Below are 57,671 nucleotides of genomic sequence, written 5' to 3'. Positions count from 1 at the left end.
AGGGTTAAGATCCCTGAGTACGTTGTTATTTGATAGCTGGATTCGGTAATGGCCTAAGGTGCAATAGCATCACCTATTGCACCCTGGCCCGAATAATTCAGAACTGATTACTGCGGCAGCGGCAGTTCCATATGGAAGGTAGAACCCACGGTAGGATCGGAGGTTACTGCCATGTGGCCCTGATGCTGTTCGGTGATGATGTAGTACGAGAACGACAGGTGCGTACCTGCATCAAACCCTTCTGCTTCCTCGTTGTCGCTGAAGTACGGCTCAAACAGCCCCATCTGCTCATCACTGCTCAGGCCAATACCGTTGTGCTGAATCTTGATCCAGAAACTGTCGTAGCCCTGCGCCAGCACGATCTTGATGGTCGGTTCGAACTCCTCTTTAGAGGCACGCTGCTGCAATGCCATCATGGAGTGACGGAACAGACTCAGAAATACCTGTTGTATTTCGGTGATGTAACAGGCCACCTGCGGCAGATTCTTTTCAACCTGCCAGTCCAGCTTCACCTGGTTGAAGGACAAGGTATCGTCACCGGAGATCACCTCTTTACCCAGATCAACCGTGTGTTCCATCACATCGACCATATTGGTCAGCTGTTTCTCGCTGTGACGGCTGCGGGAGAAGGTCAGCAGGTTGTTGATGATCTTGGACACCTGATCACCACGGTTCGACATATCCTTGGCAATCTCTTCCAGCAGTTCGTTCTGGGCGCCACCACCCTGCTGCTGACTGTCTGCCAGGACATTGTGGAAACGGCGCAGGTCCATCAGGATTGCTTGCAGCGGTAGGTTGATATCGTGCGCCATGGTTGACGCCACTTCACCCATAAAGGACATCTTGTCGTTATGGATAAGCAGGTTCTCGGCGGTTTTTTCCTTACTTACGTCATCCACCAGGATTACCACACCTTCGTAGTCACCCTGCAGTGGATAGATGGTGATGTCGAAGTGGCGCAGGCTACGCATGCTCTGCTTAAGGTGGATGGTTTTCTTCTGCTCGATCGCCTGCTGGATATGCTCCGGCACCACCGTCATAGTTGGGTAGGCTTCCCACAGGGTTTTACCCAGCGCGTCTTCAGAGCGCACACCGGACAGCTCCTCCACCATGCGGTTCCAGTGGGTGACACGACCTTCTTTATCGAGGCCCACCAGCATCAGCGGCATCGAGGTGAGGATATCTTTGATGTAAGACTCGGATTCACGCAGCTGATCGGCGGTAACCACGTGCTGGGACACTTCCGATTCCAGCGCTTTGTTGGTCTCCTGCAGAGTCGCGGTACGTTCCTGCACACGCATTTCCAGCTCTTTGCGGATGGCGTTCAGCTCGCGGTTGGCAATGAAGGCTTTGCGACGAGCGATAAACAGGTAGGTGACGGTGATCGTCAGGATGATGATCAGCGTACCGCTACTCCAGTTCGCCAGGTGCTGCCAGTTGGTTTTGCCGTGTTCGTCTTTAAAGAGGTTGATACCCGCCATCGCCCACGGGCTGTAGATGAAGAGCGCAAATAGAAAGAGCTTGGTTTTGATAAAGTCCAACAATGTCATGAGCCTTGTTTTACCAATAGATCGACCAAAAAAGAGCGCTGTGCCCACTACGGTATTGAGTGCAGTCAGTCACGTCGGGCTGTAAGACAGCGTTATTAGATAAAGGTTACACTATTTTGGAGTGTTTCTGAGGTTAATCCGCCTAGGATTGGCGACACGGGTACCGCGAAGGCAGAAGCCTGGTCAGGATTCAGCCATCCAAATCGCTTCAACCAGCACTTGGACAAGATTATCGAAATTCCTGCTCGCAGGTTTCGACAGAGTGCCAACCAGCGCTCACGTATACCTGAATACCTGCTGGTCGGCTGCTATCCCAAGTGGATAACCTGGGGCCAGCATGCATGCCGCTACAGCTGCGCTAGTCTTCCAGTTGATTTAATAGCTCCTGACGGAGCTTCTCAGGGGAATCACGAAGCTTGTTGATAAATTCAGCCGGGACTTCGGTTTGATCATCATATTTTTCAGCCCAGTCGATCATCGCTAACATCATCGGCATCAGCTCAATGCCTTTTTCCGTCAACCGGTAGATGTTTTTTGAGCGTTTCTCGGTGTCCTGACGTTTGCTGATTATGCCGTTGTGCTCCAGATCAGCGAGGCGGCTGGCCAGTATGTTGGTTGATATTCCTTCGCCCGCTTCCAAAAACTCATTGTAATACCGGCGCCCTTTGAACATCAGATCACGGATGATCAGGAAGCTCCATTTGTCGCCGAACTGACTCATCCCAAAGCGGATGGGGCAACCCGCCCAATTTTTCGTTTTTTTATCAACCATAAGGCAAAGAGTACCTTGCCATAATTTAACTTGCAAAAAACAAGCTATCTAACTACGGTGAAATTAGCTTGTAAAAAACAAGTAAATTTAATCAGGGAGAATAGAGATGAAGTTATACGCCATCGAAGGTTCACCGAATTCGCGTAAAGTGCTTGCCGTCGTAAACCATACCGGCATTGATATGGAGATTGAATACCTGGATCTTTTTGCGGGTGATACCCGCCGCCCGGAGTACACAGCGTTAAACCCCAATGCCATGGTGCCAACGTTGGTTGATGGTGATCTGAACCTGTGGGAATCCAACGCGATCATGCAATATCTTGCCGATAAGGCGGGGGATGAGAGTCTTTATCCGAAAGATCTTAAGCTCAGGGCAGACATCACCAGATGGCAGTGCTGGGAGCTGGCCCACTTTAACCAAGCCTTCGGCACCCTGGCCTTTGAGTCCATCGCCAAACCCAACTTTCTCGGCACGCCGGGAAATCCCGCAGTTATAGAGTGGGCTACCGATCAGCTAGCAAGGTTCTCTCAAGTGTTGAATGCTCACCTGCAAGACCGACGTTACATGGTCGGTGATACGATCACGCTGGCGGACTACTCGATCATTCACGTTGAGTTTTTTAAAGAGATGATCCCATTTGATTGGGCGCCCTTCCCGCATCTAAACACTTACTTTGAACATATGCGTCAAACGCCCCACTGGATCGCATCCGCACCTGCCAGCCCCGAGCTGGTAGGCAGAAAACCGCAACCGTAGACGGATCACAATAGAGGTTTGTTGTTTCAACGGGGTTGAGCCAAAACTCCGCAATTTCGTTCTAGTCATCCTGGGTGGCCCTCCCCTACACTGATCAACATCACTTCCGGTAATTTTGATGTGGTCAGAGCATTAAGGATCATGAAACCAGACAACCAGTTCCAGTTCGCCAAAAGCCAACACCTTGAGCAGGTGACGGCACTGCGCGCACAGATCGACGACTTCTCCTACGGCAAACATGCCCACGAGGAGTTTTCGTTTGGTGTGACACTGGCCGGTCGTCAGGATTTCTTCTCCAGCGGCGCTTTCCACCGCAGCCTGCCGGGCAACATCATTGTGTTTAATCCCGGTGAAGTGCACGACGGCCACTCCGGCGTAGACGATGCCCTGCGTTACCGAATGCTCTATATCCATCCGGATCAGTTGGAACCAATGCTGGAGACCGCCGGGGTAACACAGAGCCGGGATTTCCGTATTGCCGATACGCTGATCAGTGATGCGCAGCTTCGCCAGCGCATTCTGAATATGGCGCTGTTGTTGGAAGGCGAAAGCAAAAGCAAAAGCGACAACAAGCTGCAGCAGGAGTGCGAGCTATATCAGTTGGCGGCGCGGATCGCACAGTGTTACGGCGAGTACTCACCGGATCGTGTGGTGCGTAAGGTCGACCGTTTGCTGCTGCAGGCACGGGACTATATCCACGCCAACCTGATGGATGAGATGTCGCTGGATGAAATCAGCGCGCAGGCGAGCCTCTCCAAGTACCACTTCCTGCGTATGTTCCGGCAGCAGTATGGCATCACGCCACACCAGTACATCATCAACTGCCGTATCAACAGAGCACGCGAGGCATTGGAAACAGGCCAACTACTTGAGGATGTGGTGTTTGACTACGGCTTCAGCGACCTTAGCCATTTCAACCGGCGCTTCAAGCCGATCTACGGTATGACACCACGTCAGTACCAGCAGCACTTTATCGGTAAGTAGTTCCTTACTATCACCCAATCCAAAACTCTCTTTTACTTCCAGGGATTTCACGATGGTTGAAATACTCGCGTACGCGTTTGGCATTATGTACACCCCAGGCCCGGTTAATCTGCTGAGCCTAAATACCGGGCTGAATACTCACACCCGGTTGAAATTCTGTATCGGGGTAGGCTGTGCGATGTTGCTGCTGTTCGTGCTGTTTGGGTATACCGGCGCATGGCTGGTTTCACCGAAATACCAGATTGTGATCAGCGTGCTGGGGTGTATCTATATCGCATATCTGGCATTTAAGATCGCCCGCGCCAATGTGAAGGTAAGCGCGTGCTCACAGCCAGACGCCACGCTGACGTTTCGCTCAGGGCTCCTGATGCAGTTACTCAATCCCAAAGCGCCGATTGCGATCTTGCCAATCACCACGGTGCAGTTTCCGGCAGCGGAGATCAGCGGTATGGCGATTCTGTTCTGGTCACTGGTTCTGGCAACGATGGCGTTTGGTGCGCCAACCGTCTACATGCTGATGGGCAGATATCTGAGCGGATGGATCAGCAAACCCAGCTATTTTCGGGTACTGAATCTCGCTATGGCGGTGTTGCTGTTTTATGTGGCGGGGGATATCGCCTACAGCCACGTTTTTCAGGCGTGGATATAGGCGATCTGTGAGACAGTCTTTCATCCTGATTGAGCCGTACTGGGAACACATCGCGTGAGACGCAAAGCCTAAGGCGTTTCGCGTCCCGGCCCCAGCAATGGACACATAAAGTAGGCATCTTCCAGATCCATCACGCCGTTCTCATTGGAATCCATCCACCAGCGGCCACCCAGATGGCCCGGTTCTCCGGGACCGTATTCGGTTTCCAGACCGTTCATGCCCGCAACCAATTCCTGAAACCGGCCTTTCATCGGCGGCAGGTCGGTCAGCACAATGGAGTCGTAATAGAGGCCCTGAGAGGTCACGAAGATCACCGGCCCGGTACCGCGGCCATCTTCACGGGGTTTTGCTTCTGCTGTAAACGGCAACGCCAGTGCACCAAAGATCAGACAGGTGCTCCCGACTTGTTTTAAAAGAGTCATGATCATCCCCTTTTTGTTTTTCTACCGGGCTTTATTGTTACCTGTCGCGTTCACACGCTGATCACGAAATGTTCACAAATTGATCACATCGAAAAATAGTCGTTAGAGGGGAAGACGAAAGAGAAAGATGGTGCCCTGTTGCGGCTTGCTGTGGACCTGGATGGCACTGCCGTGTAGTTCGAGGATACGCCAGACGATGGCCAGCCCCAGGCCGGCGTTGTCCGCGTCATAGTGACTGGAATCACGCTGGTAGAAACGCTCGAATACGTGCGGTATATCCTCTTCCGGGATGCCACAGCCGGTATCCGCCACCTGAACCACCACATTACCGGAATCCACATCCACGCGGATACGGACAGCGCCACCGGCAGGCGTATGGCGCAGGCCGTTTTCCAGCAGGTTTTCCAGCACCCGCTGCATCATGGCGATATCACCGTAGACCGGCGGGGTTTCCGGGTTCAGACTGGCTTCCAGGCTGATCGACCTCTCCTGTGCCCGCAGCTGGTATTTCTGGGCTACATCCTGTACCAGCTCACACATAGAAAACGGCTCGGCATAGATCACCGATTCGCAGGAATCCAGACGCGCCAGCTCAAACAGCTCCTCCACCATAATGCCCAACCGCTTGCTGTGGCTCAGCGCCGTTTGCAGATACTGGCGCTGCTCCTGTTCCGTCAGTTGATCGTGTTTCAGATCGAGGGTTTCAAGGTAACCCCGTAAGGTGGTAAGCGGTGTACGCAGGTCGTGGGAGATATTGGCCACCATCTCGCGGCGCAGGCTGTCGACCCGCTTCAGCTCCCCCACATGCTCGCTGATCCTATCCGCCATGGCGTTGAACTGCTGGCCCAACCTGTCGATTTCGTCGTTTGACCGGCGTGGGTATCGCAGTGTCGCATCATCCTGCTGCTGGCCGTTGCCATACTGGCGCATGATGTTGCCCAGTTGGCGCAGGCGTCGGGTCAGGACAGCGAACACCAGCAATCCTCCGATCAGCGCAACCGCCAGCGCAATCAGAAACACCTGCAGGGAGGAGTCGAGGATATAACTCTGTCCGAGCATCGCCATCACATGATCGAACTGTTCGCCACCCAGGATGATGTAGAGGTATCCCTGTGTCTGCTCGCCATCAAATATGGGCGCTACGGAAAACGCCTTCTGCCCGGCCAGATTACGCGGGTCATCCCCCTCCAACGGATAGGGTGCGTTACTCTCCATAAACTGCCGGATCGGTTCGAGTGCGACCTGTGCCCGCTTCACCTTACCTTCGGGTGCGGAATACCCTAGCACCAGCCCCTGCTCATCGAGCAGATAAAGTTCGATACTTGGGTTGATCACCATCAGATGATGGAACAGCTGGTCCAGCGCCTCACGATTGATCTGACGCCCCTGAATCAGTGAATACTCATCCACGATATGATCCGCCAACTCGCGGTTCAGTTTCTGCACCACCTCCTGCTGGTACATAGTGGCCGAGTGCCCGATCAACTGAATAAACAGCACTCCCACCGCGCAGAGCAGTAGAAACAGGGTTAACGCCAAACGGCTGTACAAGGTCTTTAACATGGCTCGGCATACCCACCACTGTCACGCCCGGAGAACTTGTAGCCCACACCCCACACGGTCATCACATAACGCGGTTTGGCCGGGTCGGGCTCGATCTTGGCGCGCAGACGGTTGATGTGGGAATTAACGGTGTGATCGTAGCCTTCGTAGCCATACCCCCACACGCTATCGAGCAGCTGTTCGCGGGTGAATACGCGCTCGGGGTTGCTGGCAAAATGCCACAGCAGATCAAACTCTTTGGCAGTCAGCTCGATGGGGGTATCGTGCACACGTACCTGACGGGTTTCCGGGTCGATCCGAAGGTGACCAAATTGCAGCGGGGAATGCTGCGGCCCTGCTTTCACCGGTTGATATTGATCCGAGCGGCGCAGAATGGCATTCACCCGTGCCACCAGCTCCGGCACGCTGAAGGGTTTGGTGAGATAGTCATCGGCCCCCACTTCCAGGCCGAGCACCCGATCCAGTTCGGAGGTGCGTGCGGTCAGCATCAGGATTGGTGTATAGACCTTTTCGCTGCGCAGGTTACGGCAGATATCGAGACCGTCCACCTCCGGCAGCATCAGGTCCAGTATCACCAGGTCGTATCGCCCACTCATCGCTCGGGCAAGACCTGTGCTGCCGTTATCAGCATGTTCAACGTGCAGGTGTTTATCACGCAGGTTAACCATCACCAGCTGTGCAATATCCCTATTGTCTTCGATGACCAGGATATTCTTTTCCATGACGCAACCGAGCGCCCCACAGGGCGCCGCCACTGTTTTATCGGATTATGAGGAAGTCTAGCAGGCAGGTATCACAAAAACGTCACGGCCTCCTCTTGCCGGATATCAGAGCAATATCACAGGACGATGAAGCGTGGTCCACGCTATGGGCTACACAAGGTGTGGGCCCATCTTTCCGCAAAACTGGTTGACAATTAACCAGCGTGCTGTAGATTGTGCGCTATCGAGAAACAATTCTATTTTTAAATCTCCGCACGCCGTTTTACTGCTTCAGTATTCCCGCCCCGCAGTTTTGAATTCCAGTGTTATTTCCCGCGCTTAAAGATCTTTGCAACATACGTGCACCATACTTTCAGTTGATTGTTGTTTTTGGCCGTATTCGCTGCTTTTAAGCAACCGACCTATCCGCTAGAACGCCGTTGATGTGCCAACACACTTCCAGGCCATAAGCCGTTAAGTCACCCACATGCCCCGAGAGGCCTGGTAGAAGGCCTGGCATGAGTCATCGACATTCCGCGTTGTGCGTGTGTCAGCCGAATTGACGTCATTCAATGCGTTGAGTGACACCAGCCAGCATCGCTGCCGCGTTTATCTGAACTGTTTTTACACCGCATTTCATAACGCACATCACGCACCGATTGTGGCTTTTTTGAGAAATGAGAATGAGTAAGCAATTTTCTGGGGCGATTAAATCCTCAGACAAAGAGAAATACAGCCACCCGATCCCAGACCGTGACTTTATCCTGGGCCTGCTAAATGAACACGACACCTCCCTGAACCGCTACCAGTTGGCAGAAGCGATGCAACTGTATAGCGAAGAGGAACAGGAAGCCCTGCGCCGTCGCCTGCGTGCGATGGAGCGTGACAACCAGGTGATCTTCCACCCACGCAAGGGTTACAGCGTACTGCGTGCCGAGGAGCTGGTGACCGGCACGGTGATTGGTCACCCTGACGGCTTTGGCTTCCTGTCCCGCGATGAAGGTGGCGACGATCTGTTCCTGTTTAATAAACAGATGGAGTCGGTATTTGACGGCGACCGGGTGCAGGTGCGCATCAGCGGTGTGGATCGCCGTGGCCGTGAAGAAGGCAAGATCGTTAAGGTGCTGGAGCACAACACCACACAGCTGGTTGGCCGTCTGGCGCAGGACGAGGACGGCGTTTACTTCCTGGAACCGGAAAACCGCCGCATCACCAACGAAATCGATATCGATGAAGAGGATCTGGCGGGTGCGAAACTGGGCCAATACATCTCAGTAGAGATCCTGGAGCAACCATGCAGCCGTTACAATGCCACCGGCCGTGTGACCGAAGTGCTGGGCGACTCCATGGCTCCGGGCATGGAGATCGATGTTGCACTGCGCAGCCACGACATTCCCCACCGCTGGCCACAGGATGCGCTCAAGGCGGCCGAAAGTCTGGGTAAACAGGTTGCGGCCGCAGATAAAGAACACCGCGTAGACCTGCGTAAGTTGCCGTTTGTAACCATCGATGGCGAAGACGCCCGCGATTTTGACGATGCCGTCTATTGCGAGAAAAGCGGTAGCGGCTGGACATTGTATGTGGCGATTGCCGATGTCTCCCACTACGTAAAACCCGACAGCGCACTGGATATCGAAGCCCGCGAGCGTGGCACCTCGGTGTATTTCCCGGGCCATGTGGTGCCGATGCTACCGGAAGCCCTCTCCAACGGACTTTGCTCGCTCAATCCCAAAGTGGACCGTCTGGTGATGGTGTGTGAGATGGCGATCAACAGCGCGGGCAAGATGACCGACTTCAGCTTCGCTGAAGGGGTGATTCACTCCCATGCACGCCTAACCTACACCCAGGTCGGCGCACTGCTGTCCGACTCCAGCTCAGGCCTTGGCAGACAGGTCGCCCACAACCACAAGGCGATCGTGCCACACCTGCAGGAGTTACATAAGCTGTACGGCGCCCTGCGCAAGGCACGTAGCAAACGCGGTTCCATCGACTTTGAAACCCGCGAAGTGCAGTTCCGCTTTAATGAAAACCGCAAGATCGAGCAGATCGTGCCGGTCGTGCGCAACGACGCCCACAAGATGATCGAAGAGTTCATGCTCTGCGCCAACGTGGCAACTGCGGGCTTTCTGGAAAAACTGCAGATCCCGGCACTGTACCGTATCCATGACGGCCCCCTGGAGAAGAAACTGAAAAACCTGCGCGCCTTTCTCGGCGAGCGTGGGCTGAACCTGGGTGGCGGTGATAAACCAACACCAGCGGATTATGACAAGCTGCTGACTTCCCTTGGGGATCGCAGCGATGCACACATCATCCGCACCATGATGCTACGCTCCCTCAGCCAGGCGGAATACAGCCCGGATAACCAGGGCCACTTTGGTCTGGCCTACTCGGCGTACGCACATTTCACTTCGCCGATCCGTCGTTACCCGGACCTGCTGGTACACCGTGCAATCCGTTCGGTAATCCGCCGCAACGAAACCGGCAGCGCCTTCCGCCGTGCGCTGAAACGCATTACCGGCAAGGGCACCGATCCGGTACAGCGGGTGAAAAATGCACCGCGTCTGGAACCGACTAAGGCGTACCCGTACGACATGCAGGCGATGCTGATTCTGGCCGAACATTGTTCCGAAGCCTCCCGCCGCGCCGATCAGGCCAGTTGGGATGTGGAAGCCTGGCTGAAGTGTGAGTACATGCAGGATTTTATCGGTGATACCTTCACCGGCATTATCAGCAGCGTGGCCAAGTTTGGTCTATTTATCGAGATCGAGGATATTCAGGTGGAAGGCCTGATCCATGTTTCCAACCTGAAAAGTGACTTCTACCACTTTGACGAAGCCAAGCAGCGTCTGGTGGGTGATCAGTCCCGCACCAGCTACGGCCTGGGCGATACGGTTGAAATCCGTGTAGTGAAGATCGACATGGACCAGCGCAAGATCGACTTTGAGTTTGTTGATCAGCCCGAGCGCCAGAAGCCACGTAAGAAGAAGTACTACAAGAGCAAGAAGCGCTAACGACTCAGGTAAGCCTGGCGACCATACCGAACCCACCACTTCCGAACGCTGTCATAGCTAACAGTATGTTTCGGAAAAAGAGCGATGTACAAAGGTGAGCGGTTTAACAGCATTACCCACCTGGTCGGAGCGCTCGCCGCACTGGTGGGGCTCGTGGTCCTGGTCGTCCATGCTGCCCGACAAGGCGACCCCTGGCAGATCACCAGCTTTGCCATTTACGGTGTCAGTCTGGTGCTGCTCTATGTCACCTCCACCCTCTATCACAGCCTGCGCGGCAAGTTGAAAGAACTGTTCCGTAAACTGGATCATCAGGCGATCTACCTGTTGATTGCGGGCACCTACACACCATTTACCCTGGTGAGCTTGCGCGGCTTTTGGGGCTGGCTGCTGTTTGGCCTGGTCTGGGGTCTGGCATTGCTCGGTATGACACTGGAATTTATCCACCGCCGCCGGGCACGCTGGCATTCACTGTTGATCTACCTGGTGATGGGCTGGTTGATGGTGATCGCCATTGTGCCACTACTCGAAGTACTTCCTCTGGGCGGCTTTATCTGGCTATTGGCCGGCGGGCTCTTCTATACCCTGGGTATTCTGTTCTACTTGCGCGATGGACGCATGCGCCATGCCCATGGCATCTGGCACCTGTTCACCATGGCGGGCAGCGGTTGCCACTATGTATCGGTGTTCTTTTTTGTGAGCTAAGGCCCACTTTATAGCTGACTTCCTGCACTAAAGTCGCCAACTTTCGCCAAAACGGTTAGACCATCAGATATCGTAGACCAACGGTTCATCGGTTTCGCAATGGTATGCGAGGATAAAGTCGATCAGTTCTTCCGGCGGCATCGGTTTCGCCAGCAAATAGCCCTGCATCTCGTCACAGCCCAGTCCGATCAAGAAGCTCTTCTGCGCCTCGTTCTCAACACCTTCAGCGATGACCTGGAGTTTCAGGCTGTGCGCCAGCGCGACGGTGGCGCAGATGATAGCCGCGTCATCGGGATCGTGCTCCAAGTCCCGCACAAAGGTACGGTCGATCTTCAGCTTATCCGCCGCAAACTGCTTCAGGTAAGCCAGCGAGGAGTAGCCGGTACCAAAGTCGTCGATGGCGATACTGATGCCCTTGTCACGCAAAGCGACCAGCGTATCCAGTGCTGCTTGCACATCCTCCATCAACATACTTTCGGTAATCTCCAGCTCCAGCATGGATGCGGGCAGGCCATTCGAACTCAGCGCGTGATCTACCTGATCCAGCAAGATCCCGGGGTCATGGAACTGACGGGTCGACAGGTTAACCGCCACCAGAATCGCCTGGTCGGTTTCCTGCTGGCAAATCCGAGCCTGGCGACAGGCTTCATGCAACGCCCAGTTGCCGATATCACAGATCAGTCCACTCTGTTCCGCCACGTCGATGAAATCCCCCGGGAATAGCAATCCCTGCTCAGGGTGTTGCCAGCGGATCAACGCTTCCATGCCAACCAATCGCCCAGTGTTCAGGTCGATCTGCGGCTGGTAGTGCAAACAGAACTCATTCCGTACCAGCGCATCGTGCAACTCAGTCTCCAACCGGAGATGGCGCTGCACCTGCGCTTTCATCTCGGTGGTGTAGAACTGATAGCTGTTCTTGCCGCCGTTCTTGGCACGGTACATGGCCATATCAGCCGTGCGCAGTAACTCCTTGCATTCACTGCCATCCGCAGGATAGCGGCTGATACCGATGCTGGCGGTGAGGTGTATTGTTTTATCACCCACCTGATAGGGTTCCGCCAGTGTGGTCAGCACCTTCTCCGCCAGCCGCGCCTGATCAATTCCGGCCTGCGGTTCCTTCACCAGCAGGGTGAACTCATCCCCGCCGAGGCGCGACACCAGGTCGTTGACACGGGTATTCTGCTGCAGACGTTCGGCAGCAATCCGAATGACCTGGTCACCAAAATCATGCCCTAACGAATCGTTGAGCCGCTTAAAGCCGTCCAGATCGATAAACAACACGGCAAATTCACGGCCTGAACGGTTTGAGTCAGCAATCGCCTGTTTCAGGTGCTGCAAAAAAGCGTTGCGGTTATACAGCCCGGTCAGGTGATCGAAGGTGGCCAGTTCGATCAACCGCTCCTCTTTCGCCTTGGCTTCGGTGATGTCGGTAAACTGCCCGAGATAGTGCGTCACACGACCATCACTGCTGCGCACTTCGCTTAAGGTAAGACTCTTGGGATAGAATTCACCGTTCTTGCGACAGCCAAGGACCTCGCCCTGCCAGCGCCCTTTCTCTTCCACCACGTGCCAGACCTGGCGGTAGAGTTCCTCTTCCTGGGGTGCAAACACGAAGGTCTGGTGCGGCTGCCCCATGACTTCCTGTGCGGTATAACCGCTGATGCGACAGAAGGCGTCGTTCACTTCGATGATGTTTTGCGCGTTATCGGTAATGATGACCGCTTCGGATGTGTTCACGAACAGTTTGGCAGTGAGTCGACGGCGTTCCTCTGCCTTCACCCGGTCTTCGATCACGGTGATGCTGCCACGAACCAAACGGTCTTCGCGCGACGGAAACAGCACCAGACGGACCTCACACTGCACGCCGTAACCTTTTGCATTGAGATGCTGCCACTCGAAGCAGCAAGACTCGCCCATCATTGCCCGATCAATATAGGCTAGCGCCATTTCAGCCGATGATTCCCCGTTGGGCTGATTTGGTGGCGAGATGTCGTCTACCGACAAATTCATCATCTGTTCGTGGGTATAACCAAACAGCGACAGCGCATTGTCATTGGCATCCACAAAACGGAAAGTGTTCAGGCTGAACAGCACCACGGCTTCCGGCGCATTTTCAAAGATGGCGCGGTACCGGTTTTCACTGGTACGCAGATCAACAATCAGGCTCGCCTGCTCCCGCTGCTTTTCATGCAAAGTGGCGTTCTTTTCAACCAGTTCATGGGTCGCCCGCTGGACCTGTCCCTCCAGTCGGTTGGATAAGCGCTGCAAGGCCTGCTGCGCCCGCTCCCGTTCGTGAATCACCGCACACAGCAACAAGCCGCACAAGGCCAGGCAGCACACATATACCTGCTGAAGCAGCAGGGAATGGGGAATATCATCGGAGACAAAGGGACCGTACCCTGCCAACGTACCGTTGATGGCAGAGAGTGCCAGGAACATCACACTTAGCGCACTGCCGCGATGCACAAAGCGATAGGCTACAGCCACCAGCAGCGGCAGCGGCAAAAACGCAAACGGCGCGTTATCCATTACAATGGAGCCCCAACCGCCGAATACGATGCCACCCACGCCAACAACCAGCACAACAAACAACACGATTTCCCGCCAGTTTCGTTGCGGGGCTTTGTACTGGCGGGCAAAGGAGAGGATGAGAGGTGCAAACACCAAAGCGCCCACAACATCCCCCAACCACCACACTTTCCAGATATGCAGGCACTGTGAGAGGGGATTCTCCGCCTGCCAATCGGTAACCGCATGGCTGCCAATTGATGCCCCCAACGCAGCGGCAGACATCACACACAAGGTGAAGTGGATCACCTCGCGATAGTAGTTGAGGAAATAGCGGCGGGAGATAAATCGACGGACCAAATACCCGGCGAGAAACGCTTCCAGGCTGTTACCGGTCGCGATCTGCAACGCCGTCAGGCTGAGCTGATCCACCTGCCAGTTAACCGCAAATGCGCCAAAAAATACGCCGGGCAGCATGCGGTATCCCCCCAGTAGTATGGCGGCAATGGCAAAACCCGTAGGCGGCCAGAATGGACTGGCGTAGCCATCTTCCGCCATGCCTAAAGCCAGCTTCGCAGTCAGGAAATAAACGAGGGTTAACAGAGCATTTGTGAAAAGGGCTGACGGTGCTGTGGCGGTTAACCGCATAACGTAATCATCCTTAATTAACACAAATTAACAGGCGACCCACCTGGCACGCGTTTACGGGATTCTCCGTCTGACTTTCGACCGCATTCGATCGGATTCAAACAGGATGTCGAAAGTAATCGTTATTCATTCGGCGAGCCCAACAGGCCATATCGCTTCTACTGCACGTCATGTATTGCTGTAATGCACTATAGAAGCAGATCGCTATTTTAAACAGCGATACCCTGCAATTTTTTATGGTTAATGGATCATACCCCGCTAACCGGACGTGTCTGGCTCCTCCTCGTCGTAAGTCTCCAGCGCCATCAGTACCAGCTGTTGCGCTTCCGCTTTTTCCCACTCGGTGAAAGTGTAATCCTGCTCTACTACATGCAGCATGCCCGGTGATCGTGTCTGTTGCGTTCCCATAGCATTTGGCCTTTTCTCGCATGTTGTCTGCAAAATTCAGCAAAGTAAGGGCCAGTTTTTACGCCGTTACCGTTTTTCAATAAGTTAGATCCCCCCCTGTTCAGCTAAACGGCAGGAATTACCTCAACCAGACGTCACAAACCGGCAAAAAGTCGCCTCTTTGCATAGATATGTGTGGAAACCGACTTACCACTCGAAGCATTCCCCTTCCCCCCGCTACAACTAAAGTGGAATAATGGAATGCATAATTAATATTCAATAAAACAAGCAAGGCCGATTGCAATGACAGAAACAACCCGAGGTCGCCTGACGACCCGTACGATCGCGATGCCCGCCGATACCAACCCGGCAGGCGATATTTTTGGTGGCTGGGTACTGTCTCAGATGGATATGGCGGCAGGGATCTGCGCCGGTCAGCGTGCGCAGTGCCGTGTTGTAACCGTATCGTTGGATACGATGAGTTTTATCCGCCCGGTAAAAGTGGGTGACATCCTGGGTGTGTACACCGATATCGAGTCGGTGGGTCGCACGTCAATCAACGTGCACGTGGAAGCCTGGGTACGCCGTGGCCGTATCGGTCAGCGCGAAAAAGTGACCGAGGCGATTTTTAAGTTCGTGGCGATTGATGACGAGGGCAAACCAACCCCGGTGCCGGAAAAAGAAGACCTGCCTGCGTATGCACTGGAAGGTTATTCGGTGGATGACCTGCGTTAAGCATTGATCTAAAAAACAGGGCGCCTACCGCGCCCTGTTGCTTTTTAAAGCAGTTTGTAGCGCCGCTCCGGCCGTCCCACACTGCCGTAGCTGACCTCAGCGTTCAGCTCATTGGTGCTAACCAGGTACTCCAGATAACGCCGTGCCGTGGTCCGGCTGGCACCGATCTGCTCCCCCACCTCTTCCGCATTTAAAGATTCAGTCTGTTCGGTAAATACCTGCCGGATCTTATCCAGCGTGAGCGCATCGATCCCTTTCGGTAATCGGCTCTCTACAGGTGCGCTCGGTGCACCGCTCACACCCCGAGGCAGGATGGTATCTACATCGCTCTGGGCGATCTGGCGCATCGCCTGCAGCTTCTCCCGATGCTTGATGTAGCTTTGCAGGGTTTCCTGCAACCGCTCGAACACCAGTGGTTTCAGGATGTAGTCAAACACGCCACCACGCAACGCAGCCTGAAGGGTATCCACCTCCTTAGCGGCGGTGATAAGGATTACATCGGTTTCGCTGTTGTTGGCACGTAAGTCTCTTAGCAGTTCCAGACCCGTCCCGGTAGGGAACTGGATATCCAGCAACAGCAATTCCGGCTGCAGCACATCGGTGAGGTCCTGCGCTTCTTCCAGGCCGTGGGCCACACCCACCAGCTCAAAGCCCTCGATACGTTCCAGAAAACGCCGCTGAATTTCGGCGATCTGTTGATCATCTTCTGCGATTACTACTCGAATAGGATTCATTCTTGTTATAACCCCGCGTCCTGTTCCGAATGGAACTCAGCGGAGCGCTGCTCCCTTTGCTTCGGTATATAAACGATAAATCGGCTGCCGGTTTCCGCCACTGGCTCCAGCGTAATGGTGCCGCCCAGGTTGTTCAGCAGGCTTTTCACCAGATGCAGGCCGATGCCGTGCCCCTCTTTGCCTTTGCTGCTCACCCCTTTTTCAAAGATACGCTGTTGGTCAGATTCACAAATGCCAGGCCCCTGATCCTCCACCTCGAAGATCAGGTCGTTGCCCAGATCGGTCATCGACAAGGTGACTTCTCCGTTCACACCTTTGTGTTTCAGAGTCGCTTCGAGGGCATTGTCGATCAGGTTACCCAAGATGCTTACCAACTGTTCCCGCGGCAGATGATCCGGAAGTTCGGTCATGCGGCTTTCCGGATCGATCTTCAGACGCAGACCCAACTCACGGGCACGGTTGTATTTACCCAACAGGCAACCCGCCAGAATCGGATCGGGCACCGCATCGAGCAGCAGACGTATCAGTTTCTGGTGGCTACGGGTTTCCTGGCCGATCAGCGCCAGCGCTTCTTCATTAGCCCCGATCTGGATGAGTCCGGCGATGGTATGCAGCTTGTTGGAATATTCGTGCGCCTGGCTACGCAGGGTGTCGGCGTATTGCTGGATTCGGGTCAGTTTCTTGCTCACCAGATCCAACTCGTCTTTACGACGGAAACTGGAGACCACGCCGGTGATCTGGTCGCCCTGCTTTAGCGGCAGGCGGTTGGCGATAAATACATGGTCGTTAAACCACAACTCCTGGTCATAGTGGGGTTCACCGCTCTGCAGTACCTCAAGCATGGCACTATCTGGAATAACATCGGTGATCTTACGTCCGTTCAACTGGGTGTTTTCCGGCAAGCCCAAGGTGTCTACCGCGGCCCGGTTAAAGGTGGTGATACAGCCGTCCGCGTTGACAGCGATGATCCCTTCACGGACCGATTCCAGCGTGGCTTTCTGCTCATCAAACAGCCGGGCAATCTGTTCCGGTTCGAGCCCAAAGATCGCCCGCTTGAAGTGGTTGGCAAACCACACGGCAATCATCGCACTCAGCACAAACGAGAAGGAAATTACCGCAATCAGGGTTAGTCGGTAGCGGTGGATAATGTCAGCCACTCGATCAAGGTCATAACCCACGGAGATAACGCCCACCACACGGGTGCCATCGGTACTGAATACCGGTGCCTTGCCGCGCATCGACCAGCCCAGGCTGCCCAGTGCTTTGGAGATATAGCCTTTCCCATGCACCAACGCTTCGGCGCTATCGTCGCCTTCATCATCGGCCATGGAGAGGCCCAGCTTCTCGGGATTGGGGTGCGCCAGACGGATCGCTTCACTGTCGCCAATGACCACGAATCGAGCCTGGGTCTTTTCAGCCAGGCGCAGGCTGACTGGTTGCAGGTAGGCGCTGTCACGCCGTTCGACCGCCTCGACGATGGTAGGCAATGCAGCGATGGTTTTTGCTACGTGCAGAGCGCGCTGGCCAATCTGTTCGTCTAGCGATTGGTGCAGGTAATGGACGGCGAATAAGCCGATAAACCCGGTTTGGACCAAGGCCATCAAACCGAGGATCAGGATCATCCGGCTTTTGAGTTTGAGTCGATTCAGTAACTTCATTGTTTTTATTCTGGAACCTTCGAACAAGTCGTGTAGGCACTCTGGCTTTCGGGATGGTTCACAATCAAGAAAGGGCTGCACCGCAATATCTAGATATTGCAAGCAGTCCTGACGCCGAGTGGGGATCATCCCGAATGCCCCTACGGGCAAGGCCTGCAAGTCGCATCTGCTGTGTTGCTGTCCTTGCGAAGGACTATGGCCATTCTCTGCGTACAGCGCCTTGCATATGCGACTTGCAGGTCTGGCAGAGCACTAACAGGACTTATTCGCAGGTTCCGCAGTTACAACTTATACCCAGAGCTTAGCTAATCCCCGTTTTAAAGGCCCGTGAACAATATGAACAAAATGCCTTTAAGGGTTTAAAAAGCCTTTAAAACCACAAACTGTTTTCTAAATTCGGCCGGATCTAACTTAGAGGCATAGACAAAAACAACAACGAGGTCTGTGTCCCATGTTTTGCAAATCTAAATTCAGCAAACCAAGTTTCAAAAATCGCTCCTCCCTTCTCGCTGCCGTACTGGCAGGTGCCCTGACCGCTGGCGCTTCCTTCAGTGCATCCGCCGTTGAAAACATCCACTTCCTGATCCCAGGTGGTGCAGGTGGTGGCTGGGACGGTACTGCTCGTGGTACCGGTGAAGCGCTGTCCAAGTCCGGTCTGGTAGAGAGTGTTTCCTACGAGAACATGTCCGGCGGTGGCGGCGGTAAAGCGATCGCGCACCTGATCGAAACTGCCGATCAGAAACACGACACCCTGATGGTGAACTCCACGCCAATCGTGATCCGTTCCCTGTCCAAGGTGTTCCCGCAGTCTTTCCGCGATCTGACGCCAATCGCTGCCACTATCGGTGATTTTGGTGCCTTCGTGGTGAAAAACGATTCCAAGTACACCAGCTTCACGCAGGTTGTGGCGGACTACCAGGAAAACCCACGTAGCGTGAAAATCGCTGGCGGTTCTGCCCGTGGTTCCATGGACCACCTGGTAGCAGCAATGGCCTTTAAAGCGTCAGGTGGTGACCCACGCAAAGTACGTTATGTAGCCTACGATGCGGGTGGCGACGCGATGGCGGGTCTGCTGTCTGGTGAAACCCAGCTGCTGTCTACCGGTTTCAGTGAAGCGCTGGCGCTGGCTGAAGCGGGTGAAGTCCGCATTCTGGTGATGACCGGTAGCGAGCGCTCCGACGCAGCTCCAGAGGTGCCAACCCTGCAGGAACTGGGCTACAACGCTACCTTCGTTAACTGGCGTGGTTTCTTCGGCGCTCCAGGCCTGTCTGAAGAGCAGAAGGCTGAGTACGTTGAGGTTCTGAAGAAGATGTACGAAACCGACGAGTGGGAAAACGTACGTGCCCGCAACGGCTGGACCGAGATCTTCAAACCTGACGCTGAGTTCATCAGCTTCCTGGAAGAGCAGGAAACCGAAGTAGGCGCACTGATGCGTGTACTGGGCTTCCTGAAGTAAACCGCACTTTGGGAGTCACCCACCGGCAAGTTCCCTGTTCGGTATCCGGTGGGTGACGCTCCCAACCTGTTCTCTCTACCCTCCGGGCCCGTTATCTGGCCTTCAGGGTGCCCGGAGTTTTTTTACCAAGGCTGTTGTAGCAAAGCCTCTGGAGAATCCCATGAATATCTGTAAAGACCATATCGGCGGCATGACCTTCCTATTGCTGTCTGTCGCATACGGTTATTACGCCGGTCAGATTCCGCTGTTACCCGGCGATGAATATGAACCGTTCACTGCCCAGACAGTGCCCAGCGCACTTGCCATACTGGGCGGCATCCTGTCTATCGCTTTGCTTGTAACAGCCGACCGCGGCGAAGGCAGTAGCCTGAAACTGCGCGGTTATGACTTTTCACTGGTGGCCAAACTGCTGGTACTGGTGGTGATCTTTGCCCTGGCACTGGAGTGGATCGGTTTCCTGCTGGCAACCATCGTATTCCTGATCGGCGGTTACTGGCTGCTGGGCGAGCGCCGCATAAAAACCCTGCTAGTGGCGTCTGTACCGTTTGCCGTGGGTATCTGGGCGATCCTGACCCAGCTGCTTGATATCTACCTGGCGCCCGGCGCCCTGTTTAACCAGATTTTCGGAGGCTAAGCGCTATGTGGGACGGTATTTTCACCGGGCTAAGCACAGCTGTGATGCCCTTTAACCTGCTGATGGTGGTGGTTGGCTGTTTCGCCGGTACCTTCATCGGAATGCTGCCAGGGCTGGGACCTATCTCCGCCGTGGCCTTGATGATTCCTATTACCTACGGACTTGATCCCTCTTCCGGCATCATTCTGATGGCCGGCGTGTATTACGGTGCAGTGTTCGGCGGCTCGACCTCCTCCATCCTGATCAATGCACCAGGTTGTGCCAGCACCGTGGTGACCTCCTTTGACGGTTATCCATTGGCGCAGCAGAAAAAAGCGGGTAAAGCACTGGCACTGGCGGCGTACTCCTCCTTCACCGGCGGTACCATCGGCGCGATTATCATGCTTTTTGCAGCCCCTGCACTGGCGTCGGTGTCTCTGAGCTTCCAGTCCAGCGACTACTTTGCTCTGATGATCCTTGGCCTGACCGCCGTGGCGGCATTCTCCGGTAAGGGACAGGTGCTGAAAGCACTGATCATGACCGTATTTGGTCTGATGATTGCCACGGTCGGTACTGACCTGAGCTCCGGTACACCACGCTTTACTTTCGGCAACATCGACCTGATTGATGGTATCAGCTTCCTGCTGCTGGCCATGGCGACCTTCGCCCTAACCGAAGTGGTGATGACCGTACTGAAAGGTCAGCACAGGGAAGAAGAGGAAGAGATGGACATGAACTCGTTGGGCAGCATGAAGCTGAGCCGCGACGAGGTGAAACATGTTGCGCCTACTGTGGGTCGTTCTTCGGTGTTTGGTTTCCTGGTGGGTGTACTGCCGGGTGCGGGTGCCACTATCGCGTCCTTCATGGCGTACGGCTTGGAACGTAACCTGGCGTCTGCCAAAGAGAAGCTGAAGTTTGGTAAAGGTGCCCTGCGCGGTCTGGCCGCACCGGAATCCGCCAACAATGCGGCCTCTACCGGCTCGTTCGTACCACTGCTGACACTGGGTATTCCTGGTTCCGGTACAACAGCAATCATGCTGGGTGCCCTAATCGCATACGGTATCCAGCCAGGTCCACGTCTGTTTATCGACAACCCGGATGTGTTCTGGTCGGTGATCATCTCCATGTACTTCGGCAACCTGGTTCTGCTGATCCTAAACTTGCCGCTGATCCCGTACATCTCCCGTTTGTTGGTGATTCCGCGTCCGATCCTGATCCCACTGATCCTGTTCTTCTCCATCACCGGTGTATATCTGGTTAGCTTCAACACCTTTGATATCCACATGATGGCGATTATCACGGTGATTGCGATCTTCCTGAAGCTGCTGGAGTTTCCGATGGCGCCAATGCTGCTGGGCTTCATCCTGGGTGGCATTATGGAGACCAACCTCTCCCGTGCTCTGGTGATCTCCGACGGTAGTCTGGCCTTCCTGTGGGAGCGCCCACTGACCCTGAGCATCGTGATCGTTGCTGTGTTGGTCCTGTGCGCACCTCCACTGATCGAGCAGCTCAACAAACGCCGCGCTGCCAAAGGCGAAGCTATCGACCGTGGCCCTGAAGCCGCCATCAGCGAAGGCGAAGGCTGATCCTGAATTGGGCCGGTTGCACCTCTCCCCCGCAGCCGGTCCTCTTCAACCCGCTTAATCAACAAAAGACAAACCCAAACACACACCGCAAGGAGGCCAGGCACTTACAAAAACACGACGGTTCCACTGAGCAAGACCTATCTCATTCTCCCCTGCATCACACATCGTTCCGGTGCTGCTTATTCAGCGCCTTAGGGGAGCTTTTGTCTGAATACCGGGGGCACCCAAGCGGTGACACTCCATATAAAAATAACAGGTAGTAGATAATGAAAAACCCGATCGCAAAAAGCGTCTTAGTAGCAATGTTAGGCATGGCAACTACTGGTGTAGCGCAAGCCGCGACGATCTATGAAGGTAACGGTCTGAAATACACCCTTAAGGGTGACTGGCAGATTCAGATGCGGCAAAAAGCAGGCGCGGATAAAGATCTGGACGTCGAGTTTGACGATCTGGAGCTGAAAAACTCCATCGTCTACGATCTGGACAACAACCTGAAAGCTTTCGGTCAGCTGGACTACAGCTTTGACGGCGAAGGCAACGATTCCAGCAAAGAGAGCGCAAAGCTGGAAGAGGCATACGTAGGTCTGCAGTTTGATAACGTGGCGGTAGCTATCGGTCGTCAGAACCTTGCCGGCGACGAGTTTGGCGTGGAAGCCGCACTGGAAACCCATACCGCACAGGACCGATTTGAGCAGGTGGCTGACAAGGGTGACGACGTAATCCGTGTGGATGCGAAGTTCGACAACCTCACCGTGATCGCCTCTGCACTGGTTTCAGCAGACAGTACCGCCAACGGTGATGGCGAAGCATTCGACCTGTTTGTGGCGACTAAGCTGGCAGGTGTTGAGCTAGCCGGTGCATACCAGACCTACGAAGCCAACGCGGCAGGCTCAGAAGAGCAGAGCACCTGGGGTGTAAGCGCCGCATACAGCTTTGGCGCTGTGGCACTGGCCGCTGACTACAGCTCCACCGACACAGGTTCTGCGGGTGATAAAGACGTTTCCAACCTGGCAGCGGTATTCAAGCTGTCGCCAACCACCAAAACCGCAGTGGGTGTGGTGAAGTCTGACGAAGGCACATCCGACACCACCGAATGGTACGCCAACGTGCAGTACCAGTTCCCATCCCAGAAGAACGTAAGCCTGTTTGCCGAGATCGCTGATACCGACGAAGCAGACTCCGACCTGGGTTACCTGGCGGGCATGCGTATCAAGTTCTAACCGTTATACCCCCGAAGGATTTACCCCTTCAGATTCTTCGGGACGAATCACTTGTGCTTTTTAGTTTTGGCCGGGTTTCCACCCGGTCTTTTTTGTTGGTTGTTGATTGGCGCAATAACCGAGGAACCTTTCCTCGTTCCCACGCTCTGCGTGGGAATGCATACGCCTCCGCTCATAGACGCATACCCTATGGGTTCCCACGCGGAGCATGGGAACCAGATAATCCTGTAGCAGCCCGCTCTGAGGGCGACATTTTCTTGAAAATTAGCGAAAGTCGCGGTCAGAGCCCGCTGCTACAAGTGCCAGGACCAAACTCTTTCTCAGCCTCGTCGCGACGGAACCAGACAGCACTCTCTTATTTAATCAGGTGCTCGTAACGCTGATCGGTCAGCGTATTCATAAACGCCACCAACGCATCAACACGTTTCTCTTTCAGTGCAGGACCAGACTCCAGCTCTTTCAGCGAGATGTTTGCTGCCACTTCCGGATTACCCCAGGCCTCACCGGTTTCCGGGTTGATCTGGCGCTTGGCACTACGACTGTTGTACTTGTCGTAGAACAGCACCACGGTACGCAGATCCTGGAAAACACCGTTGTGCATGTACGGGCCAGTCACCGCCACATTGCGCAGGGTTGGCACTTTGAATTTGCCCGCCTGTTTCGGATCGCTCACCTGTGGGTTGTCCAGCAAGCCACGGTCTACGTGATCCGCCGCCACTCCGTTTTTTGCACGTGCCGCCAGGTTCACCGGCACACCTATGTTGTGGTACTCGTAGTTGGTGAAGGTCTCCTGCGGATGACGCTGGGACGTCTGCAGCTGGTGGCACTGGTTGCAGTTGGTGAACTGCTGGGAGAAGAACAGGGTACGGCCCAGCTCTTCCTGCGCAGTCAACTTGTACTCACCTCGCAGGAAACGGTCGTACTTGGAATCGAACGGCGCAAACAGCTCAGTGCGCTCAAAAGCAGCAATGCTGTCGGCCATCGCTCCGTACGCCTGGTCTGCATCCTCGAAGATCTCGTCACCGTAGATCGCTTTGAAGTTTTTTACGTAATCGGTGTTTTCCAACAGGCGTTCAACGGCAACAGTTTTGGAGGACAAACCCATCTCAATCGGATTGGTTGGTGGACCACCGGCTTGCCCGGCAAGGCTGGACTCACGACCATCGTGGAACTGTCCACCTTTGTACCTGCCGTCTTCCGTCAGCTGAAATTTCGGACTGAACATGGCGTACGCTGCTGTTGGCGCATTGCGATCACCCAGGGATTTACCGTCATCCCCTAAAGAAACAGCGCCGTTCACACCGTTGTCACGCGGATCGGCAAAACCGTGATCCGGTGCATGGCAGGTGGCGCAGGATTGCGTGCGGTTCTTCGACAGGTTGGTATCAAAGTAGAGCTGCTGCCCCAGTTGGGCTTTCAGCGCCTCCTGGTCTGCAGTGTTGCTTTCCACCCCACTGCTGCTGACACAACCGCCGAGCAGCAACGCCAGGACAACACCTGCAATAGATTGAATCGATTTAGACACCCACGGCCCCTCAAACAAAAACCAACTGATAATCACTTTGATTTGCAATTATACACAAACCAAGCTGGAATCGATTGATTTCAATCAGCTTCTTTGAGGGGATTTGTGCGAGGACAGCGCTATTTACCCGTAGGCTTGGTCGTCCAGGCTTCCTCCGCATTGGCCATCTGGGCCTGCGGATTACGGTGCGACGCTTCCGGCCAGTCCTCAAACGGGAACGGTTTGGTGTCACCGTTAAACGTCAGATAACGCATCACCTGATAAACGTAGATGCTCAGGCTCTTACCAAAGAACAGCAAGCGTTCGTTGGCAGCCCCGGTGATAAGCGACAGGAAAAACTGAAAGATCACCACCGCGGCGATAACCAATTCGGCAACGGTATAGAAGATCACGAACAGCAGCATATACAGCAGCCGCATCCAGATACTACGGCGGGACAGGTTTTGTTTTACGTTCATCGTAAACTCCCAAAGCTGTAGTGGAGGTTTTTCTACATACAGTATATGTGGGATTCAGCGACGTTCCGGCTTTGCTGCGGACAAAAAAAAGCCGACCCCAAGAGTCGGCTTAACCTGCTAGTATCGATTGGATCAGAGGCTACCCAGACCCAAGGTCGTCAGGTTTTGCTGACGTACGGTTTTCAGGAGTTCGGCGTCATTCACCAGAGACTCCTTGTAGGAAGGGATCATTTCTTTGATCTTCTGCTGCCACTCGTCGCTGTTTGCGCGATCGCGGAAGCAGTTTTCAATAACCTGAACCATGGTCGGAACCGCAGTGGATGCACCTGGAGATGCGCCCAGCAGTGCTGCCAGGGAACCGTCAGCCGCAGAGATCACCTCGGTACCAAACTCCAGCTTGCCGCCGTGTTCAGGGTCTTTCTTAATAATCTGTACACGCTGACCTGCGTATGCCAGTTCCCAGTCTTCGTTTTTCGCTTCTGGGTAGAAAGTACGCAGTGCATCACAACGGGAGTCGTGTGTCTGCATCACTTCGCTGATCAGGTAGCGGGTCAGGTCCATGCTCTTGGCACCCACAGTCAGCATCGGCTTCAGGTTACCCGGCTTGATAGACTTGAAAATATCAAACACAGAACCCTGCTTCAGGAACTTGGTGGTGAAGCCAGCGAATGGGCCAAACAACAGTGCCTTTTTGCCGTCGATCACACGGGTGTCCAGGTGTGGTACAGACATCGGAGGTGCACCGATTGGCGCCATGCCGTAAACCTTAGCCATGTGCTTTTCAACAACGTCCTGGTTCTTGCAGACCAGCCACATACCGCTTACCGGAAAGCCGCCGTAGCCTTTACCTTCCTCGATACCGGATTTCTGCAGCAGCGGCAGCGCACCACCACCTGCACCCAGGAATACGAAACCAGCGTTGATTACTTCTTTGCCACCGGTCTTTTCGTTCTTCAGCTCAACAGTCCAACGCTTGTCAGCGCCCTGTTCCAGCTCTTCCACAGAGCGGCTCAGCATCAGTTCGAAGTTTTCCTGAGTATCCAGGTACTCAACCATGTTACGTGCCAGTGCACCGAAGTTAACATCAGCACCGTAACGTACCCGGGTACCGGCCACTTTCTCGTCTGCAGAACGGTTCTGCATCACCAGCGGCATCCACTCACGCAGTACGTCGTGGTCTTCGGAATATTCCATCTCAGCAAACTGAGCGGTGTTGCTCAGTGCTTCGTAACGGTTACGCAAGAACTGAACGTTCTCTTCACCCCACACAAAACTCATGTGTGGCACGTTGCTGATGAACTTGGAAGGTTCAGGAAGGACGTTTTGGTTTACCAGGTAGGACCAGAACTGCAGGCTGACTTCGAAGGCTTCATTGATGTTGAAAGCCTTGGTTGGATTTACGCCGCCATCTGCAGTCTTTGGCGTGTAGTTAAGCTCACAGTAGGCTGCGTGCCCCGTACCGGCGTTATTCATCGCATCGGTACTTTCGTGTGCAACATGATCGAGACGTTCAACCATGCAAATCTTCATAGATGGGTCTAACTGCTTGAGCAACATACCCAGGGTTGTGCTCATCGCGCCCGCCCCAACGAGCAACACATCAACTGTTTTTGTGGTCATAACAACTTCGCCATTCAATAGTAAATAATGGTATTTGAGATGACACCGAGAACAGAGCTTGTGGCTGCTGAGCTGGCTTGGCCTGATGGTAGTTCAGAGTAAACCTGCTGAATCCCCGGAGATCTCTCACGTAGCACTCGCCGCCTGCGCTGGAATAACCACAGGTTTGTTACAGTTATAATCAGCGGTGCTCTTCTTTTGCCGCCGAATTATACCCATTCCTCAGCTGATGTCTTGTGCAACGCGATAAAACTCATTATCCATTTGGAGTATTGCTAGTCTAAAGTCGAATAAGCTTTCAGCGACGGCTCTACTAACGAATAAGGTCACAACCTAATCCAAGGCAAAAACACCACAACTATATAACATTCATGAATATTCAAAATAACCTATATGAATGTATTCACCTCCGCGCGTCACACTATCAGACAACAGAACGGTACATTTTGTTTGCGGTAAATGCGGTGCTGGATAATTCAGTAAACGCCAGAAATGCTGCAGTACAGCAGAGATTATGTTTGAAGCTGAGTTTGGTGATTCGTGAGGAATAGAGAATGCATTCCTGGGGAGGGAGAATAAAGTGGAAGGGAGAGACTGTGTTTCCTGTTCATAACATACCGGATGACTACGTTCGGGCCGCCACCCGCATCCGATAGCTGTTGACGAAGAGACTCCTTTTCACCCCGTCGTGTTACTGCCCCTTCCAGCACAGCAACTAGCCAGCCCCATCTGGAGAATCGTTACATAAGCAGCTGATAGAGCAGCACAGACTCAGCCACGATAAACAGTGTAATAAAGTGTTTCGTCAGGTATTCAGCTAACATCGTCCTGCTCCTTATCCGCCTTTTTAATCCCAGTCCTCAACGAACCGGGCCTCCTGTTCAGTGTTAGTCGAACAATAGCAACGCCAGTGCCAAAAAATAGAAAATATTTATTTTTCAATGACTTAAAAGCAATACAATTTAATTATGCCGACACTAAGGTAAGGCGAGACAACCGCACTCCCAGCAAACTGTCACCAAATAGCAACAGCACTTACTCAACTTAAAACTCATACGTTATAAATCAATAACTTAATCTGTCATCAATTTGCGACAACCCTCTTAATACGCTTATTCAGACAGCTGTTCAAAATAAATACAGTTATTTCTCTTTTATTGATCTGGGTGAAGTCTTTATGACACCAGCCCCACTACACTGAAGGTGAGGGCCATCTCATACTATTTCTGCACGCAATCAAAATTACAGGGGATGTTAGCTATGTTGACCTACAAAGAATGCTTGGACCTCTGTGGTCTGGAACCGGGCGAAGTGGATGCCATTGCTGAACATGAGCACGTTGAGCCTATTGTTGCAGCTGCGTTAGGCAACTATCTGATCACCCATAACGGCGAACAGAAGATTCGCAAAATCATCATGGATGACATCAAGAAAGCCGAAGCGAGTGGCGACACACAGCATTGTGCCGTCCTGAAACAAGTGCTGGCGCACTTCGTAGCAAGCCATAAAGGCTGATCACAAAACGATCCGTTATAAGCATGTGCAACAAGTGGCTATCTGTACTACAGATAGCCACTTGTCGTTTAGGGACTCTTCTATTACCGTAGTGACCTGAAGCGGTGACCCGCCGCCTATGAAGAGAAAAGCGCTAACATGGTATTTACCACGATCAACGAAGCGCTCTCCACGGATCAGGAAAGCCAAACGGACTCGTCGTTGATGCTTCAGGTCTTTGACCGGATTGCACTGCCGACCTTCGTTATCGACAACAACCACACCATTCTGCATTGGAACAGAGCCCTTGAAGCCTTGACCGGTCTGAGTAGGGAAGAGATGGTCGGTACATCTGACCAGTGGAAACCTTTTTATCAGTCTCCCCGCCCCTGTCTGGCCGATCTGATTGTGGATGGCGGACACGACGCCGATGTTCAGCACTATTACCAGGACAAATACCGTACCTCGGCACTTATTCCGGACGCCTATGAAGCCGAGGATTTCTTCCCTGAGTGTGGTGAAAGTGGTGAATGGCTGCACTTTACCGCCGCCAGCCTAACGGACGCCAACGGCGCAGTGATCGGAGCGATCGAGACGCTGGATAACATCAGCCCGCGGAAAAAAGCCGAGTTTGAGCTGATTGAGCGGGAACGCAAATACCGTGAACTGAGTATCACCGACGCCCTGACCGGGTTGAACAACTCACGCCGCTTCTATGAGCAGTTGGAGCTGGCGATCGAAACCTCACGTCGTTACGGACACACCTTCTCGCTCTGCTTCCTGGATCTGGATGACTTTAAAAATGTGAACGACACCTACGGGCACATGGTAGGTGATCTGGTGTTGGAAACCCTCGGAACGCTGATCAAAGCCAGCCTGCGTAGCAGCGATTCCGCCTATCGCTACGGTGGTGAAGAGTTTGCGATCCTGTTGCCACTCACCGACCATGAAGGGGCTACCAGGTTTTCGGACCGTATTCGCGAAAGCCTGCGCAACCACAATATCCCGGCATCGGCCGATAGCGTGGTTCAGGTTACCACCTGCGTGGGGATCACCCAGTACAAGTCCGGGGATGATACCCGCTTACTACTGGGCCGTGCCGACAACGCGCTGTATGAGGCAAAACGCTTGGGCAAAGACTGTACCCGGGTAGAGCTGTAAATCAGTTTTTATGGATGTGGCTGAGTTTATTTCTCCACATCCATTCTCACGTCACCTGCCCGACTTCAGGCTGACGCCTCTGCTTTGGCCTTGGCCACAAGCATCTCGACGGTTTCATAGCAGGCACCACAACCGGTATTCGCACCGGTGACTTCACGCGCGTGATCCACGGTAAAGGCCTGATGTTCAGTTACCTTTGCCATAAATTCGCTGGTCCGAACATTACCGCACAAACATACCGCTTTATCGCGTGGGGCGGCTGCTACAGGCTGATCCTGAGTTGCTGTCATACTTCACTCTCGCAATGAATTTAGTTTCCCCGCAGACTACTCAAAGAATCGCCCTGTACAAAGGAAATACACCTTTTCCCATCTGTCACCTTTACTGATCTGACTCCCCCTTTGGCTAAAGAAACGGTCTAGGCTAAAAGGGATAATCACGCCCCACAGGTGAATGCGGAGGAAAAGGACCTTGAACGAAACGGCGGAGCTTCTGTTAGCCTTGGGCGGTATCCTGCTGGCCGGACTTGCCACCGATCTGGCAGGTCGTGCCACCCTGCTCCCCCGCGTGACCCTGTTGCTGATTCTGGGGGTGCTGATCGGCCCGGAGTTGTTCAACCTGATCCCAAACAATATCGTCGGCCAATTTGAGCTAATTGCCGAAATGACGCTGCTGATGGTGGGTTTTCTGCTGGGCGGTCGTCTCAAGTACAGCCAATTGAAACGCGACAACCGTATGCTCCTGGGGATCTCCACCATTGGCGCGGTGGGTACTGCGCTGTTTGTTGGCGTATTGCTTCTGCTCTTCGGCGTACCGCTGCCGCTGGCGATTCTGCTGGGTTGTATCGCATCTGCCACAGCACCCGCGGCTACCGTTGATACCGTACTCAGCACCGAACATACCGGCCGCTTTCCACGATTACTGCTGGGCATTGTTGCCCTGGACGATGCCTGGGGGTTGGTTCTGTTTAGCTTTGGGTTGTCACTGGTTGCGATGCTTAACGGCCAGGGCAGCACCGGAGAAGCTCTGATGTTGGCCGTGCACGATGTGGGAGGTGCTGTTGTGTTGGGACTGGCAATTGGCATCCCAGCCGCACAGTTGACCGGGCGTATATCTCCGGGCCAACCGATGCTCACCGAGGCGCTGGGTCTCGTGTTCCTCTGTGGCGGACTGGCAGAGTACTATGGCGTTTCCTTCCTGATTAGCTCCATGGTGATGGGCGCCGTCATTGCCAATCTCGCCAAGCACCATGACTACCCATTCCATGCCATTGAAGGGATCAGCTGGCCGCTGTTTGCCATCTTCTTTGTGCTGGCTGGGGCCTCGCTGGAGCTCGCCGCCCTGAGTACACTGAGCGGCGTTGCACTGCTCTATATGCTGGGTCGTACCGCGGGGAAAATACTGTCTGGTTGGTTAGGCGCATCAATCAGCGGAGCACCGGCCAAAACGGCCCGATGGATCGGAGTAGCCATGCTACCTCAAGCCGGGGCGGCAATGGGGATGGCACTGGTTGCTGCAAGTCATTACCCGGAATATGGCCAGACATTGCTGTCATTAGTGATCGGCTCAACCATTATCTTTGAGATTATCGGCCCGGTAATGACCCGTTGGGCGATGATGAAAAACCGGGATTAGGTAAAAATAAGAAGAGAAACGCGGGGATCTGCAGCGATCCCCACGTTTTGCTAATCAAGGTGGGCTGGATCAGGCGGCTTGTGCTTCCGGCACAACCTGTTTACGACTGTAGATAAACAGCGCAACAAACAGCGCAGCTGCCACCAGGTTTACCACCAGCATGCCGTGCGGCCAGAGCAGCACCACGCCCAACACACCGGATACCAGGCGTAGCGCCAGATTCAGCTGGCTCTCCAGATAGCCTTCCATGAAACCTACCAGCGCGTAGATACCAAAGCAGGCGAAGACAAAGATGCTCAGCACCTCTTCCCAACTGCCCCCAATAAACGAGGTATATGCGAACAGCAGCGGTACAATATAGAGACCTTTTGCCACCTTCCACGCCATAAAGCCAGTTGCCATCGGTGGAGTCTTGGCAATGGCCGCTGCTGCAAAGGCGGTCAGACATACCGGTGGTGTGACATTACTGTCCTGCGACAACCAGAAGATGATCATGTGGGCAGACAACAGGGCCATCGCCAAAGCAGACGGATCCAGTGCCATCTCCAGCAGCTGGTTCTTGAAGTCACCCGGTACCAACGACAGCAACTGTTGCGCGTCAGCTTCACTCATCGGCGCTGTCAGCAATGTGGCTTTCTCCATATCCACCAGCATAAAGATGCTGTGTGCCGCCTCCGGTAACTGCCCCGCCACCATCATCGCCAGCAACTGACTTTCCGCAATCAGACCGTACAGGGCCGGTGCGGACAAAGTTGCCAATACGATGTAGGACGCGGTTACCGGCAGGCCCATCCCCAGAATCAGAGAGGCCAGCGCTACCAGGATAATAGTGATCATCAGGCTGCCACCCGCCCAGTCGGTCACCATCAAGGAGAAGGTGTTACCGATACCGGTCATCGCCACGACGTTCACCACCAGGCCCACCGAGATCAGCAGCATGGAGGTGGTCGCCATATTTTTAGAGCCCTGTGCCAGCGCATCCAGAATGTCGCGCAACCCCATCGGATGTTTGGACAGCCAGGATGACACCACGACCGAGATGATGGAGAAACCGGCTGCATAGGTCGGTGTAAAGCCGTAGATCAGCAGCGCCACCAGAACCACCAGCGGCAGCAGGTAGTGCCAGCCATCTTTGAACACTTCACCAATCGGGCGGGTATCACTCTCAACCGCATGGGCATGGCTGCGCATCGCTTCCACACGCACAAAGAAGCCCACGGAGAGGAAGTACAGCAGCGCAGGCAGCGCCGCGATGGCGATAATGTCCACGTACGGAATCTGGGTGTAAGACGCCATGATGAAGGCACCTGCCCCCATCACCGGCGGCATCAACTGACCACCGGTGGATGCGGCGGCCTCAACACCGGCTGCAAACTTCGCCGGAAAACCGGCACGGCGCATCAGCGGAATAGTGATTACACCGGTGGATACGGTGTTCGCCACGGAGGAACCGGATACGGAACCCATCAGGCCGGAACCCAGTACGGCGACAAAACCCGGTCCACCGACAAAACGTCCGGCTGCGCAGCGGGACAGTTCGATGATGAAATCCCCGGCACCGGACTTCACCAGGAAGGCGCCGAAAAGGATAAACATAAATACGTAGGTCCAGGAGATACGGGCGATCTGACCAAACATCCCCTCAGACGAGAAATAGCTGCGGTACAGCAGGGTTTCCAGGCTCAGGCCCGGGAAACCAAACACACCGTCAATATACTGGCCCCACCAGAAGACATAGGTGAGCGCCACCAAAATCATGCTCGGGATAAACCAACCGGTGGTACGGCGGGCCATCTCCAGGGTGATAAAGATCGCACATACCGAGAACACCCAGTCCATTTCAACGAACTTCACGCCGCGGTCGTACAACGCATCTTCAAAGCCGATCAGGTATAGCGTACAGAAGATGGCGGCAATCCCTAACAGCAGATCGAGCACCAGCGTCAACCGTCGGCCCGCTTCGGTCTGGCAGCGTACCATCGGCACCATCAGGCCGCAGATCAGCGCAAAACCAGCAAAGTGGATTGCAGACACCCACAGCTCAGACAGGGTACCCAAGGTATTGAAATAGATATGTGCCAGCGCAAACACCACACCAGCCCAGTAGATAAAACGACCGGCAAAGGAGTCATCCGGGCGCTGTACCAGCTCCATGCTCTTCAGCTTCTCAGCTGTATCCTGATCGGTAACAGGGGTTTCGGAACTCATGATCAAATCCAGAACTTGCTCAACGGGAGGGAGGCCCGGGGTGCATAAAGCGCCCCGGGAAAACGAGGTTTACTCGGCGATCAGGTGAGCCGGGATGTCCAGCCCCATCTCTTTGTAGTAACGCGCAGCACCCGGGTGCAGCGGTACTGGCAGACCTGCGATCGCTTTCTCAATTGCCATCGCTTTGGTTGCCTTGTGGATACCGTTCAGGAACGGCAGGTTTTCGTAGATGGTTTTGGTGATCATGTACACATCGTCGTCAGAGATATCATCACGCACCGCCAGGAAGTTTGGCTGTGCCATGGTGTTGATATCTTTGGTCTGACCTGGGTAGGTGTTCGCCGGGATCACGAATCGGGTCCATAGCTTGTACTTACCGTTCGCCGCAGCGATCTGCTCGTCGGTGAAATCCAGGATAGTCATGTCGCTACCCAGTGCCGCGTACGCACGTGTAATTGCGCTGGTAGGCACACCCGCAGGGATGTTCATACCTTCGATGGTGCCGTTCTGCAGGGCATCAGCACTTGGGCCGTAACCCATGTAAGCCAGGTCGAATTTGTTCGGGTCGATATCCAGACCACCCAGGATCTGGCGGCCAGAACCTTCGGTACCGGAGTTTTTCTTACCGATGGAGAACTTGGTGCCGTTAAACGCTTTCAGATCTTCTACGGTGCCACTCTTGGCGTAGTCAGACTTCACCACGAACTGTTCTACGTTCTGCCACAGCATGGATACGGAGCGCAGCTGCTTCTGCGGACCGGACTCCTTCACCTTGCCTTCACCGTTCCATGCCCACGCGCCGTACAGGCCCTGCATGATCGCAAACTGTGCTTCGTTTTCACGCAGCAGTTTTACGTTTTCGCCGGAGCCTGCGGAGTTGATCGCAGACAGGGACAGTTTGTAAGTTGGTTCCAGCTTCACTTTTGTCAGGGTTGCCAGCGCCACACCCACTGGGTAGTAGGTACCACCGGTTGATGCAGTTGCCAGAATGTAGGAACGCTTCTCTGCTGCCTGTGCCAGCCCTGCAGTGCTGAGAGCAGCACTCATTGCCAGTGTCAGACCCAGACCTTTCAGAAAAGTACGCTTGCTGTTGTTCATCTCAATACCCTTAATTTGGTGGATTATTGTTATTTCGACAAAGGTGATAGAGGTATTGCAAGGAGGGGGCCAACTTCTTTAGAAACAATAAGCCATTGATTTAAAAAGAAATATAAAATTAATACACATCCTTGTAATGCCAATATAAGCAAAATCTTGCTCATTCCACCTGAAACCATAAGCAAAATTTTGCTTATCGGTAACCGTAAAATGTGAATTCATCGTGAAGTTTGCTGGCTGGGAGCACGTATCTCCTCCAAACCGTCCCTTAATAGCGGTGCAAAGCGGCAACCGCTGCTCAGGAAACAGTCACATCCTGCAATTTCACAAGGATAGGCAAAATTTTGCTTATTCTTCGCCGGTGAGGAAGTCGGCCCGGTTCAGACCGTACTTGGCCATCTTCTGGTTGAGGGTACGGCGCGGCAGATCCAACTCTTCCAGCACCGCTTTGATATTGCCCTGATGGCGAGACAGCGAAGCGCTGATCACCTTGCTTTCAAAGTTGGCCACCTGGGCAGCCAGCGGCAGGGTGCTCTCCTCGGCCTCAATTGCTAGCATCGGTTCCGGCGGATAGAGGATATCCGCGACGGGTAGCGAGCCATCCAGTGCATAACGAATCGCAACGTTTCTCAGCTCACGCACATTGCCCGGCCAGTTATACTGCTCCAGGTTCTGGATATCCTGTGCGGTGGCGCGGCGCAGTTCGCGTTCATGCTGGGCAGCGGCATGACGCGCATAATGTTCAAACAGCAGTACGATATCCTCCTCACGCTCGCGTAGCGGTGGGATATGCAACTGTGTCACATTCAGGCGGTAGTAGAGATCCTGACGGAATGCCTCGTCGGTTTTCAGATCCACTTTGGACGCAGCCACCACACGCAGATCCACAGCAATCGGTTTGTTCGAGCCCAAGCGTTCGATCACACCTTCCTGCAACGCACGCAGCAGCTTCACCTGTAAGTTCACCGGCATGATTTCGATTTCATCCAGGAACAGGGTACCGCCGTTGGCGTATTCGAACTTACCCACACGTTGCTTATCGGCGCTGGTAAATGCCCCGGCCTCGTGACCAAACAGTTCACTTTCAATCAGCGCTTCAGGAATCGCGCCACAGTTCAGCGGCACAAAGTTATTCCCGTTGCGGGCGCTGAACTCGTGCAGGCACTGGGCCACCAGCTCTTTGCCGGTACCGGTTTCACCGTAGATGATGACATTGGTATCCAGTTCGGCACACTTCAGGAGCTCACGCTTCAGGCGCTGAATCGCCGGCGACGTACCTATAATCTTGGCATCCAGACCGGTCTGGGAACTGAGATCCTGCTGCAGACGCAGGTTTTCCAGCATCAGGCGGCGTTTCTCGCAGGCACGATGGATGGTTTCCACCAACCGTTCCGGCACAAAGGGTTTTTCGATAAAGTCGTACGCCCCTTCGCGCATCGCCTTGATCGCCATATCCACATCGCCGTGCCCCGTGATCAGAATGACCGGCAGCTCCGGGATACGCTGCTGCGCCTCGGCCATCAGCGCCAAACCGTCCATACCCGGCATCTTTACATCGGATACGATGATGCCGGGAAACTGTTCATCCAGCGCAACCAGCCCCGCTTCGGCGTTATCAAAGCTAAGCACCTCGAAACCGGCTATTTTCAGCCACTGTTCGGTGGACTGGCGGATCATCGCTTCATCATCGATCAGCATTACGGTGCCGCGCATCAGGTGTTCTCCGTTTGGGTTTGGCTGGTTTCAGACAGGCGCGGAAGTATAACGTCAAACCGGGCACCACCTTCAACCCTGTTTTGTGCGCTGATCTGACCGCCCAGATCCTGCACAATGGAGCTGACAATCGATAAACCCAGCCCCAAGCCGTCACCGATTGCCTTGGTGGTATAGAACGGGTCAAACAGGTGCGTCAGGCTGTCCGGCGGAATGCCCGGCCCGCTGTCAGCCACGGAGATTCGCACCCATGAATCCGGTTGGGCCTGATCAGTTTCAATCTGCACCTGCAATATTTTTGCCTCGCTCTGCCCGTTCATGGCATCGCAGGCGTTCTTGATCAGATTCACAAACACCTGCTCCAGACGGGCATTGTCCCCCGGTATTTCCAGATCCGGCTCATGACTATCGATCTGCAGTTCAATACCGTCTTGCTGTATCCGGTCACGGAACAGCACCAGCGACTGATCCAGCGCAGCGCGAGGTTTTACCGGTACCAGTGCATCCGGTTTTTTGAAAGCAAAGGTTTTCAGTTGCTGGGTGATCAGGGCCATCCGCTGGGTAAGGTCATCGATCAACTCCAGGTTTTCGGCGAGCTGCGCTTGTTCACCCGACAACAGATGGCGACAGATCGCCAGATAGGTGCGCATGGCGGTGAGTGGCTGATTCAGTTCATGCACCACGGCCGAGGACATCCTTCCCAGCGCAGCCATTTTTTCCGCCTGTACCAACTCCTGCTGCGCCTCCTGCAACGCTTGGGTGCGCTCCAGTACCTTGTGCTCGAGCTGGTCGTTGGCCTGCTGCAGGGCATGTTCCAAGCGTTTGCGCTTGGTGATGTCGATCACCGTCACCAGGTACTGCATGTCCGCCAGCGTCGCCATCTGCTTAATGGAGATCATCATCGGGAAGGTGCTACCGTCAGCGCGGCTGCCCACAACTTCATGCGCAGTCAGTGGTGCAAAACCTTTGCTGCCCAGACGGGAGAGCGTACGCTGCAATACCGTAAAGCTCTCGTCATCGCCGGCAATCAGGTCTTGGAAGGCATAGCCAAGAATGCGCGCGGTTCCGACACCAAACTGTTGGCTCGCCATCGGGTTGATAAAACTGATGCGGCCACTGGCATCCAATCCGATCATCCCCACATGGGCGTTATTGATGATATCCCGCTGCTGACGTTCGTTGCGCTCCAGCGCGTCACGGGTCTCCTGGCGGGAGAGGTTTTTCAGGTGACGCTCGCGCATATAGAGCAACAGCAAACCCAGCGCCAGACAGCCGCCCAGGCTGATCAGGGCCGCGGTATTGCGCATTCTCAATACGGGTTTCACATCACTGACAACCGCCACCTGCCAACCCAGATCCGGCAGCTCCACCGCCTGAAACAATACCCTGCGGCCATCCTGCAGCTGTTTCAATTGCAATGCACTGCCATCGTCCAGTTGAGACTCGCGACGACTCTCAACTTGAGTGCTAAGCAGTTGCCCCTGCCAGTGTCTGTCGCTGGCCATGATCACTCGCTCATTAGCCGCGATCAGGAGAAAATCTTCCAATTGGCTGAGCTTATTGCTGAGCTGGTCCAGATCGATACGCACCACCGCCACGCCCATAAAACGGCTGGAATCGTAGATCGGTGCGGAGAGATAGATGGATGCCGGTTCACCGTTGGTACGGCTCTCGACATAAACGCCCTGATTGCCGTTACGCGCCTGAGTAAAATACGGGCTGTGGGCGTGGGAACGCAGGAAAAAACTCTGCTCCTCTCGCCAGCGGCTGTAGGAGAGCGCCCGCCCATCCAGATCCAGCACCATCAATGTGGTAGCCCCTGACACCAGGTTCATCTGCTCCAGAAAGCGGCTGACCTCGGCGCCTTTATCCAGCACCGGATAGAGCAACAGCTCCTGTACATCTTTGTTCTGGGAGATCAGAAACGGCAGGTAGTTGTAACTGTCGATGGCGCTACGCAGTCCGATAATCGTACTCAGCAAGCGATCCTCGCCCTGCTCTTTCAGCCGGCTCATCGACCAGTCGTAGGCGCGATGCTGCACCCACCAGGTCAGCAGCAGGGACAGGCAAAGCGTCAGGATAATCAGTAACGAGCGAAAGGATCTCAAGGCAGCCTCGTTATGGCAGGCAAATAAAAACGGGTGATTCGAAGCATGAAAACCACACTCTGAATCACCCGTTACTCTAGCAGGCTCCTTGGGGACGTTCACCCCACCAGTAAATCAGCGGATCAGAAGGACTCCCAGATATCCTCTTCATCCTGTTTCGGAGCCGACATACGTGGCGCGATCGCCGGACGCTGACGAGAGGCCATTGGAGCGCGGGCAGGTGCCGCACCAAATGACGCAGGCTCACCTTTCACCTTGAAGTAACCCACCTGTTGCAGCAGTGACTGCGCCTGCTGCTCCATCGCGGTACTGGAGGCTGATGCCTGCTCAACCAGTGCCGCGTTCTGCTGGGTCATCTCTTCCATCTGGGTTACCGCACGGCTCACTTCGGTGATACCGGCCGACTGTTCCTTGCTGGCCACATCAATCTCGGCGATACGGTTCACCACATCCTGAACCGACTCCACCAGGTCGTGGAATGTCTTACCGGTAGCATCAACAATATTGGAGCCATTCTCGACCGCTTCGATACTGTCGTTGATCAGCCCCTTGATCTCTTTCGCGGCGGCGGCACTGCGTTGCGCCAGGTTGCGCACCTCGGCAGCAACTACGGCAAAACCACGCCCCTGCTCGCCGGCACGGGCCGCTTCCACGGCAGCATTCAACGCCAGAATGTTGGTCTGGAAGGAGATCTCGTCGATCACACCGATAATGTCGGCGATCTTCTTGCTGGACTTGCTGATTGCAGACATCGCATCCACGGCCTTACCAACCACTTCGCCGCCACGTTCAGCTCGGTCCATCGCATCGGAGGCTTTCGCCGATGCATCACTGGCATTATCAGCGTTCTGCTTCACCGTTGCGGTCAGCTCTTCCATCGCCGACGCTGTCTCTTCCAGATTGGCCGCCTGGTTTTCAGTACGGTGGCTCAGGTCGCTGTTGCCCTGAGCAATCTCCTGGGAGGCGGTAAAGACACTATTGGACGCCTGGCGAATCTCCTGCACCATATCGTTCAGCTTCACGCCAAAAGCGTTCATCGCATCCGCCAGCACCGTAAATTCTTCGTCCAGCGGTTGAGAGATGGTTGCGGTCAGGTCACCTTCGGCCATCGCCAGCAAGGTACGACGAATCTCAGCCACGGCCTGTTTACGTCCTGTCACGTCAGTGGCGTATTTCACCACTTTGTAAGGCTTACCACTCATATCGAAGATTGGGTTGTAGGACGCCTGAATCCAGATCTCACGGCCATTTTTGCCGATGCGTCGATATTCACCGGCATCATACTGGCCCTGATTGAGCTGTTCCCAGAACATGCGGTACTCGGGGCTTTGACGGTACTGAGGTTCCACGAACATGCTGTGGTGACGGCCCTGAATTTCCGCCAGGGTGTAACCGACAGCTCCCAGGAAGTTGTCGTTGGCGGTGATAATGGTGCCATCCAGGTTGAACTCAATCACGGCCTGCGACTTGCTGATTGCGTCGATCTGACCCACAAAGTCCGCCTGGCGCAGTTTCTCCTGGGTAATGTCGGAGGCAAACTTAACCACCTTGAACGGCTTACCCTGCGCATCAAGGATTGGGGTATAGGTGGCCTGAATCCAGATCTCCTTTCCCCCCTTGCCGACACGCTTGTATTCTCCGGCATCGTGCTCACCACGGGCCAGCTTGTCCCAAAACATACGATACGCTGGGCTGGTACGCTCAAACGGCTCAACAAACATACTGTGATGCTGACCCTGGATCTCTGCGAGGGAATAACCTACTGCATTCAGAAAGTTGTTGTTTGCGGTAATAATGGTGCCGTCGAGTTCAAACTCGATCACCGCCTGCGACCGGCCGATCGCTTCAAACATCTGTTGATAAACGTTGGACGTTTCCTGCATCTTTTCCATTCCCATCTGAGTCCTTGCCGGACATTCATGGTCAGCGCGTTTAAAAATAACTGTGGCCTGTGACCACCGGCCCGACTCACTGCGGGCCTACACGGATATAGGCAGGTTATCGACAGCAAGATACAAAGCTGTAGCAATTAATTAGTAATTGTTCGGCACGCTTAAGGCTAAAAAACCTTATAAAATCAAGGCTATTCGCACCATTAAAGTGCGTCAGTTTTTAGGCTTTACCGTACGACGGCTCGGCTCCGCATGGGCCGGATCATCCGGCCAACGGTGTTTGGGGTAGCGCCCCCTCATCTCTTTTTGCACTTCCGGGTAGCTGTTTTGCCAGAAACCCGCCAGATCCTGAGTGACCTGCAGCGGTCGCATCGCCGGAGACAGCAGATGGAGTTTCAAGGCAGTGCCGTTACCGATACGCGGCGTATCCAGACAGCCGTACATCTCCTGCATCTTCACCGCCAGTACCGGTGGTGTCTCGCTGTAATCGATCTTGATTTTGGAACCGGTTGGCACCTCGTAGCGTTGTGGCGCCAGCTCATCCAACTGCTGCGGTAATGGCCAGGGCAACAGGGCCTGCAGAATATTCTTCAGATCCAGGTTGGCAAAGTGATTGATATGGCTGACCGATGCCAGATAGGGTGCCAGCCAGCCATCCACAGTTGCCAGCAACGCTTTGTCGGATAGATCCGGCCAAGGATTGTCCTGTCCCTGCTGCTCAAAGCTGGTGTGGAGAAATTGCACCCGTGTCTGCCATTCGCGCAGTGCTGGTGTCCAGGGCAGCAGTTCAAGGCCACGCTTTTGTACCAGTGCAACCAACGCCTCAGTACGCGCTTCTTCGGATACCTCTTTCAGTGGCGCACTGCTAAGCACCAGCTTACCGATCCGGCGCTGACTCTCGGCGGTCAGGCGGTCCTGCTGCTTGCTCCACTCCACCGCTTCGACCTCAGTAACCAGGTCTGCCAGCGGGCCGTCAAACAATTGTGGATCAAGTGCTGCTGACAGGTAGATGCGGTCAGTAGAATCACCACTGCGACCACCCACCTGAGCCAATGCCAGCCACTGCCCTTTATAATGATCCTCTTCCGGCAAGCGCGCAGCGCGACCAGTGCTCATACGGAAATCCAATCCAGCTGGGGTACGACGCGAAGCACTTCGGTCCGGATACGCACAGGCGATCAGGAAACCGATCCAGCGGTGGTCTGTTGGATCTTGTACAGCATCTGGAGAGTTTAACTTCAGCAGGTCACACTGACGGCGGAACTGTTTGCTCTGCTGCCGCATACGGTGCAACGCCCCCTGGGTATGGCGCTCCGCTTTGATATCGCCCCGCAGCCAGGCCAGTCGTTCGGTTATATCTGTATCCCGACGGCGTAACGGATCACGGTCGGACAGCAACGCCGCCAGATCACAAGCCAGTGGCGTTAAGCCATAGCGAATACCCAGCAACAGCATATGGGCGAGACGTGGGTGGGTGGATAGCTCTGCCATCGCCTCACCGTGCTCAGTCAGGCGGTAGTTATCGCCGTTGCGCTCTACCGCCCCTAACCGCTCCAGCAGATCCAGACCTTGTTGATAAGGCGCGGCTGGTGGTAGATCCAGCCAACACAGCTCAGCAGGATCATCCACTCCCCAGCGTGTGAGTTGCAGCACCAGTGGAGTCAGATCCGCTTGGGTAATCTCCGGCGCAGTAAATGGCGCCAGCTGTGCCTGCTGGGTTTCAGACCAAAGACGGTAACAGACACCCGGTTCCATACGGCCGGCACGGCCGGCGCGCTGTACACTGGCAGCACGGGCCAGGCGGCGTGTCTGCAAGCGGGACATACCGGTGCCCGGATCAAATACCGCTTCGCGGCTTAATCCCGCATCCACCACCACCCGCACACCTTCGATGGTCAAACTGGTTTCAGCAATGGCAGTCGCCAGCACCACTTTGCGCTGGCCCTGCGGCGCCGGTTCAATCGCTTTGCGCTGATCCTGAAGGCTAAGATCACCATAAAGAGGTGTGACCATCACGTTGGCCAGGTCGTCCCAGCCCGCCAGCTTATCGCTGAGCAGCTTGTGAGTGCGGTTTATCTCCCGTTGTCCCGGCAGGAACACCAACACACTGCCCTCTTCCGCCGCCAAAGCATCCATGACCGTTGCCGCCGCAACCGGTTCAATGGCCCGCTCCAGTGTGGCCGCTTCACCGTAATGAACCATCACCGGATAAGCCCGCCCTTCACTGCGCAGCACCGGCGCACCGTCCAGCAGCTCCGATACCGCGGCACCATCCAGAGTGGCCGACATGACCAGCAGTTTTAACGGCTCATCGTCGCGAAACAGCATCCGTCCCTGCTGGGTCAGAGCCAGCGCCAGATCGGCATCCAGGCTGCGTTCGTGGAATTCATCGAAGATCACCAGACCGATCCCCTCAAGGCTCGGATCGGATTGCAGCATGCGGGTCAGAATCCCCTCGGTCACCACCTCGATACGGGTCTTGCCGCTGACCCTGGTATCCAGGCGCACCCGGTAACCCACAGTTTCACCGGCTTTCTCACCCAGCACCGACGCCATCCTCTCCGCCGCGGCACGGGCTGCCAGACGACGCGGTTCCAGCATGATGATCTTCTGACCTGACAGCCATGCCTCATCCAGCAGCGCTAGCGGCACACCGGTGGTTTTACCGGCACCCGGCGGTGCCTCCAAAACCAGCTCATCATGAGCATTCAGGCGTTCTTTGAGTTCTGGGAGGATGACGTTAATCGGCAGATCAGACATGAATCGGGATAAATTCCAGGGTGAAAAGTCAGACCCGCTATTGTGCCACTATAGGTATTAGCCGTTAATCTCAGGCTTGGTGTTTTTCCGTTGCCATAAGACAAATCCTGGCCAAAATTGCGCCAATTGCAGGTCAAACTGCCCGGAATTTAATGTTAGGATCTGACAACTTTTTATGACTTTCTCAGACATGGAAGACAGACCGTGAGTAAGCTGAAGCTTCTGGTAGCACCTGCCGACACCGCCAACAACTCCGAGCGTTGGTACGAATTCGTGGTGTACCTCAGCCGTACACTGGAGCAAACCATCGGTCTGGATACGGCCTTTGATATGGCCGATTTCCGCAGCCGCATGCATCAGGCGGACATTGTTTTTTCCCCGCCAACGGAAGCGGTGCTGCTGAGCAACAAAGCCTCCTATATCCCGGTGTGTCGCCCAGAGAACCAGTCGGAAGAAGTTGCGTTTGCGGCCCATGCAGAAAACAGCTCTGCGTCCCTGAAAGGCCTGCAGGGTGCCGAGGTGATCACCTGTGGCAACAACGTTACCACCCGTTTAGGCCTCACCCTACTGGCGAAGAAAGGGATCAAACCTGGCTCCATCACCAGCAAGAACGGCTGGATGCATGTTTTGAAAGCACTGCAGAGCACCCCGGAGGCCTACGCCTTTTTCAGTAAAAACTTCTATGACGAGCTGAACCCGCTTTCACGGGGCAACCTCTCGCTGCTGGGCAGCAGCAAGCTGAACCTGGTGTATGCACAGATGCTGGTAAAACCATCCCACCGCGCACTGGCTGATAGCCTGTCGATGGCTCTGCTGTCGATGAAGGAGTGTGACAAGGGTTCACAGGTATTGGAGAAGCTGGGTATCAGCGGTTGGAGCGAAAGCACCAACGATGATGTAGCGGCAATGGGGCAGTTGCTGCGGATAGGGTGATAGTAAGATTTATGGGAATTGTTGGGCTTCGCTGGGCGAAGGCCAACCTACAATAGAACCGTGCCTTCCCAGTAGGTTGGCCAACGCAAAGCGTTGCCCAACACATCACACTTTTCTGTCTTGTCCTGATATAGGTTGACACTATTTCAGGACGGGACATTCAAAACAAAAAAGCCCCGGCGCACAGCCAGGGCTTTTTTGTTTGGATCTTACGGTCGCTACTCAGTCGATAATGTAATCAACAAAATCCTCTTCGCGGATCTCGTTGTCTTTCACTTCGTAGTAGCTCAGTACCGATGCATTGGACTCGATCACCGTCTCCTGACGACCGCTAACCAGCGGGTGCCAATCCGGCAGTTCCTTACCTTCATGGATCAGGCGGTAGGCACAACTTGGTGGTAACCAGTGGAACGCTTCCACATCTTCCGGACGCAGTTTGACGCAATCCGGTACCAGCGTGCAGCGATCTTCGTAACGGGTACAGTGGCAGTTATCAAAATCAAGCAGATGACATACCACGGTGGTGTAAAACACCTCCTGGGTATCTTCATCCTCAACCTTGTGCAAACAGCACAAAGCGCAGCCGTCGCAGAGTGATTCCCATTCCTGCGGACTCATCGCATCCAGCGATTTACTGCGCCAGAAAACCTCGTGCGCCACTTAGCGAACTCCGGTTTCCGGACGGTCTTGGTGCAGGTCCAGCATGTAGTCGTCTTTTGGCGGCGGCATCTGCAGGAAGAAACCTTTTTCGTCGATCTCGGACAACACCTTTGCGGTATCCACACGGGCCAGCTCCCGCTTTTCGGTCAGCGGCATATCCATCACGTGCAGGGCCGCGCCAAACAGCTCCAGCAAGGCTTCAGGTACGCGGTTCAACTGATCGCGCTTGTCCACGTACAGGTACATTTCGTCCTTACGGGAGCTTTTGAATACAGAACAAATTTTCATCAGTCTCGTTTCCCAATCTCTTTCAGGGCAGCCAGCAGTTTGTCACCCACTGCTCTAGCACGCCATGGGCTGACCGCTTCAGGCATCTGGTAGTTGTTATCATCCAGACCGGAACGGATCAGCGCATCCAGCTCTTTCTTGCGCAGCATGATCTCCGGTGCCACATCCAGGTCGGCGGCACACTCACGCACAATCGCTTTGAGCTTCTTCAACGGTTTGTTCCAGAAATACGGCAGCGGTCGGAGAATCGGCTCGGGCGGGTTCTCTTCCGCACTTTTCTGTGCATTTTTCAGGAAAGACAGTATCTGCGCACCGTCATTGCGAATGATCGCACGCTTGATCTCATCCACACGGGAGAGTTCAAAGTTGTTCTTTGGCCACTGGTTAACAATCTCCAGCAGGGCCTGGTTACGCAGAATACGGTTTCGGGGTACATCGCGGGAACGGCAGGTTTGCTCACGCCACGCGGTCAGATCCCGAAGTGCTGCGATCTTATGGGGCGGCAACGTCCACATCTGTGTGAAACGTTTGTAGTACTCGGCCCCTTCCGGATCTTCGTCAACCGCCTGCTTCAGCATGGCGTCGCTTTCCTGCTGGAGCCATTCTAACATGCCACGGGCTTCAAGTGCGTCTTTCTGCTTCTGGCAGATCGCTGGCAGGTACGCTACATCGAGGGCGGCATAGTGTTCCTGGCTGGCGGTCAGCGGGCGGCGCAACCAATCAGACGTGGTTTCGTGCTTGCCGACTTCGACGCCCAGTACGCTCTGCAGCATACGCTGCAGGCCCATGGAGAAGCCCCAGTTGAGGATCGCTGCGGCAACCTGGGTATCAAATACCGGCTCGGGCAACACCCCCAAACTGTTCTGGAACAGTTCCAGATCCTCGGTGGCGGCGTGCAGCACCTTCAGGACGTCCGGATTGCGGAACAGGGCTTTCAGCGGCTCAAAATCAGTGACAGCCAGAGGATCAATCAGGTAACAGCGCTGATCATCCGCCAGCTGAAACAGCCCAGGAATCGGGTAGAACGTCTCAACCCGCTGGAACTCGGTATCCAGCGCCACCATCGGCAACGTCTGCCAATGTTCGCACCATTTGGCGAGGCTGGCATTATCGGTGATGACGATCGGCTGATCGGCTGAAGCTTCCAGCACCTGCCAGTCATAGGCAGCGGGGGTCTGACTCATACGACTTCCTTAGGCTTGCGCCCTACAGCAGTGAGCGTCGGCCCGCCAGCGCGTGCGCCAGGGTGCCTCCGTCCACATATTCCAGTTCGCCTCCGACAGGGACACCGTGGGCGATGCGTGACACGTTGATATCCAGGTCACGAACCTGCTCGGCAATGTAATGTGCAGTAGCTTCCCCTTCGACCGTTGGGTTGGTCGCCAGGATTAGTTCGCGTACCTCTCCGGAACGCACCCGCTCCAGCAGCTGGTCGATACCCAGGTCTTCAGGGCCAATGCCGTCGATCGGTGACAGGTGACCGCCGAGCACAAAGTAGTAACCGCCGAAACCACCGGTCTGCTCCACCGCAAACAGGTCAACCGGTGACTCGAGTACACAAAGCAATCCCTTGTCACGGCTGGAGGAGGAACAGATCTCACAGGTTTCCTCTTCCGACAGGGTACGGCAGCTGGAGCAGCGGCCAATCTTTTCGATCGCCAGCTCCAGCGACTCAGCCAATGACAGCGCACCCTGCTGGTCACGTTCCAGCAGGTGAAACGCCATCCGCTGGGCAGACTTAGGGCCTACACCCGGCAGACAGCGCAGTGCAGTGATCAGCTGTTGCAGTAAAGGACTGAACGACATCGGTTAGAACGGCATGTTGAAGCCTGGAGGCATCTGCATACCGCCAGTTACTTTTGCCATTTTCTCCTGAGTGTTGGTTTCTACCTTACGTACAGCGTCGTTTACCGCTGCAGCAATCAGGTCTTCCAGGATCTCTTTGTCTTCTTCCATCAGACTGTCATCCAGCTCAACCACACGTACGTCGTGGCGACCGTTCATGGTGATCTTAACCAGACCCGCACCGGATTCGCCGGTCACTTCTGCCTTAGCGATCTCTTCCTGTGCTTTCTGCAGGTTTTCCTGCATCTTCTGGGCCTGCTTCATCAGGTTGCCCATTCCACCTTTCATCATGGGGATATCCTCAAAATTCAATCAATCGGTTCTACGGATGCGAGATCGATCTCAGCATCGAAGTGTTCTTGCAGGCGTTTGACTGTTTCATCGGTCTGAATCGACTCCACGGCCAGCGCCAGCCGCTCACGTTTCTTACGCAGCATATACAGGCTTGGCGTTTCGCGGCTTTGCGAATCCTGTCTAAATTCTACCTCAAGGGAGGCTGCAAAATAATTATTGAGCGCAGTAACAATGCGTTCCTGCTGTACATCGTTGAGCAGTGTTTTCTGTTCGACGGTGTAGTGGAAGGTCAGCGTATTGCCGTTCACCGCTTCCAGCGACAGGTTGTTGGCCAGGCTGGCGGTCATGCCGGTCAGGCCGATAATACTTGCCAGGCGCACCCAGTGATCCACCTGCAAACCGTCTACCTGTAGCGGCAGATCACCGCCGTCCTGCGCCAGTTGCAGGTTGTGTTTCAGCGGCTCAAAGATCGCAGCTTCGGTTGGCAGCTGTTGCGCGCCTTCCTGTAGCGGAGTTTCACTTACTGGTGGCGGAGCGGCAACAACCGGGTCAGCGGCCGCATACGGGGCCGCGGATGGAACAGCTTCAGGCTTTTTTCCTGGCTGACTCCCCTGCGCCGGCGGCAGGTCCTGATAGCCGTTGTCGTAGTCATCCGCTGGGATGTCTGCATCTTCCCATGGTGGAACGTCATCCATGGTGTGCGCAGGCGGCTGCGGTGCCGCAGACATCGCCTGTGGTGCCTGTTCCTGCGCGGCAGGCGGCATCGGTTTAGGTTCTTGTTCCGGACGGGGCTGCGGTTGAGGCGCTGGAGCAGCAGATTGCGGAGCCGGTGGTGCCGGCTGCTGCGCTTGCGGCTCAGGTTGGGCTGCGGGTTGCGGCGCTGGCTGCGGTTCAGGTTTTGGGGCCTCCTGAACCGGCGCGGCTACGGGTGCCGGTTGTGGTTCTACCGGAGCACTGACTGCAGGCTCTGGCTGTGGCTTAACCGGAGCTGCTGGTACAGGTGCTGTTGACGGGCTCGGAGCTGCTTGTACAGCATCACCCGCATTAGCCGGACGCCCTGTAGGTGCAGCGTCTGCCGGACGGAATGCCAGCATACGCAGCAGAATCATCTCCAGACCTTCACGCGAATCCGGCACAAATGGCAGATCCTTACGCCCCATCAGCGCAATCTGGTAGAACAGCTGCAGGTCTTCCGCACGCATGCGGGAAGCCAGGTTCTGCACCTGCTCCTTGTCACCCATGCTGTTATCTACCGCACTTGGTAGTGCCTGCCCCACGGCAATGCGGTGCAACAAGCTGATCAGATCGCCCAACACAGTGTTGTAGTCCGGTGAGAACTGGGCCAGATCGTTAACCGCATCCAGCAAACCCTGCGCGTCCTGGTCGACCAGGCACTCCACCATGCGGTAAACCAGACGGGTATCGATGGTACCAAGCATGGCACGTACATCGGCTTCGTTCACTTCACCGGCACCAAACGCGATCGCCTGGTCGGTCAGACTCATCGCATCACGCATGGAGCCGTCAGCCGAACGGGCCAGCAACCACAGGGCGGGTTCTTCGTAGCTGACGCTCTCTTCACCGAGGACAAACTTCAGGTGGTCCACGATCCGTTCCGGGATCATGTTCTTCAGGTTGAACTGCAGACAGCGGGACAGGATCGTCACCGGCAGCTTCTGCGGATCGGTGGTCGCCAGCAGGAATTTCACGTGTGGAGGCGGCTCCTCCAGCGTCTTCAGCAACGCGTTGAAGGAGTGCGTGGAGAGCATGTGCACCTCGTCAATAAGGTACACTTTGTAGCGGCCGTGAGTCGGCGCATACTGCACGTTTTCCAGCAGTTCGCGGGTGTCTTCCACCTTGGTACGGGACGCCGCATCCACCTCAATCAGGTCAACGAAACGGCCTTCGGCAATCTCGCGACAGGCGGAACATTCACCACAGGGACTGGAGGATACGCCGGTCTCACAGTTCAGAGACTTGGCGAACAGACGTGCGATGGAGGTTTTACCTACCCCGCGGGTGCCGGTAAACAGATAGGCATGGTGTAACCGATCATCGTCCAGCGCATTCACCAGCGCCTTCAGGACGTGTTCCTGTCCAACCATCTCCTGAAAGCGTTTAGGACGCCATTTACGGGCAAGTACCTGATAACTCATCGGCTCACATCACGGGGGATTAAATAATCGAAAATCAGTGGCTTATGCTACCGTTTAGGCTTGGCTAAAGCCAGCGTAAAGCGGAGTCACAGCTGCTTTATAAAGGGTTAAACAAGCGTTAATCCTGGCTCCTGCAGGGCGGCAAACTGCTCGCGCAACTCCAGAATGTGCTCACTCCAGTATTTTACCGTGTTAAACCAGGTAAAACTGTGCGGGAACGCCGGATCTTCCCAGCGCCGGGCCAGCCATGCAGCGTAGTTCATAATCCGCAGGGTGCGGAACACTTCGATCAGCTGCAACTCTTTCAGTTGGAAATCATTAAATTCGCTGTAGCCGTCAATGATTTCTGACAGCTGTGACAACTGCTCGGAACGGCCTCCCGACAGCAGCATCCAGATATCCTGAATGGCCGGCGCCATGCGGGCATCGTCAAAATCCACGAAATGCGGCGCATCGTCACGCCACAACATGTTGCCGCCGTGACAATCTCCATGCACACGGATCTGGCGTACATCCCCCACCTGCGCAATCTTTTCTTCGATCAGCTGTAGGATGTCACGGGTCAGTGTGTCGTAGGAGGTTTTCAGCTCCGCAGGGATAAAATGCTCGCTGACAAACGCGGCACTGTCATACCCGTAACTCTGCACATCAATTGAAGGACGGTATTCAAAAGGACGTGTTGCCCCTACCAGATGCATACGCCCCAGCAGGCGACCGAGGATAAACAGGTTATCGGGATTATCCAGCTCCGGTGCGTGTCCGCCCTTGCGGGGAAAGAGCGAAAAACGGAAACCACCGGCTTGGAACAGGCTCTGCCCATCCTTAACAATCGGCGCGACGACCGGCAGCTCCTGCTCCGCCAGTTCAAAACTGAACTGGTGCTCTTCCAGAATCTGCTCATCGGTCCAGCGCCCCGGACGGTAGAACTTGGCGATCAGCGGCTCGGCATCCTCAATCCCCACCTGGTAGACGCGGTTCTCATAGCTGTTCAGCGGAAAGCTGCGGCCATCGCTCCAGTAGCCCTGACTTTCAATGGCATCCAGAATAAAGCTGGGGGTCAGAGTCTCGAACGGATGGGGATTTGACGACATACTTCCTCATTAATACAGAATAAAAAATAATCTACACAGCACACTACTGCGCAGAAGACTGTCCTAACGGACGGTACTTACTTTGCAGCGAACCAAAAGTACGCACCCACGGCTTCGAGCGCTGCACGGCTGCGGGTAGTTGAGCGACAAACTTGCGCGCCTGCACCGGAGAACCGAACACCTGGTTCAGCACCACCACCATATACGGCCCGGCATCACGCTGGGTTTCGTAATAGACCGCGGAATCAGTCAGCCCATGGCGTTTCAGATAGGATTTGATTTGACCTTCCCGCTTGCTTGGCAGCGCCATCAACTGAACGGCAATCGCCTTCTTAGGTTTATCCAATAGCCAATGGGCCGGTTGACGACCACTTTCTGCTGCGCTTTCTGTTACTGCAGTGACAGTTGCCACGGGTTTAGCCGCAGTTCGTCGTTTAGCCACGGGTTTGGCCGCGGTTTCCGCAACAACCACCGGTTTAACATCCTTAGCTGGCGGCGAGTCTGCCAGTACCTGCTTCAGACTCTTGTAGCTGCGCACCCAGGGCTTATATTTCTGCACACTCTCCGGCAAGGATTTGATCGCGTCCTTGGCAGACGTCAAACCACGGTAGTCACCGTAGGTCACGATGTAGGTCGTTTTATCGGCCAACGCTTCACGATAGATACCAATCGGACCAGACACCTTATGTTTTTTCAGGTAGGCATACGCCGCCTTTTCGCTGTCCTGACGCGAGATCTGAATCAGGTAGTCTTCATCCGGTTTGGATTCAAGCCACTGCGCATCCCGTACCACCACGTATTGATGCGGCTCTGGACGGTTTTCACCCATCAACTGCAGGATCTGCTGCTGCAGGCCCTTACTCTCAGAAACCCCCGCTGCAATACTTTTCTCGGCCCAATTGAGCGCTTTGGCATAATCCTGTTTTACGCCTCGACCATAGAGGTAAAACAACGCCAGATTGTGCATTGCGTATCCGTTGCCCTGCGCAGACGCTTTGCGGTACCAGTCGGAACTGGCCTGCGGATCTGAGTCGGAGAGCAACAACCCCATAGTGTATTGCGCCGTTGGGTCATTGGATTGTGCGGCTTTCGACAGCCACATCTTGGCTTCTTCCGGATTACGCGCGACACCTTCACCACGCAACAACATCAACCCGGTTTTGAGCTGACTGACCGTGATGCCCTGCTCGGCAGAGGCCCTGTACAGTAAAAACGCCTGTGTTGGGTCTTTTTCAATACCGTATCCGTTAGCATACAAAGTAGCGAGGTCACGCTGCGCCTTAGGATTGCCCGCTTCAGCCGATTGCTTAAACCAAGTCACGGCCTGCGGAATATCCGCCTTCACACCATCACCGCGGGTATAGGCCATCCCCAGGTTGTAGGTGGCTTCGTCGTGGCCTGCTTGCGCAGCGGCCTTCAACCAGACAATCGCCTGGGCGTGATCCATTTCCACACCCAAACCTTTGGCGTACAACACAGCGAGGGTGAAGGCAGACTCGGCACTGCCCTGCTCCGCTTCATTGCGGCACACCGTTGCTGCGGTTGCATATTCCTGCTTGTTGTATGCCCCCAGACAGTTGTCCGTTACCGTGTCGGCCGCTTTGACCGACACCACGCCACACATCAAGGCAAACAGGCTGGACCGGGCAAGTGCTCTGAACGTCATTCCCTTTTGTTCCTCTAAACAACTGAAAGGCAGAATTGTGTCTACTTTACCACTCCTGGCCATGCACTCCTATTGAGAGAACGTCTTGCCACCACGCACAACACCAAAGGCCCCCTCGGTAGCAAGCTATACTTTTCAAGTGTTTGGAATAAAGCAGAGTCCCTATGTCGCGATATTTAAACGCAATAATCACCCTGGTGATCTTCGCGATCTTCCTCAAACTGGGCAGCATCGACAGTGTGCAGGCGAAACTGCAGATCGATCAGAAAGAGCTGGCGGTTGGCATGGCGCTCGCAACCTTTGGCAGTCTGCTCGGTCTGCAACTCTTCTCTTTTGAATCCCCCAATCGCGACGACCAACCGCCAATAAAACTGGGCATTAACCTGGGCGGTGCAGTGGTACCGCTGCTATTCATGCTGCATTTTTTCAACCTGCAGCCACCCGCTGCAATGGATATGATCATCCTCACGCTACTGGTCACTGCGGTGGTTTATCCGATGAGTCGCTTTGACAGTAAACGCGGCATGATCGTCTACCTGTTTGGTGCCGTTGTATTCGCAGCCGTTGGCGCCCTTCTGCTCGATCCGGAAAACTACCTGGTACTGGCCTACTCCGCCGCTGTTTTAGGCACGCTGATCGGCGGAGATCTGTTGCACCTGCCACAGATAAAGAAACTGGCTGAACGACGGGCTAACACCATCATAATCGGCGGCGGAGGTGTGCTGGATGCAATTTTCCTGAGCGGCCTACTGGCGATGATGACAGCCGAAACCATGCAACAGATGAATTTTCTCTGAGCACAGAACGAAGTGCCGATCCAAAGCAATGGAATCAATGGGCTTTGTGCTATAGTTGCGCCCAACTGGAACAACCGAAGAGACAACCACCGATGGCGGGATCACTTCAGGATCAGCTGCTTAATGCCGGGCTGATCGATCAGAAAAAAGCAAAACAGGCGAAAACGGACAAACGCAAGAAAGCCAAAAAGGCCAAAGCGGCGCGTAAATCCGGTCTTGAGGTCGAAACCGATAACACTCAGGAGAAGCTGGAGCAGGCTCGTAAAGAGAAGCAACAGCGTGACCGCGAGCTGAACAAAGCCCGCGATGCCGAACGTGCGGTAAAAGCGACCGAAGCGGAAGTACGCGACATCATTCAGCAACACGCACTGGTGATTCCTGCTGATGCTGAAATTCCGTACAACTTTGTTGAAAACAAGAAGATCAAGAAGATCTACGTGACATCCGAGCAGCAGGCACAGCTGATTCGTGGTCAGTTGGCGATCGCCATTCTGGGTGAGAGCCACCGCCTGATTCCGGATGTGATGGCAGAAAAGATCGAACAGCGTATGCCGGATCTGGTGATCCGCATCCAGCCAGAAGAGGAGCCGGATAAGGACGATCCATACGCAGACTACAAGATCCCTGATGATCTGATGTGGTAATACTGCAGGGGAGCACCAAAGGTGTTCCCCTTTTAGTTTCTGCCCCTCACAACCGTGGGGCCAAGGTGTTAAGCTCAGAGCAACCAAAACACCGGGACAGATACACCATGGACGTCAGCAAACAGCAACGCGCCTTTTTCCGTAAACTCTACCTGAGCCACCTGATCAGCCAGGAACAACTCAACGTCACCGCCCTGCAAAAACTCACCGGCATGCCCCGCCGCACCATCCAGGATACCCTGAAAGACCTGTCCGATATCGGCATCCAATGCAGCTTCATACAGCAGGAAGGTGGTCGCAACAATGCCGGTTTTTACCAGGTGGACTGCTGGGGGCCAATTGACCCAAGCTGGATAAACAACAACTTAGCGTTGCTCGAAGACGTTTTGCAGATTTCACGCTAAAAATTGCTCAACCTTTGCCCCGTTTCGCCGATAGCTTTACCCAGTACAAACTGGGGTAATCACAATGCTTGAATCAATTCTGAATGGGAACCTTTTTGGCAACACCGCACTCGGTGCGCCACAAGGTAATGCAGCGGGTAACGCCAACGCGGCCGACTCACGGAATGAGCAGAAAGCAGCTAACCCTGTGCACCTACCGCCACCTCCTCCGGGCGGTATGTCACTGTCGGCTGCTGAACGCTACAGCAAAGCCGAGAGTTTCTCACTGGATCTGACCACCAAAGAGGGTGACCGCGTCACCATCACCTTTGACCACGCCAGTGCCATGCAAGCCAGCCTGGGTGCGACCACCGATGGCCAGGGCGGTTCTGCTGCGGTCTATAACGTGAGCCGCGCCGAACGGAACGAGTTCCAGTTTTCCATCGAAGGCGACCTGAACGATGACGAGCTGGAAGCGATCCAGAACCTGATTCAGGACGTGAGCCTGATCGCGGACGATTTCTTTAACGGTGACGTACAGGCAGCCTTTGAACAGGCCTCCGAATTCGAGATGGACACCTCCCAGCTCAGCTCCATGTCCCTGAACATGAGCCGCAGTGAACAGTACACTGCCGTTGCGGCCTACCAGGAAGTACAGAACCACGGCAACAACTACGCCGGTGGCCAACGCCTGGGGCAGATGGCCAATATGCTCAACCACCAGCGTAGCGACAGCGCTCTGAGCTTCGTCGACCAGCTGGGCTCACTTCAGGAGCAGATCCTCGACAGTCTGGTTGAACAGGATGCACGTTACCAGGAAGCGGACGAAGAGCAGCAGAACAAGTTCGACCAGAACCGCAACGTGCTGTACAGCATGCTGGACGACTGATCGAACACACGCTGAATCGGCTCACGTACTTGGAACACTTCGGGCGACCTCACAGGTCGCCTTTTTATTTTCTCACGTCCTCGGTAAACTGAGCCCAAACTCCCAATATCTCGTACCGCCTTAGCGTAGTACCCTAAAGGACGAGCCTCTCTCCATGACTCAAGTGCTGATCATCGGCTACGTATGGCCCGAACCGCGTTCCTCTGCGGCGGGATCCCATATGATGGAATTGATTCACTGTTTCCAGGCCCAGGACTGGCAGGTAACCTTCGCTAGCCCGGCTCAGCTCAGTGCCCACATGGAAGACCTGTCTGCGCTTAATATCGATGCCGTCAGCATCGAGCTGAACAGCGAAACTTTCGATCGCTACATCGCCAATCTGCAACCAGATATTGTGTTGTTCGACCGCTTTATGATGGAGGAGCAGTTCGGCTGGCGGGTGGAGAAAGCGTGCCCGAACGCCTTGCGTATTCTGGATACAGAAGACCTGCACTTTCTGCGTAACGCCCGTCATACAGCATTGAAGCAGCAGCGTCCGATGGTACCGGAAGACCTGTTCAGCGAGATGGCTCAGCGCGAGGTCGCATCGATCTATCGTTCTGACCTGACGCTGATGATCTCCGACTACGAGATCCAACTGCTGACCAGTCAGTTTGGCGTCAGTGAAGATCTGCTGCACCACCTGCCCTTTATGCTGGATCCAGAAAAACTGGACCAGCCGCGCCCTGCATACACAGAGCGCCAGCACTTTGTCAGTATTGGCAATTTCCGCCATGCCCCGAACTGGGATGCAGTGCTTTGGCTCAAACAACAGATCTGGCCGAAGATCCGTAAGCAGCTCCCCGACGCCGAGCTGCACGTGTACGGCGCCTATCCGCCCCCTAATGCCACCGCACTGGATAATCCCGCTGAAGGGTTTCTGGTAAAAGGCTGGGCGGAGGATGCTGACGAAGTGGTACGCAACGCACGTGTACTGCTGGCCCCGCTGCGCTTTGGCGCGGGCATCAAGGGCAAACTGGTCGAGGCAATGATCAATGGCACTCCGAATGTCACTACCCCCATTGGTGCCGAGGCGATGAGCGGCGGACTACCCTGGGGTGGCCAGATTGAAGACAATGCCCACGACTTTGCGCAAGCCGCGGTTGGCCTGTATCAGGACGAGGCACAGTGGCAAAGCTGCCAGAAGATGGGTGACCGTATCATCCGTGAAGTGTATGACCGTAAACCGCTGGCTGATCAACTGATCCAACATATCCAGCTGCTACGTGAAACCCTCAACAGCCACCGGATGTTCAACTTCACCGGTTCCATGCTGCGCCATCACCATCACCGCAGCACTCAGTTCATGTCCCAGTGGATTGAGACCAAGACCCGGCTGGCAGAGCTGCAGGCGGAGCCTCAAGCAGCAACTGACGGGTAACTATGGCGTTCCAACTACGTGACTATCAGCGGGATGCCGTCGACGCCACGGTACGCCATTTCCGAAAAAGTGATGAAGCTGCCGTTATTGTGTTGCCCACCGGTGCCGGTAAAAGTCTGGTGATCGCCGAACTGGGCAGGATTGCCCGCCGTAAGATTCTGGTACTGACCCACGTAAAAGAACTGGTTGAGCAGAACCACGCCAAGTACGAAGCCTACAACCTCAAAGCCAGCATCTACTCCGCTGGCCTGAAGCAAAAAAGCACCGAGCATCAGGTAACCTTTGCCAGCGTACAATCGGTGGCCCGTAACTTAGATGACTTTGCCGAACAGTACTCCCTACTGATTGTGGACGAGTGCCACCGAATCTCCGGGGATGATGAAAGCCAATACGGACGGATCATCCAACAGCTGAAGAAACACAACACAGGACTGAAAGTCCTTGGCCTGACTGCCACCCCCTACCGTTTGGGCATGGGCTGGATCTACCGTTACCACTACCACGGTTTCGCGCGTGGCGGTGACAACCCACCGTTTGCGCACTGCATCTACGAATTGCCCCTGCGTTACATGATCACCAAGGGCTTCCTGACACCACCGGAACTGACCGACGCCCCCATCGCCCAGTACGACTTCTCAGCACTCAACACCAGCCGTTGGGGTGAATACAACGAACGCGAAGTGAACGAGCTGCTGGTACGCCATCCACGGGTGACCCGCGCCATCTGCGAACAGGTGGAAACCGTGGCCGAAGACCGCCAGGGTGTGATGATCTTTGCCGCCACCGTTGATCACGCCAAAGAGATCGCCGGTTATCTGCCTGGGGCAGAAACCGCGCTGATCACCGGCGCAACGGCTACAGCCGAACGTGATGACCTTATCCGCCGCTTTAAGAACCGCGAACTGAAGTTTCTGGTTAACGTCTCGGTTTTGACCACCGGATTTGATGCCCCGCATGTAGACCTGATCGCCATCCTGCGTCCGACCCAGTCGGTCAGCCTCTACCAACAGATTGTAGGTCGTGGCCTGCGCCTCGCTGAAGGTAAAACCGAGTGCAAAGTAATCGATTATGCGGGCAACGGCTTTGATCTCTTCCATCCGGAGGTGGGCTCGCCCAAACCCAACAGTGATAGCACGCCGGTGCAGGTGTTTTGCCCAGTGTGTGAATTTGCCAACATTTTCTGGGGCAAGACCGACGACGAAGGCAACATCCTCGAGCATTATGGCCGTCGCTGCCAAGGCGTCGAAGAGGATGAGCAGGGGCGCAAGGTACAGTGTGACTACCGCTTCCGCTTTAAGGAGTGCCCACACTGCAATGCCGAAAACGATATCGCCGCCCGCCGCTGCCACAGTTGCGACAAGGCGATCATCGACCCGGACGATATGCTCAAGAACGCCTTAAAGCTGAAGGATGCACTGGTAATCCGCTGTGCGGGGATCGAGTTGAGCGATAACAGCGGTCGCTTGCGGATCACCTACCACGACGAGGAAGGCGCTGAAGTCAGCGAGAGCTTTGATCTGAAGAATCCGGGACAACGCAAGAAATTCAACCAGCAGTATGGCCGTCGTGTGGGCGACGGCAGCCAACCACAGCAATTCAAAACGCTGGAGCAGGTGCTGGCGATCAGTGAACAGTTCCGTGCGCCGGATTTTGTGATCGCCCGCAAAAGCGGCCACCACTGGCGGGTGAAAGAGAAGTTGTTTGACTACGAAGGGCGGTATCGGAAGGCGAATGAGCTGGGGTGATCACTTGTGTGTTGGGCATTGCTGCGCAATGGCCAACCTACTGATACGACTGCGTTGCGAGTAAGCTGTAGGGCGTCTTTTAAGGCGCCAGCAGGCGACAAGCCTGCTTCCCACCATCGCTGCCGGTTCCCACGCATAACATGAAACCCGAATCGAGATTATTTCTCTGGAATCTGCCCCGGCAGTTCGTCGGCAAGGTGTTCTGAAAACTCGGCCAAAAGCTGGTTCAACGCATTCACATACCCGTCGTAACCACCTTCGGCAATTACAGTGCCACGGTAACGCTCGGTGCGGATCAGTTCCTGTCCGTAATCAGCCAACAAGGTCCAGGTCAGGTTAAGTGCTACCTCACCATTCACCTCCCCTGAAAAGCGATCTACAAAGATACGCACCTGATACTCCGGTCGGAAGCGGTTGTCCCAAGGGGACGGCCACACACTGTCATGATCAAGACGGCGGGCGACATTTTCCGCCAGCACCCGCGTAAAAGCCGGTTCCAGTTCCCCCGCCCAGATATGGTAGGTGGCTACAT

The 57,671-nt window shown here is 54.8% G+C and carries 48 protein-coding genes; 20 read left to right on the top strand and 28 right to left on the bottom strand.

The annotated features are described in order from the left end of the window. Positions 1-107: 107 nt before the first annotated feature. Together ACEQ15_RS08505 and ACEQ15_RS08500 are read right to left on the bottom strand one after the other, a co-directional pair. Positions 108-1,550: a nitrogen regulation protein NR(II) gene (locus ACEQ15_RS08505; protein ID WP_370278702.1), complete on the bottom strand. Its 1,443-nt coding sequence runs from the start codon at positions 1,548-1,550 to the stop codon at positions 108-110. Between the two features lie 358 nt (positions 1,551-1,908). Then, a complete protein-coding gene (locus ACEQ15_RS08500) occupies positions 1,909-2,322 on the bottom strand; it encodes a winged helix-turn-helix transcriptional regulator (RefSeq protein ID WP_370278700.1) in 414 nt (137 codons plus the stop codon). Between the two features lie 106 nt (positions 2,323-2,428). Here ACEQ15_RS08500 and ACEQ15_RS08495 point away from each other — a divergent pair, with 106 nt between their 5' ends. The 3 genes from ACEQ15_RS08495 (at position 2,429) to ACEQ15_RS08485 (ending at position 4,712) form a co-directional block, all read left to right on the top strand. After that, positions 2,429-3,079 carry a glutathione S-transferase family protein gene (locus ACEQ15_RS08495; RefSeq protein ID WP_370278698.1) on the top strand — a complete coding sequence of 217 codons (651 nt, stop codon included), beginning with the start codon at positions 2,429-2,431 and terminating at the stop codon, positions 3,077-3,079. 141 nt (positions 3,080-3,220) lie between these two features. Continuing rightward, on the top strand, positions 3,221-4,063 hold the full coding sequence (locus ACEQ15_RS08490) for an AraC family ligand binding domain-containing protein (RefSeq protein WP_370278697.1): 843 nt from the start codon (positions 3,221-3,223) through the stop codon (positions 4,061-4,063). A gap of 52 nt (positions 4,064-4,115) precedes the next feature. Beyond that, entirely contained in the window at positions 4,116-4,712 is a 597-nt protein-coding gene (locus tag ACEQ15_RS08485) for a LysE family translocator (protein WP_370278696.1), read from the top strand. A 68-nt stretch (positions 4,713-4,780) separates the two neighbouring features. Here ACEQ15_RS08485 and ACEQ15_RS08480 read toward each other — a convergent pair whose 3' ends face one another. The 3 genes from ACEQ15_RS08480 to ACEQ15_RS08470 form a co-directional block, all read right to left on the bottom strand. Then, the gene (locus ACEQ15_RS08480) at positions 4,781-5,134 is read right to left on the bottom strand and encodes a hypothetical protein (RefSeq protein ID WP_370278695.1); all 354 of its coding nucleotides are present in this window, start codon (positions 5,132-5,134) and stop codon (positions 4,781-4,783) included. Positions 5,135-5,236: 102 nt separating this feature from the next. Beyond that, positions 5,237-6,697, bottom strand: coding sequence for an ATP-binding protein (locus tag ACEQ15_RS08475; protein ID WP_370278694.1), 1,461 nt, complete (start codon positions 6,695-6,697; stop codon positions 5,237-5,239). Then, entirely contained in the window at positions 6,691-7,419 is a 729-nt protein-coding gene (locus ACEQ15_RS08470) for a response regulator transcription factor (protein ID WP_370278693.1), read from the bottom strand. Before ACEQ15_RS08470 ends, ACEQ15_RS08475 begins: the two co-directional genes overlap by 7 nt. A gap of 662 nt (positions 7,420-8,081) precedes the next feature. Here ACEQ15_RS08470 and rnr point away from each other — a divergent pair. Both rnr and ACEQ15_RS08460 read left to right on the top strand, forming a co-directional pair. Then, on the top strand, positions 8,082-10,409 hold the full coding sequence (gene rnr, locus ACEQ15_RS08465; protein ID WP_370278692.1) for a ribonuclease R: 2,328 nt from the start codon (positions 8,082-8,084) through the stop codon (positions 10,407-10,409). A gap of 84 nt (positions 10,410-10,493) precedes the next feature. Further along, positions 10,494-11,111: a hemolysin III family protein gene (locus ACEQ15_RS08460; protein WP_370278690.1), complete on the top strand. Its 618-nt coding sequence runs from the start codon at positions 10,494-10,496 to the stop codon at positions 11,109-11,111. Positions 11,112-11,174: 63 nt separating this feature from the next. On the opposite strand, the gene ACEQ15_RS08455 is transcribed toward ACEQ15_RS08460, so the two are convergent. Beyond that, the gene (locus ACEQ15_RS08455) at positions 11,175-14,267 is read right to left on the bottom strand and encodes an EAL domain-containing protein (protein ID WP_370278687.1); all 3,093 of its coding nucleotides are present in this window, start codon (positions 14,265-14,267) and stop codon (positions 11,175-11,177) included. 258 nt (positions 14,268-14,525) lie between these two features. Further along, a complete protein-coding gene (locus ACEQ15_RS08450) occupies positions 14,526-14,675 on the bottom strand; it encodes a hypothetical protein (RefSeq protein ID WP_370278686.1) in 150 nt (49 codons plus the stop codon). A gap of 282 nt (positions 14,676-14,957) precedes the next feature. Between ACEQ15_RS08450 and ACEQ15_RS08445 the strand changes: the two genes are divergently transcribed. After that, positions 14,958-15,389 carry an acyl-CoA thioesterase gene (locus ACEQ15_RS08445; RefSeq protein WP_370278684.1) on the top strand — a complete coding sequence of 144 codons (432 nt, stop codon included), beginning with the start codon at positions 14,958-14,960 and terminating at the stop codon, positions 15,387-15,389. A 44-nt stretch (positions 15,390-15,433) separates the two neighbouring features. Here ACEQ15_RS08445 and ACEQ15_RS08440 read toward each other — a convergent pair whose 3' ends face one another. Continuing rightward, the gene (locus tag ACEQ15_RS08440) at positions 15,434-16,123 is read right to left on the bottom strand and encodes a response regulator (protein ID WP_370278683.1); all 690 of its coding nucleotides are present in this window, start codon (positions 16,121-16,123) and stop codon (positions 15,434-15,436) included. A gap of 5 nt (positions 16,124-16,128) precedes the next feature. Further along, a complete protein-coding gene (locus ACEQ15_RS08435) occupies positions 16,129-17,781 on the bottom strand; it encodes an ATP-binding protein (RefSeq protein WP_370278682.1) in 1,653 nt (550 codons plus the stop codon). A 451-nt stretch (positions 17,782-18,232) separates the two neighbouring features. Here ACEQ15_RS08435 and ACEQ15_RS08430 point away from each other — a divergent pair, with 451 nt between their 5' ends. From ACEQ15_RS08430 to ACEQ15_RS08415, 4 genes are all read left to right on the top strand, one after another. Then, on the top strand, positions 18,233-19,237 hold the full coding sequence (locus tag ACEQ15_RS08430) for a tripartite tricarboxylate transporter substrate binding protein (protein ID WP_370278681.1): 1,005 nt from the start codon (positions 18,233-18,235) through the stop codon (positions 19,235-19,237). A 160-nt stretch (positions 19,238-19,397) separates the two neighbouring features. After that, positions 19,398-19,871, top strand: a complete 474-nt coding sequence (locus ACEQ15_RS08425; RefSeq protein ID WP_370278680.1) for a tripartite tricarboxylate transporter TctB family protein — start codon at positions 19,398-19,400, stop codon at positions 19,869-19,871. 5 nt (positions 19,872-19,876) lie between these two features. Then, the gene (locus ACEQ15_RS08420; RefSeq protein ID WP_370278679.1) at positions 19,877-21,436 is read left to right on the top strand and encodes a tripartite tricarboxylate transporter permease; all 1,560 of its coding nucleotides are present in this window, start codon (positions 19,877-19,879) and stop codon (positions 21,434-21,436) included. Between the two features lie 266 nt (positions 21,437-21,702). Continuing rightward, positions 21,703-22,656: a porin gene (locus ACEQ15_RS08415; RefSeq protein WP_370278677.1), complete on the top strand. Its 954-nt coding sequence runs from the start codon at positions 21,703-21,705 to the stop codon at positions 22,654-22,656. Between the two features lie 355 nt (positions 22,657-23,011). Here the strand turns inward: ACEQ15_RS08415 and ACEQ15_RS08410 are convergent, their stop codons facing one another. The 3 genes from ACEQ15_RS08410 to mqo form a co-directional block, all read right to left on the bottom strand. Beyond that, a complete protein-coding gene (locus ACEQ15_RS08410) occupies positions 23,012-24,181 on the bottom strand; it encodes a cytochrome-c peroxidase (RefSeq protein WP_370278676.1) in 1,170 nt (389 codons plus the stop codon). A 119-nt stretch (positions 24,182-24,300) separates the two neighbouring features. Then, positions 24,301-24,639, bottom strand: a complete 339-nt coding sequence (locus ACEQ15_RS08405; RefSeq protein WP_370278675.1) for a DUF4389 domain-containing protein — start codon at positions 24,637-24,639, stop codon at positions 24,301-24,303. 132 nt (positions 24,640-24,771) lie between these two features. Next, positions 24,772-26,259, bottom strand: coding sequence for a malate dehydrogenase (quinone) (gene mqo, locus ACEQ15_RS08400; RefSeq protein ID WP_370278674.1), 1,488 nt, complete (start codon positions 26,257-26,259; stop codon positions 24,772-24,774). 1,260 nt (positions 26,260-27,519) lie between these two features. On the opposite strand from mqo, the gene ACEQ15_RS08395 reads away from it, so the two are divergent. Then, positions 27,520-27,774 (top strand): hypothetical protein, encoded by a 255-nt coding sequence (locus tag ACEQ15_RS08395; protein ID WP_370278673.1) that lies wholly within the window; start codon positions 27,520-27,522, stop codon positions 27,772-27,774. A 138-nt stretch (positions 27,775-27,912) separates the two neighbouring features. After that, on the top strand, positions 27,913-28,914 hold the full coding sequence (locus tag ACEQ15_RS08390; RefSeq protein ID WP_370278672.1) for a diguanylate cyclase: 1,002 nt from the start codon (positions 27,913-27,915) through the stop codon (positions 28,912-28,914). Positions 28,915-28,979: 65 nt separating this feature from the next. On the opposite strand, the gene ACEQ15_RS08385 is transcribed toward ACEQ15_RS08390, so the two are convergent. Continuing rightward, a complete protein-coding gene (locus ACEQ15_RS08385; RefSeq protein WP_370278670.1) occupies positions 28,980-29,204 on the bottom strand; it encodes a (2Fe-2S)-binding protein in 225 nt (74 codons plus the stop codon). A gap of 181 nt (positions 29,205-29,385) precedes the next feature. Here ACEQ15_RS08385 and ACEQ15_RS08380 point away from each other — a divergent pair, with 181 nt between their 5' ends. Beyond that, complete coding sequence (locus ACEQ15_RS08380) at positions 29,386-30,549, top strand: cation:proton antiporter (RefSeq protein WP_370278669.1); 1,164 nt, start codon at positions 29,386-29,388, stop codon at positions 30,547-30,549. Between the two features lie 69 nt (positions 30,550-30,618). Here ACEQ15_RS08380 and ACEQ15_RS08375 read toward each other — a convergent pair whose 3' ends face one another. The 6 genes from ACEQ15_RS08375 to hrpB form a co-directional block, all read right to left on the bottom strand. After that, on the bottom strand, positions 30,619-32,757 hold the full coding sequence (locus ACEQ15_RS08375; protein ID WP_370278668.1) for a TRAP transporter permease: 2,139 nt from the start codon (positions 32,755-32,757) through the stop codon (positions 30,619-30,621). A 69-nt stretch (positions 32,758-32,826) separates the two neighbouring features. After that, the gene (locus ACEQ15_RS08370) at positions 32,827-33,855 is read right to left on the bottom strand and encodes a TAXI family TRAP transporter solute-binding subunit (RefSeq protein ID WP_370278667.1); all 1,029 of its coding nucleotides are present in this window, start codon (positions 33,853-33,855) and stop codon (positions 32,827-32,829) included. Positions 33,856-34,203: 348 nt separating this feature from the next. Next, positions 34,204-35,568: a sigma-54-dependent transcriptional regulator gene (locus ACEQ15_RS08365; protein ID WP_370278666.1), complete on the bottom strand. Its 1,365-nt coding sequence runs from the start codon at positions 35,566-35,568 to the stop codon at positions 34,204-34,206. Continuing rightward, on the bottom strand, positions 35,568-37,676 hold the full coding sequence (locus ACEQ15_RS08360; RefSeq protein ID WP_370278665.1) for an ATP-binding protein: 2,109 nt from the start codon (positions 37,674-37,676) through the stop codon (positions 35,568-35,570). Before ACEQ15_RS08360 ends, ACEQ15_RS08365 begins: the two co-directional genes overlap by 1 nt. A gap of 122 nt (positions 37,677-37,798) precedes the next feature. Continuing rightward, a complete protein-coding gene (locus ACEQ15_RS08355; RefSeq protein WP_370278664.1) occupies positions 37,799-39,568 on the bottom strand; it encodes a methyl-accepting chemotaxis protein in 1,770 nt (589 codons plus the stop codon). 213 nt (positions 39,569-39,781) lie between these two features. Then, positions 39,782-42,328, bottom strand: coding sequence for an ATP-dependent helicase HrpB (gene hrpB / locus ACEQ15_RS08350; RefSeq protein WP_370278662.1), 2,547 nt, complete (start codon positions 42,326-42,328; stop codon positions 39,782-39,784). A 204-nt stretch (positions 42,329-42,532) separates the two neighbouring features. Between hrpB and ACEQ15_RS08345 the strand changes: the two genes are divergently transcribed. Then, positions 42,533-43,261 (top strand): PhnD/SsuA/transferrin family substrate-binding protein, encoded by a 729-nt coding sequence (locus ACEQ15_RS08345; protein ID WP_370278661.1) that lies wholly within the window; start codon positions 42,533-42,535, stop codon positions 43,259-43,261. Between the two features lie 222 nt (positions 43,262-43,483). On the opposite strand, the gene ACEQ15_RS08340 is transcribed toward ACEQ15_RS08345, so the two are convergent. From ACEQ15_RS08340 to ACEQ15_RS08305, 8 genes are all read right to left on the bottom strand, one after another. Beyond that, on the bottom strand, positions 43,484-43,921 hold the full coding sequence (locus ACEQ15_RS08340) for a YcgN family cysteine cluster protein (protein WP_370278660.1): 438 nt from the start codon (positions 43,919-43,921) through the stop codon (positions 43,484-43,486). Beyond that, positions 43,922-44,209, bottom strand: coding sequence for a YcgL domain-containing protein (locus tag ACEQ15_RS08335; protein ID WP_370278659.1), 288 nt, complete (start codon positions 44,207-44,209; stop codon positions 43,922-43,924). Further along, positions 44,209-45,393 (bottom strand): ribonuclease D, encoded by a 1,185-nt coding sequence (gene rnd / locus ACEQ15_RS08330; RefSeq protein WP_370278658.1) that lies wholly within the window; start codon positions 45,391-45,393, stop codon positions 44,209-44,211. Before rnd ends, ACEQ15_RS08335 begins: the two co-directional genes overlap by 1 nt. 22 nt (positions 45,394-45,415) lie before the next feature. Next, positions 45,416-46,015, bottom strand: coding sequence for a recombination mediator RecR (gene recR / locus ACEQ15_RS08325; RefSeq protein WP_370278657.1), 600 nt, complete (start codon positions 46,013-46,015; stop codon positions 45,416-45,418). A gap of 3 nt (positions 46,016-46,018) precedes the next feature. After that, positions 46,019-46,345, bottom strand: a complete 327-nt coding sequence (locus ACEQ15_RS08320; RefSeq protein ID WP_282352400.1) for a YbaB/EbfC family nucleoid-associated protein — start codon at positions 46,343-46,345, stop codon at positions 46,019-46,021. Positions 46,346-46,362: 17 nt separating this feature from the next. Then, complete coding sequence (gene dnaX / locus ACEQ15_RS08315; protein WP_370278656.1) at positions 46,363-48,504, bottom strand: DNA polymerase III subunit gamma/tau; 2,142 nt, start codon at positions 48,502-48,504, stop codon at positions 46,363-46,365. A 107-nt stretch (positions 48,505-48,611) separates the two neighbouring features. Further along, on the bottom strand, positions 48,612-49,595 hold the full coding sequence (locus ACEQ15_RS08310; protein WP_370278655.1) for a serine/threonine protein kinase: 984 nt from the start codon (positions 49,593-49,595) through the stop codon (positions 48,612-48,614). 43 nt (positions 49,596-49,638) lie between these two features. After that, positions 49,639-51,261 carry an SPOR domain-containing protein gene (locus ACEQ15_RS08305; RefSeq protein WP_370278654.1) on the bottom strand — a complete coding sequence of 541 codons (1,623 nt, stop codon included), beginning with the start codon at positions 51,259-51,261 and terminating at the stop codon, positions 49,639-49,641. Between the two features lie 164 nt (positions 51,262-51,425). On the opposite strand from ACEQ15_RS08305, the gene ACEQ15_RS08300 reads away from it, so the two are divergent. The 6 genes from ACEQ15_RS08300 (at position 51,426) to ACEQ15_RS08275 (ending at position 57,139) form a co-directional block, all read left to right on the top strand. After that, entirely contained in the window at positions 51,426-52,058 is a 633-nt protein-coding gene (locus ACEQ15_RS08300) for a DUF1614 domain-containing protein (RefSeq protein WP_370278653.1), read from the top strand. A 92-nt stretch (positions 52,059-52,150) separates the two neighbouring features. Then, positions 52,151-52,702 carry a DUF2058 domain-containing protein gene (locus ACEQ15_RS08295; RefSeq protein WP_370278652.1) on the top strand — a complete coding sequence of 184 codons (552 nt, stop codon included), beginning with the start codon at positions 52,151-52,153 and terminating at the stop codon, positions 52,700-52,702. 107 nt (positions 52,703-52,809) lie between these two features. Continuing rightward, a complete protein-coding gene (locus ACEQ15_RS08290) occupies positions 52,810-53,106 on the top strand; it encodes a helix-turn-helix domain-containing protein (protein WP_370278650.1) in 297 nt (98 codons plus the stop codon). Positions 53,107-53,170: 64 nt separating this feature from the next. Next, positions 53,171-53,974 (top strand): hypothetical protein, encoded by an 804-nt coding sequence (locus ACEQ15_RS08285; RefSeq protein ID WP_370278648.1) that lies wholly within the window; start codon positions 53,171-53,173, stop codon positions 53,972-53,974. A 154-nt stretch (positions 53,975-54,128) separates the two neighbouring features. Next, positions 54,129-55,394, top strand: coding sequence for a glycosyltransferase (locus ACEQ15_RS08280; RefSeq protein WP_370278647.1), 1,266 nt, complete (start codon positions 54,129-54,131; stop codon positions 55,392-55,394). Positions 55,395-55,396: 2 nt separating this feature from the next. Continuing rightward, entirely contained in the window at positions 55,397-57,139 is a 1,743-nt protein-coding gene (locus tag ACEQ15_RS08275; protein WP_370278646.1) for a DEAD/DEAH box helicase, read from the top strand. A 158-nt stretch (positions 57,140-57,297) separates the two neighbouring features. On the opposite strand, the gene ACEQ15_RS08270 is transcribed toward ACEQ15_RS08275, so the two are convergent. Next, positions 57,298-57,671 (bottom strand): membrane integrity-associated transporter subunit PqiC (locus ACEQ15_RS08270; protein WP_370278645.1); only part of this gene is annotated, 374 nt, incomplete at its 5' end.

Source organism: Pontibacterium sp. (assembly GCF_964228735.1).
GTDB lineage: Bacteria > Pseudomonadota > Gammaproteobacteria > Pseudomonadales > Balneatricaceae > Pontibacterium.
This window is presented reverse-complemented; position numbering and strand designations above follow the sequence as displayed.

Coding starts and splice junctions, on each gene's coding strand:
- ACEQ15_RS08505 (WP_370278702.1), bottom strand. CDS start 1,550: ATGACATTGTTGGACTTTATCAAAACCAAGCTCTTTCTATTTGCGCTC.
- ACEQ15_RS08500 (WP_370278700.1), bottom strand. CDS start 2,322: ATGGTTGATAAAAAAACGAAAAATTGGGCGGGTTGCCCCATCCGCTTT.
- ACEQ15_RS08495 (WP_370278698.1), top strand. CDS start 2,429: ATGAAGTTATACGCCATCGAAGGTTCACCGAATTCGCGTAAAGTGCTT.
- ACEQ15_RS08490 (WP_370278697.1), top strand. CDS start 3,221: ATGAAACCAGACAACCAGTTCCAGTTCGCCAAAAGCCAACACCTTGAG.
- ACEQ15_RS08485 (WP_370278696.1), top strand. CDS start 4,116: ATGGTTGAAATACTCGCGTACGCGTTTGGCATTATGTACACCCCAGGC.
- ACEQ15_RS08480 (WP_370278695.1), bottom strand. CDS start 5,134: ATGACTCTTTTAAAACAAGTCGGGAGCACCTGTCTGATCTTTGGTGCA.
- ACEQ15_RS08475 (WP_370278694.1), bottom strand. CDS start 6,697: ATGTTAAAGACCTTGTACAGCCGTTTGGCGTTAACCCTGTTTCTACTG.
- ACEQ15_RS08470 (WP_370278693.1), bottom strand. CDS start 7,419: ATGGAAAAGAATATCCTGGTCATCGAAGACAATAGGGATATTGCACAG.
- rnr (WP_370278692.1), top strand. CDS start 8,082: ATGAGTAAGCAATTTTCTGGGGCGATTAAATCCTCAGACAAAGAGAAA.
- ACEQ15_RS08460 (WP_370278690.1), top strand. CDS start 10,494: ATGTACAAAGGTGAGCGGTTTAACAGCATTACCCACCTGGTCGGAGCG.
- ACEQ15_RS08455 (WP_370278687.1), bottom strand. CDS start 14,267: ATGCGGTTAACCGCCACAGCACCGTCAGCCCTTTTCACAAATGCTCTG.
- ACEQ15_RS08450 (WP_370278686.1), bottom strand. CDS start 14,675: ATGGGAACGCAACAGACACGATCACCGGGCATGCTGCATGTAGTAGAG.
- ACEQ15_RS08445 (WP_370278684.1), top strand. CDS start 14,958: ATGACAGAAACAACCCGAGGTCGCCTGACGACCCGTACGATCGCGATG.
- ACEQ15_RS08440 (WP_370278683.1), bottom strand. CDS start 16,123: ATGAATCCTATTCGAGTAGTAATCGCAGAAGATGATCAACAGATCGCC.
- ACEQ15_RS08435 (WP_370278682.1), bottom strand. CDS start 17,781: ATGAAGTTACTGAATCGACTCAAACTCAAAAGCCGGATGATCCTGATC.
- ACEQ15_RS08430 (WP_370278681.1), top strand. CDS start 18,233: ATGTTTTGCAAATCTAAATTCAGCAAACCAAGTTTCAAAAATCGCTCC.
- ACEQ15_RS08425 (WP_370278680.1), top strand. CDS start 19,398: ATGAATATCTGTAAAGACCATATCGGCGGCATGACCTTCCTATTGCTG.
- ACEQ15_RS08420 (WP_370278679.1), top strand. CDS start 19,877: ATGTGGGACGGTATTTTCACCGGGCTAAGCACAGCTGTGATGCCCTTT.
- ACEQ15_RS08415 (WP_370278677.1), top strand. CDS start 21,703: ATGAAAAACCCGATCGCAAAAAGCGTCTTAGTAGCAATGTTAGGCATG.
- ACEQ15_RS08405 (WP_370278675.1), bottom strand. CDS start 24,639: ATGAACGTAAAACAAAACCTGTCCCGCCGTAGTATCTGGATGCGGCTG.
- mqo (WP_370278674.1), bottom strand. CDS start 26,259: ATGACCACAAAAACAGTTGATGTGTTGCTCGTTGGGGCGGGCGCGATG.
- ACEQ15_RS08395 (WP_370278673.1), top strand. CDS start 27,520: ATGTTGACCTACAAAGAATGCTTGGACCTCTGTGGTCTGGAACCGGGC.
- ACEQ15_RS08390 (WP_370278672.1), top strand. CDS start 27,913: ATGGTATTTACCACGATCAACGAAGCGCTCTCCACGGATCAGGAAAGC.
- ACEQ15_RS08385 (WP_370278670.1), bottom strand. CDS start 29,204: ATGACAGCAACTCAGGATCAGCCTGTAGCAGCCGCCCCACGCGATAAA.
- ACEQ15_RS08375 (WP_370278668.1), bottom strand. CDS start 32,757: ATGAGTTCCGAAACCCCTGTTACCGATCAGGATACAGCTGAGAAGCTG.
- ACEQ15_RS08370 (WP_370278667.1), bottom strand. CDS start 33,855: ATGAACAACAGCAAGCGTACTTTTCTGAAAGGTCTGGGTCTGACACTG.
- ACEQ15_RS08365 (WP_370278666.1), bottom strand. CDS start 35,568: ATGCGCGGCACCGTAATGCTGATCGATGATGAAGCGATGATCCGCCAG.
- ACEQ15_RS08355 (WP_370278664.1), bottom strand. CDS start 39,568: ATGGAAAAGATGCAGGAAACGTCCAACGTTTATCAACAGATGTTTGAA.
- hrpB (WP_370278662.1), bottom strand. CDS start 42,328: ATGTCTGATCTGCCGATTAACGTCATCCTCCCAGAACTCAAAGAACGC.
- ACEQ15_RS08335 (WP_370278659.1), bottom strand. CDS start 44,209: ATGAAAATTTGTTCTGTATTCAAAAGCTCCCGTAAGGACGAAATGTAC.
- rnd (WP_370278658.1), bottom strand. CDS start 45,393: ATGAGTCAGACCCCCGCTGCCTATGACTGGCAGGTGCTGGAAGCTTCA.
- recR (WP_370278657.1), bottom strand. CDS start 46,015: ATGTCGTTCAGTCCTTTACTGCAACAGCTGATCACTGCACTGCGCTGT.
- ACEQ15_RS08320 (WP_282352400.1), bottom strand. CDS start 46,345: ATGATGAAAGGTGGAATGGGCAACCTGATGAAGCAGGCCCAGAAGATG.
- dnaX (WP_370278656.1), bottom strand. CDS start 48,504: ATGAGTTATCAGGTACTTGCCCGTAAATGGCGTCCTAAACGCTTTCAG.
- ACEQ15_RS08310 (WP_370278655.1), bottom strand. CDS start 49,595: ATGTCGTCAAATCCCCATCCGTTCGAGACTCTGACCCCCAGCTTTATT.
- ACEQ15_RS08305 (WP_370278654.1), bottom strand. CDS start 51,261: ATGACGTTCAGAGCACTTGCCCGGTCCAGCCTGTTTGCCTTGATGTGT.
- ACEQ15_RS08300 (WP_370278653.1), top strand. CDS start 51,426: ATGTCGCGATATTTAAACGCAATAATCACCCTGGTGATCTTCGCGATC.
- ACEQ15_RS08295 (WP_370278652.1), top strand. CDS start 52,151: ATGGCGGGATCACTTCAGGATCAGCTGCTTAATGCCGGGCTGATCGAT.
- ACEQ15_RS08290 (WP_370278650.1), top strand. CDS start 52,810: ATGGACGTCAGCAAACAGCAACGCGCCTTTTTCCGTAAACTCTACCTG.
- ACEQ15_RS08285 (WP_370278648.1), top strand. CDS start 53,171: ATGCTTGAATCAATTCTGAATGGGAACCTTTTTGGCAACACCGCACTC.
- ACEQ15_RS08280 (WP_370278647.1), top strand. CDS start 54,129: ATGACTCAAGTGCTGATCATCGGCTACGTATGGCCCGAACCGCGTTCC.
- ACEQ15_RS08275 (WP_370278646.1), top strand. CDS start 55,397: ATGGCGTTCCAACTACGTGACTATCAGCGGGATGCCGTCGACGCCACG.